Annotated in this window: 49 protein-coding genes and 3 tRNA genes (2 of these 52 running past the window's edge); 28 read left to right on the forward strand and 24 right to left on the reverse strand. The window is 68.0% G+C overall.

The genetic code is table 11. From position 1 onward, the window contains the following. Positions 1–481, forward strand: partial view of a DUF2786 domain-containing protein gene (locus M3G03_RS01045; protein WP_259807442.1) — the 3' portion only. Its footprint begins 320 nt before the window's first position; 481 of the gene's 801 nt are visible here — the last part of the coding sequence; the start codon falls outside the window, past its left edge; the stop codon is at positions 479–481. Positions 482–493: 12 nt separating this feature from the next. Here M3G03_RS01045 and M3G03_RS01050 read toward each other — a convergent pair whose 3' ends face one another. Next, complete coding sequence (locus M3G03_RS01050) at positions 494–1,861, reverse strand: cell wall metabolism sensor histidine kinase WalK (protein ID WP_259807904.1); 1,368 nt, start codon at positions 1,859–1,861, stop codon at positions 494–496. A gap of 55 nt (positions 1,862–1,916) precedes the next feature. Beyond that, complete coding sequence (locus M3G03_RS01055; RefSeq protein ID WP_259807443.1) at positions 1,917–2,603, reverse strand: response regulator transcription factor; 687 nt, start codon at positions 2,601–2,603, stop codon at positions 1,917–1,919. 101 nt (positions 2,604–2,704) lie between these two features. Here M3G03_RS01055 and M3G03_RS01060 point away from each other — a divergent pair, with 101 nt between their 5' ends. Further along, positions 2,705–3,916 carry an HNH endonuclease signature motif containing protein gene (locus M3G03_RS01060; protein WP_259807444.1) on the forward strand — a complete coding sequence of 404 codons (1,212 nt, stop codon included), beginning with the start codon at positions 2,705–2,707 and terminating at the stop codon, positions 3,914–3,916. Between the two features lie 32 nt (positions 3,917–3,948). Here M3G03_RS01060 and M3G03_RS01065 read toward each other — a convergent pair whose 3' ends face one another. Both M3G03_RS01065 and M3G03_RS01070 read right to left on the reverse strand, forming a co-directional pair. Beyond that, on the reverse strand, positions 3,949–4,689 hold the full coding sequence (locus M3G03_RS01065) for a Type 1 glutamine amidotransferase-like domain-containing protein (RefSeq protein ID WP_259807445.1): 741 nt from the start codon (positions 4,687–4,689) through the stop codon (positions 3,949–3,951). 33 nt (positions 4,690–4,722) lie between these two features. Next, positions 4,723–5,193, reverse strand: a complete 471-nt coding sequence (locus M3G03_RS01070) for a low molecular weight protein-tyrosine-phosphatase (protein WP_259807446.1) — start codon at positions 5,191–5,193, stop codon at positions 4,723–4,725. Positions 5,194–5,225: 32 nt separating this feature from the next. Between M3G03_RS01070 and argF the strand changes: the two genes are divergently transcribed. Beyond that, positions 5,226–6,224: an ornithine carbamoyltransferase gene (argF, locus tag M3G03_RS01075; protein ID WP_259807447.1), complete on the forward strand. Its 999-nt coding sequence runs from the start codon at positions 5,226–5,228 to the stop codon at positions 6,222–6,224. A gap of 84 nt (positions 6,225–6,308) precedes the next feature. Here argF and M3G03_RS01080 read toward each other — a convergent pair whose 3' ends face one another. The 5 genes from M3G03_RS01080 to M3G03_RS01100 all read right to left on the reverse strand — a co-directional run bounded on the left by M3G03_RS01080 (position 6,309) and on the right by M3G03_RS01100 (position 13,437). Continuing rightward, positions 6,309–8,348, reverse strand: coding sequence for a bifunctional UDP-sugar hydrolase/5'-nucleotidase (locus tag M3G03_RS01080; RefSeq protein WP_259807448.1), 2,040 nt, complete (start codon positions 8,346–8,348; stop codon positions 6,309–6,311). Between the two features lie 139 nt (positions 8,349–8,487). Beyond that, positions 8,488–9,147 (reverse strand): response regulator transcription factor, encoded by a 660-nt coding sequence (locus M3G03_RS01085; protein WP_259807449.1) that lies wholly within the window; start codon positions 9,145–9,147, stop codon positions 8,488–8,490. A gap of 148 nt (positions 9,148–9,295) precedes the next feature. Continuing rightward, positions 9,296–11,014, reverse strand: a complete 1,719-nt coding sequence (locus M3G03_RS01090; protein ID WP_259807451.1) for a VCBS repeat-containing protein — start codon at positions 11,012–11,014, stop codon at positions 9,296–9,298. Between the two features lie 231 nt (positions 11,015–11,245). Next, positions 11,246–12,406 carry a bifunctional PIG-L family deacetylase/class I SAM-dependent methyltransferase gene (locus tag M3G03_RS01095; RefSeq protein WP_259807453.1) on the reverse strand — a complete coding sequence of 387 codons (1,161 nt, stop codon included), beginning with the start codon at positions 12,404–12,406 and terminating at the stop codon, positions 11,246–11,248. Next, complete coding sequence (locus M3G03_RS01100; RefSeq protein ID WP_259807454.1) at positions 12,403–13,437, reverse strand: acyl-CoA dehydrogenase; 1,035 nt, start codon at positions 13,435–13,437, stop codon at positions 12,403–12,405. The genes M3G03_RS01095 and M3G03_RS01100 overlap by 4 nt, the downstream gene beginning before the upstream one ends. 136 nt (positions 13,438–13,573) lie before the next feature. Here M3G03_RS01100 and pdhA point away from each other — a divergent pair, with 136 nt between their 5' ends. Genes pdhA through M3G03_RS01120 form a run of 4 tightly spaced genes read left to right on the forward strand, consistent with a single transcriptional unit; the run spans position 13,574 to position 18,018 of the window. Further along, on the forward strand, positions 13,574–14,686 hold the full coding sequence (gene pdhA, locus M3G03_RS01105) for a pyruvate dehydrogenase (acetyl-transferring) E1 component subunit alpha (RefSeq protein ID WP_259807456.1): 1,113 nt from the start codon (positions 13,574–13,576) through the stop codon (positions 14,684–14,686). Beyond that, positions 14,683–15,657 (forward strand): alpha-ketoacid dehydrogenase subunit beta, encoded by a 975-nt coding sequence (locus tag M3G03_RS01110; RefSeq protein WP_259807457.1) that lies wholly within the window; start codon positions 14,683–14,685, stop codon positions 15,655–15,657. The genes pdhA and M3G03_RS01110 overlap by 4 nt, the downstream gene beginning before the upstream one ends. A 28-nt stretch (positions 15,658–15,685) precedes the next feature. After that, the gene (locus M3G03_RS01115; RefSeq protein ID WP_259807459.1) at positions 15,686–17,098 is read left to right on the forward strand and encodes a dihydrolipoamide acetyltransferase family protein; all 1,413 of its coding nucleotides are present in this window, start codon (positions 15,686–15,688) and stop codon (positions 17,096–17,098) included. 8 nt (positions 17,099–17,106) lie between these two features. Next, a complete protein-coding gene (locus M3G03_RS01120; RefSeq protein ID WP_259807461.1) occupies positions 17,107–18,018 on the forward strand; it encodes an ROK family protein in 912 nt (303 codons plus the stop codon). Here the strand turns inward: M3G03_RS01120 and alr are convergent. Further along, positions 18,009–19,145 carry an alanine racemase gene (gene alr, locus M3G03_RS01125; RefSeq protein ID WP_259807463.1) on the reverse strand — a complete coding sequence of 379 codons (1,137 nt, stop codon included), beginning with the start codon at positions 19,143–19,145 and terminating at the stop codon, positions 18,009–18,011. The two genes, M3G03_RS01120 and alr, sit on opposite strands and share 10 nt — an antisense overlap. Next, positions 19,145–19,813 (reverse strand): EcsC family protein, encoded by a 669-nt coding sequence (locus M3G03_RS01130; protein WP_259807464.1) that lies wholly within the window; start codon positions 19,811–19,813, stop codon positions 19,145–19,147. Before M3G03_RS01130 ends, alr begins: the two co-directional genes overlap by 1 nt. Before the next feature lie 130 nt (positions 19,814–19,943). Between M3G03_RS01130 and aat the strand changes: the two genes are divergently transcribed. Both aat and M3G03_RS01140 read left to right on the forward strand, forming a co-directional pair. Further along, positions 19,944–20,639 (forward strand): leucyl/phenylalanyl-tRNA--protein transferase, encoded by a 696-nt coding sequence (gene aat / locus M3G03_RS01135; RefSeq protein WP_259807466.1) that lies wholly within the window; start codon positions 19,944–19,946, stop codon positions 20,637–20,639. After that, positions 20,632–21,495, forward strand: coding sequence for an Fpg/Nei family DNA glycosylase (locus M3G03_RS01140; RefSeq protein WP_259807467.1), 864 nt, complete (start codon positions 20,632–20,634; stop codon positions 21,493–21,495). Before aat ends, M3G03_RS01140 begins: the two co-directional genes overlap by 8 nt. 9 nt (positions 21,496–21,504) lie before the next feature. Here M3G03_RS01140 and M3G03_RS01145 read toward each other — a convergent pair whose 3' ends face one another. After that, complete coding sequence (locus M3G03_RS01145; protein ID WP_259807468.1) at positions 21,505–21,762, reverse strand: WXG100 family type VII secretion target; 258 nt, start codon at positions 21,760–21,762, stop codon at positions 21,505–21,507. A gap of 77 nt (positions 21,763–21,839) precedes the next feature. Between M3G03_RS01145 and pheA the strand changes: the two genes are divergently transcribed. Further along, a complete protein-coding gene (gene pheA, locus M3G03_RS01150) occupies positions 21,840–22,745 on the forward strand; it encodes a prephenate dehydratase (protein ID WP_259807469.1) in 906 nt (301 codons plus the stop codon). Positions 22,746–22,759: 14 nt separating this feature from the next. Here pheA and M3G03_RS01155 read toward each other — a convergent pair whose 3' ends face one another. Then, the gene (locus tag M3G03_RS01155) at positions 22,760–24,343 is read right to left on the reverse strand and encodes a diacylglycerol kinase family protein (protein ID WP_259807470.1); all 1,584 of its coding nucleotides are present in this window, start codon (positions 24,341–24,343) and stop codon (positions 22,760–22,762) included. A 71-nt stretch (positions 24,344–24,414) separates the two neighbouring features. On the opposite strand from M3G03_RS01155, the gene serS reads away from it, so the two are divergent. Together serS and M3G03_RS01165 are read left to right on the forward strand one after the other, a co-directional pair. Then, positions 24,415–25,692 (forward strand): serine--tRNA ligase, encoded by a 1,278-nt coding sequence (gene serS / locus M3G03_RS01160; RefSeq protein WP_259807471.1) that lies wholly within the window; start codon positions 24,415–24,417, stop codon positions 25,690–25,692. Positions 25,693–25,702: 10 nt separating this feature from the next. Next, positions 25,703–26,086, forward strand: a complete 384-nt coding sequence (locus M3G03_RS01165) for a hypothetical protein (RefSeq protein ID WP_259807472.1) — start codon at positions 25,703–25,705, stop codon at positions 26,084–26,086. A gap of 31 nt (positions 26,087–26,117) precedes the next feature. On the opposite strand, the gene M3G03_RS01170 is transcribed toward M3G03_RS01165, so the two are convergent. Further along, a complete protein-coding gene (locus M3G03_RS01170) occupies positions 26,118–26,885 on the reverse strand; it encodes an HAD family hydrolase (RefSeq protein ID WP_259807905.1) in 768 nt (255 codons plus the stop codon). A gap of 89 nt (positions 26,886–26,974) precedes the next feature. After that, positions 26,975–27,562: a WhiB family transcriptional regulator gene (locus M3G03_RS01175; RefSeq protein WP_259807473.1), complete on the reverse strand. Its 588-nt coding sequence runs from the start codon at positions 27,560–27,562 to the stop codon at positions 26,975–26,977. Positions 27,563–27,963: 401 nt separating this feature from the next. Between M3G03_RS01175 and M3G03_RS01180 the strand changes: the two genes are divergently transcribed. Both M3G03_RS01180 and M3G03_RS01185 read left to right on the forward strand, forming a co-directional pair. After that, positions 27,964–29,886, forward strand: coding sequence for an ABC transporter ATP-binding protein (locus tag M3G03_RS01180; protein ID WP_259807474.1), 1,923 nt, complete (start codon positions 27,964–27,966; stop codon positions 29,884–29,886). Continuing rightward, on the forward strand, positions 29,879–31,819 hold the full coding sequence (locus M3G03_RS01185) for an ABC transporter ATP-binding protein (protein WP_259807476.1): 1,941 nt from the start codon (positions 29,879–29,881) through the stop codon (positions 31,817–31,819). The genes M3G03_RS01180 and M3G03_RS01185 overlap by 8 nt, the downstream gene beginning before the upstream one ends. Positions 31,820–31,822: 3 nt before the next feature. Here the strand turns inward: M3G03_RS01185 and M3G03_RS01190 are convergent, their stop codons facing one another. Further along, positions 31,823–32,185 carry a DUF3072 domain-containing protein gene (locus M3G03_RS01190; protein ID WP_259807478.1) on the reverse strand — a complete coding sequence of 121 codons (363 nt, stop codon included), beginning with the start codon at positions 32,183–32,185 and terminating at the stop codon, positions 31,823–31,825. An 87-nt stretch (positions 32,186–32,272) separates the two neighbouring features. On the opposite strand from M3G03_RS01190, the gene M3G03_RS01195 reads away from it, so the two are divergent. Beyond that, a complete protein-coding gene (locus M3G03_RS01195) occupies positions 32,273–33,997 on the forward strand; it encodes a pyruvate dehydrogenase (RefSeq protein WP_259807480.1) in 1,725 nt (574 codons plus the stop codon). A 2-nt stretch (positions 33,998–33,999) separates the two neighbouring features. On the opposite strand, the gene argG is transcribed toward M3G03_RS01195, so the two are convergent. From argG to M3G03_RS01215, 4 genes are read right to left on the reverse strand one after another with little or no spacing between them, the layout of a single operon-like run. Then, positions 34,000–35,427, reverse strand: a complete 1,428-nt coding sequence (gene argG, locus M3G03_RS01200; RefSeq protein WP_259807907.1) for an argininosuccinate synthase — start codon at positions 35,425–35,427, stop codon at positions 34,000–34,002. A 47-nt stretch (positions 35,428–35,474) separates the two neighbouring features. Then, positions 35,475–36,407, reverse strand: coding sequence for a Ppx/GppA family phosphatase (locus M3G03_RS01205; RefSeq protein WP_259807482.1), 933 nt, complete (start codon positions 36,405–36,407; stop codon positions 35,475–35,477). Between the two features lie 55 nt (positions 36,408–36,462). Further along, a complete protein-coding gene (locus M3G03_RS01210; RefSeq protein WP_259807483.1) occupies positions 36,463–37,635 on the reverse strand; it encodes an MFS transporter in 1,173 nt (390 codons plus the stop codon). Positions 37,636–37,674: 39 nt separating this feature from the next. Next, positions 37,675–38,685, reverse strand: a complete 1,011-nt coding sequence (locus M3G03_RS01215) for an NAD(P)H-quinone oxidoreductase (protein WP_259807485.1) — start codon at positions 38,683–38,685, stop codon at positions 37,675–37,677. A 70-nt stretch (positions 38,686–38,755) separates the two neighbouring features. On the opposite strand from M3G03_RS01215, the gene M3G03_RS01220 reads away from it, so the two are divergent. Both M3G03_RS01220 and M3G03_RS01225 read left to right on the forward strand, forming a co-directional pair. Further along, positions 38,756–38,838, forward strand: a tRNA-Ser gene (locus M3G03_RS01220). Position 38,839: 1 nt separating this feature from the next. Beyond that, positions 38,840–39,277, forward strand: a complete 438-nt coding sequence (locus M3G03_RS01225; protein WP_259807487.1) for a hypothetical protein — start codon at positions 38,840–38,842, stop codon at positions 39,275–39,277. A gap of 47 nt (positions 39,278–39,324) precedes the next feature. Here M3G03_RS01225 and M3G03_RS01230 read toward each other — a convergent pair whose 3' ends face one another. Beyond that, a complete protein-coding gene (locus M3G03_RS01230) occupies positions 39,325–40,959 on the reverse strand; it encodes an LCP family protein (RefSeq protein ID WP_259807489.1) in 1,635 nt (544 codons plus the stop codon). A 115-nt stretch (positions 40,960–41,074) separates the two neighbouring features. Here M3G03_RS01230 and M3G03_RS01235 point away from each other — a divergent pair. After that, positions 41,075–41,163: transfer RNA gene (locus M3G03_RS01235), tRNA-Ser, on the forward strand. Between the two features lie 89 nt (positions 41,164–41,252). After that, positions 41,253–41,963, forward strand: a complete 711-nt coding sequence (locus M3G03_RS01240; protein ID WP_259807491.1) for a hypothetical protein — start codon at positions 41,253–41,255, stop codon at positions 41,961–41,963. 133 nt (positions 41,964–42,096) lie between these two features. Here M3G03_RS01240 and M3G03_RS01245 read toward each other — a convergent pair whose 3' ends face one another. Next, complete coding sequence (locus M3G03_RS01245; protein WP_259807493.1) at positions 42,097–43,947, reverse strand: phosphoenolpyruvate carboxykinase (GTP); 1,851 nt, start codon at positions 43,945–43,947, stop codon at positions 42,097–42,099. Between the two features lie 201 nt (positions 43,948–44,148). Here M3G03_RS01245 and M3G03_RS01250 point away from each other — a divergent pair. From M3G03_RS01250 to M3G03_RS01270, 5 genes are all read left to right on the forward strand, one after another. After that, positions 44,149–44,221, forward strand: a tRNA-Arg gene (locus M3G03_RS01250). 184 nt (positions 44,222–44,405) lie between these two features. Then, positions 44,406–45,545: a glycerate kinase gene (locus M3G03_RS01255; protein WP_259807495.1), complete on the forward strand. Its 1,140-nt coding sequence runs from the start codon at positions 44,406–44,408 to the stop codon at positions 45,543–45,545. A 27-nt stretch (positions 45,546–45,572) separates the two neighbouring features. Further along, entirely contained in the window at positions 45,573–46,268 is a 696-nt protein-coding gene (locus tag M3G03_RS01260; protein ID WP_259807497.1) for a hypothetical protein, read from the forward strand. Then, entirely contained in the window at positions 46,265–48,529 is a 2,265-nt protein-coding gene (locus M3G03_RS01265; RefSeq protein WP_259807499.1) for a YhgE/Pip domain-containing protein, read from the forward strand. Before M3G03_RS01260 ends, M3G03_RS01265 begins: the two co-directional genes overlap by 4 nt. Then, on the forward strand, positions 48,529–49,128 hold the full coding sequence (locus M3G03_RS01270; protein WP_259807501.1) for a TetR/AcrR family transcriptional regulator: 600 nt from the start codon (positions 48,529–48,531) through the stop codon (positions 49,126–49,128). The genes M3G03_RS01265 and M3G03_RS01270 overlap by 1 nt, the downstream gene beginning before the upstream one ends. 3 nt (positions 49,129–49,131) lie before the next feature. Here the strand turns inward: M3G03_RS01270 and M3G03_RS01275 are convergent, their stop codons facing one another. Continuing rightward, positions 49,132–51,195 carry a S9 family peptidase gene (locus M3G03_RS01275; protein ID WP_259807503.1) on the reverse strand — a complete coding sequence of 688 codons (2,064 nt, stop codon included), beginning with the start codon at positions 51,193–51,195 and terminating at the stop codon, positions 49,132–49,134. Positions 51,196–51,254: 59 nt separating this feature from the next. On the opposite strand from M3G03_RS01275, the gene M3G03_RS01280 reads away from it, so the two are divergent. Both M3G03_RS01280 and M3G03_RS01285 read left to right on the forward strand, forming a co-directional pair. Then, a complete protein-coding gene (locus M3G03_RS01280) occupies positions 51,255–51,821 on the forward strand; it encodes a hypothetical protein (protein WP_259807505.1) in 567 nt (188 codons plus the stop codon). Continuing rightward, a complete protein-coding gene (locus M3G03_RS01285) occupies positions 51,821–52,570 on the forward strand; it encodes a DUF1345 domain-containing protein (protein WP_259807507.1) in 750 nt (249 codons plus the stop codon). Before M3G03_RS01280 ends, M3G03_RS01285 begins: the two co-directional genes overlap by 1 nt. 97 nt (positions 52,571–52,667) lie before the next feature. On the opposite strand, the gene M3G03_RS01290 is transcribed toward M3G03_RS01285, so the two are convergent. Continuing rightward, positions 52,668–54,434 (reverse strand): alpha-amylase family glycosyl hydrolase, encoded by a 1,767-nt coding sequence (locus M3G03_RS01290; protein WP_259807509.1) that lies wholly within the window; start codon positions 54,432–54,434, stop codon positions 52,668–52,670. Between the two features lie 177 nt (positions 54,435–54,611). Here M3G03_RS01290 and M3G03_RS01295 point away from each other — a divergent pair, with 177 nt between their 5' ends. Both M3G03_RS01295 and M3G03_RS01300 read left to right on the forward strand, forming a co-directional pair. Continuing rightward, positions 54,612–55,130, forward strand: a complete 519-nt coding sequence (locus M3G03_RS01295; protein WP_259807512.1) for an AAA family ATPase — start codon at positions 54,612–54,614, stop codon at positions 55,128–55,130. Between the two features lie 92 nt (positions 55,131–55,222). Beyond that, positions 55,223–56,081: the 5' portion of a 1,4-dihydroxy-2-naphthoyl-CoA synthase gene (locus M3G03_RS01300; protein ID WP_259807513.1), read on the forward strand. It continues 74 nt past the right edge of the window; the window shows 859 of its 933 coding nt (coding positions 1–859); the start codon lies at positions 55,223–55,225; its stop codon lies beyond the right edge, outside the window.

Below are 56,081 nucleotides of genomic sequence, written 5' to 3' on the forward strand. Positions count from 1 at the left end.
GGTCTACCCGGTCGGTTTCAGCTCCGACCTCGACACGGTGGAAGCGCTCTACCGATCGCTGGTTGCCCAGATGATCCGTGAATCCGAGGACTGGCTGGCGACCGGGGAGTATCGGCGCGCGCAGATGCACAAGGTGACCGCACGGGGCGTCTTTTTCACCGGTTTCGTGGAGCGGATCGTGAAGCGGCTGGAGGCCGTCCATGCTGAGGTCGTCGAGGACGCCTTGAGTGAGGCGGGCCTCCACGGCGTCGGCACTGTCGGTCCATCGCCCGGGGGCTCCGAGCTGTCCTCGACCGCGCTCGCGCTGCGGGCGAAGAAGCGGGAGGTGAGCGAGTTCCTCTCGGCGTCCTACCCCAGGCTGGGCAGCCGCACCACGCGACTGCGGCGCCGGACCGGCGAGGGGGCTCGTCGGGCCGGGGCGGCGGGCCGCGCCGCCGCTGATCGGGCCCATCTGCGAGGGCAACAGAGCGTGGGTCGCTAGGGATGTCCTCGGCTAGACGATGTCTTCTGGGGGCACGGCGGTTCCGGGCAGCATCATGGTGAACTCCGCCCCGCCCTCGGCGGCGTGGCCGGCTTTCACCCAGCCACCATGGGACTGCACGGTATGTGCCACGATCGACAGGCCCAGACCGGTGCCGGGGGTGTTGCGCGCCCGGTCGGAGCGATAGAACCGGTCGAAAACGTGGGGCAGGTCCTCGTCCGCGATGCCCGGACCCTCGTCGGAGATGCGCAGGATGTCGCCCTCGAGGTGGACTCGGACCGTTCCGCCGGGGGGCGAGAACTTCACGGCGTTGTCGAGCAGATTGGTGACCGCGCGTTCCAGGGTGTCGGATTCGCCCATGATGAACAGTGGGTCGAGCTCGACGTCGAAGCGCAGCCCCTGGCCACGCCGACGAGCGCGGGTGACGGCGGCTCGGACCACCTCGGCGAAGTCGAGCGCCTCGGGGGCAGGGGTGACCTTGTCCTCCCGCGAGAGTTGGACGAGGTCGCCCACCAGGGAGGTGAACTCGCCGAGCTGTGCCGCCACGTCCTGGAGAATCTCGTGGCGTGCCCCCTCTGGCAGCATGTGGCGTGACTCGTCGGCGACCAACAGTTCCACGTTGGTGCGCATGGAGGTCAACGGCGTGCGCAGCTCATGGCCGGCGTCCGCGATCAGTCGCTTCTGGCGCTCGCGTGAGGAGGCCAGCGAGTTCACCATCGTGTTGAACGAATCGGTGAGGTTGCCCAGATCGTCGGTTGCCGAGGTCGGGATCGGCTGCAGCTCGTCGGTCTCGGTGATCCGGGCCACCGCACGGGAGAGCTGACGAATGGGGGAGAGGGCCTGGTTGCCGACCACCCACCCACCGATCGCGACGCCGGCGACCCCGACGATGCCCACGGCCAGCAGGACCAGCCAGAGCTGGCGAAGGGTTTCCTCAGTGCCGGTGAGGGGACGGGCCACGACCAGCGCATAGCTCTGGTCGTCGCGGGTGAAAGGCTGGGCAACCACGCGGAACTGTTGCCCGGTCGCCGAGGTGACCGTGTGCGGTTCGGAGACCAGCTGGGTGCTGGCTGCCGCCAGTTCGGTGGGCCCCGGGGACAGTGAGGTCGCCGCTCCCGGAATTGCCGAGATGGTCCCATCTGCTCGCACAACGAGCAGGCTGACGCCGGCGATCGCTGCCGTCTCGGCGCTCAGGCCGCCCAGGGACTGCGGGTCCTTCTGCACCGAGGACTGCATGGACTGGGCCACGCTGAGCAGTTCGTTGTCCAGTTGGCGGTACAGCGACCATCGGGTCGTGACATAGGCGGTGGTGCCCACAGCGAGCACCACCAACGACAGACTCAGGACCGTCAGGGCGGTCAGACGTCGACCCAGGGGAATTGCGGACTCGCGGCGAGGGATCCAGCGTCTCCAGTGAGGGATGCGCATCAGCGGTTTACGGAGGCGTCTCGCGCAGCACGTAGCCGATGCCGCGGACGGTGTGGATCAGACGGGGTTCGCCCTCACCCTCGGTCTTGCGGCGCAGGTAGCCGATGTAGACCTCGAGGGAGTTTGCGGTGGTCGGGAAATCGAAGCCCCACACCTCGTTCAGCAGCCAGCCCCGGTCGAGGACCTTGCGCGGCTGGTCCATGAAGACGTTGAGCAGGGCGAACTCTGTGCGGGTGAGGCTGATTCGGCGCCCGCCGCGGGTCACCTCGCGGGTTTGCGGGTCGAGACGGAGGTCCTCGAAGACCTTGATCTCGGGGTTGTGCTCCGGCTCATTGCGGGAGCGTCGCGTGAGCGCGCGCAACCGGGCCTGGAGCTCGTCGGCAGCGAAGGGCTTGACCATGTAGTCGTCGGCGCCCGCGTCGAGACCGTCGACACGGTCGTTGACGGCGTCCTTGGCGGTGAGGATCAGGATCGGGACGTCGTTGCCGTTCTGGCGCAGCATGCGGGTGGCCTCGAGGCCGTCGAGGCGGGGCATCATCACGTCCATCACCACGGCATCGGGGCGGATGGCGGACAGCTGGGCGAGGGCCTCAAGACCGTCGGAGGCGGTGGTCACCTCATAGCCGTTGTAGCGCAGGGTTCGCGCCAGTGAGTCACGCACGGCCTGGTCGTCATCCACCACCAAGATCTGCATGCAGCCAGCCTACCCTGCGCCCCGACAAGAGCTGCTGGACGGTTTCGCTGCCAGCCGAATCGAGCCCTTGTGTGGGAGTAGAACAGGCGTACTATTGATGCATGGTCGACTCAGAGACGTGGACGCAGCGGGTGGAGCGTGCCGGCGTGCTCGCTGCCCAACTCGCCCAGGTCCACTCCGATCTCGTCGGGCTGGCCACCGAGCTGCTGACGGACGGGTCGTGGGCCGGTGTGGGAGTGCGCTCACCCGAGCACTGGTTGCAGGTGTACACCGGGCTCTCGCTGGCGCAGGCACGCCACCTGGTGCGGGTGGCTGAACGGGTTGAGGAACTGCCCACCACGACCGGCATGCTGGCGGCAGGGCGGTTGTCGCTGGACCAGGCCGCGGTCATCGCCGACCACGTCCCCGCCGACTACGAACAGCAGGTCGCCGAGCTGGGCGAGACCCTGTCGGTGACCCAGCTGTCCCGGGTGGCGGCCAAGTACCCCTATGAGCGTCCAGTGCAGCGGTGGGAGCATCCCAGGCGCCCGCCCGCCGAACGTGAGTCGTTCCTGACCATGTCGACGACCAATGGCAGGTTCCGGCTCCGTTTCGAGACCAATGAACTCGACGGGGCCCTGGTCGAGCAGGCCATCCGTGAAGCCAAGGACGCGCTCTTCACCGCGGGTGATGAACGGGCCACCCTGGCGGATGGCCTGGTCGAGGCCTGCTCCCGTTCGCTGGCGGCGACCGAGTCCCCGAACCGTCGCGAGCACTACAAGATCGTCCTCCACCTGGACACCGACACCCGTACCTGGATCGGACGCAAGGGCGCCATCCCCAGCTCACTGGCCGATGCGATCACCTGTGACGGCGCCGTGACGCCGATCTGGGAGACCGACGGACATCCGGTCAACGTGGGCCGTTCGCAGCGCATCGTTCCCCTGCGCAATCGTCGCCTCGTCGAGGATCGCGATTCCGGCTGCCGCTACCCCGGCTGCCACGCCACCGGCCACCTGGACAACCACCACCTCGTGCACTGGAACCAGGGCGGGTCCACTGATCTCGACCAGCTGGTGTCGCTGTGCAGCCACCACCACAACTCACATCATCGGGGTGACTACTCGATCACGGGCAACCCGAACACTCCAGATGGCCTGGTCTTCCTCGACCGATGGGGCTTCCGAATCGGGAAGTACCTGCCCCAGCATCCGATCGAGGCGCCTGACAGGCCGCCGCCTGATCGCCGTCACCGAGGGGTCGGTGGTGCCCTCCGCGGGGAGAGACTGGACTTGGGCGCGGTCTACTTCCGTGACCCCGGTGACGACCCCTGACCGGGCGGGGCACTGGTCCGTCCGGGTACTGGTCAGTCCGGGTACTGGGTCCGCACCATGACGCCCGAGGCCTCACGGTTGAACCAGCGGATGCGTCCGCGTCCGTAGTGGGCGGTGCGGCCGGTGATCGGGTCCACGACCAGGCAGGTGTCCTCGTCGATCGCGACAGCGGTCCCCGACCAGTGCTGCTCGAGCGCGGTGATCGCCACCGACTCGGTCTGCCAGGTGTCATTGTGCGCAACCAGCGTGGGGGTGATCAGGGCCAGCCCGTCGACGACCTCGACCTCCTCCAAGCCCTCGGAGGCCAGCTGGTTGGCAACCTGATGGCCACCCGAACGCCAGCCGCCGACCCAGCAATGGCGCGAGGTCACGTGGGCTCCGGCAGAGAACCCGAGCCAGGGCACGTCCTCGCGCACCAGCCGCGCAAGTTCTGCGCGCTTCGGCTGCAGGCCGCGCAGGTAGCTGGGCGTGTGGCCGCCGGCCACGATGACCCCATCGACGTCCGCCAGGCCCTCAGGCCACTCGGTCTCATCCGCGCCATCCTCACCGACGGGCAACAGGTAGATCTCGCTGACCTCGCAGTGGGGCAGCCGATCCAGCAGGGGTTGGGTGTAGTCGGGAGCGAAGGAGGCGACCTCCTCCGGGCGTCCTGCCGAGATATAGGCGACCCTTGCAGAGCGCCCACGCGCACGCGCTCCCACGCTGGCCGCGAACACGTCGTGCACATCGGACAGGTTCTCGGAAGGGCCACCGCCGACCAGGAAGAGCGTCATGGGCCCAGCGTATCGGTGCGCTGGGGGGAACGCTCAGGCCGAGGACTCGGCCAGGTCGTTCAGAAGAGCGGGCATCGCTCTCTCCAGTACCGCCAGGGTGTCCTCGAAGTCGGTCATGTCGCCGTACCAGGGGTCGGGCAGGGGTGAGCCGGGTACCGACTCCGGATCGAAGTCCGTCATCAGCGCGGTCCTGGGCACGTCGACACCCAGAGCGGCGAGGCGATCAAGGTGGTACTGCTCCGCGGCCACGATGAGGTCGACATCCTCGAGCAACGTCGCTGTCAACTGGCGGGCATGGTGGTCATGGACGTCGTATCCGTGGGCGCCCAGCACCTTTGCTGCGCGGGAGTCGATCGGATTGCCCGACTCCTCAGCGCTGACCCCGGTGCTGCTGAACTCGGCGTCAACACCCTCCCGGTCTGCGGCGGCACGGGCCACGACCTCGGCCATCGGGCTGCGGCAGATATTGCCCCAGCAGAGGAACATCACATGCGGACGAGTCATGACCCCATCCTGCCAGCCGCTAACGTGACGCCATGAACCTCTCCGGACGCAGCTTCCTCAAGGAATTCGACTTCACCCCCGAGGAATGGACCTCTTTGCTCGACCTCGCCGCCGACCTGAAGCGCGAACGCCGCGAGGGGACCGAGCGCCAGAGTCTGTCCGGCCGCACCATTGCCCTCATCTTCGAGAAGCCCAGTTCGCGCACCCGCTCCTCCTTCGAGGTCGCCGCCTTCCACCAAGGGGCACACACCACCTACTTCGACCCCAGCGCCTCCCACATCCGCGGCAAGGAGTCCATCGTCGACACCGCGCTGCTGTTCGGTCGCATGTTCGACGCCATCGAATACCGCGGCTACGGCCAGGACACGGTCGAGGCGCTCGCCGAATACTCCGGCGTCCCGGTCTGGAACGGACTGACCGACGAATGGCACCCGACCCAGACACTTGCCGACCAGCTCACCATCCGCGAGCGCGTCACCAAGCCGCTCAACGAGGTCACCATCGCCTACCTGGGGGACGCCCGCAACAACGTCGGCAACTCAGTTCTCGCTGGCGGTGCGCTCATGGGCATGGACGTGCGCATGGTCGCGCCGAAGGACTTGCAGAACACCGACGAGGTCGTCGCCCAGGCCCGGGAAGTCGCCGCACGGACCGGTGCCCGCATCACGCTGACCGACGACGTGGCTGAGGGCGTCCGGGATGCAGATGTGGTGTACACCGACGTGTGGGTGTCGATGGGCGAACCCAAGGAGGTCTGGGCCGAACGCATCGACCTGCTCAAGGGCTACCAGGTCAATACCGAACTGATGCGGGCCACCGGCAACCCGGACGCCATTGCGATGCACTGCCTCCCGGCCTACCACGACCGCGACACCACGGTCGGTGAGCAGGTCTTCCAGATGACCGGCATGGACGCCCTCGAGATCACTGATGAGGTCTTCCAGACCCAGCGCGACGTCATCTTCGACCAGGCCGAGAATCGGATGCACACGATCAAGGCGGTCATGGTCGCCACCCTCGGACGCGACTGAGCTCGCTGATCGCAGGAAAGAGTGAAGGGCCCGTCGGCATCTCGCCGAGGGGCCCTTCGTTCAGGCTGGGATCAGTTCACGGGATCAACGCTGGCCGGTGCTGGGCAGCTTGCCCGGCTTGCCGTTGTTTCCCTGCCCCGGCTTGTTGCCGGCGGCCACCTTGACGGTGGTCGGCAGCTGGATGATGGTCTTGCCGGCCTCGGTCTCGATGCGCAGGATGGCAGCGCCGTTGGTCAGGCCCGACTTCTTGGCGAGCGTGACGTCCAGGGTGGCGATGCTGCCGTCGACGACCGCAGCGGTGCCGACCAGAACGTTCTTGTCACCCTGGACGACGTAGGCCTTGGCGGTGGTGTTCTTCACGGCCTCGAGACCGGTGGAGTCGAGGGTGTCCTTGGCGACGCCGTCAGTCTTGGGGACGCCGATGCCGGTCACCTGGGCGGTCACACCCTCCTCCAGGGTGGTGGGGAAGGACTTCACCGAGACGCCCTGGTGGGCGTAGGAGGGGGAGATGGTCTTCTTGGCCTTGACCCAGTCCACGAAGGCGGTGAGGTCGACCAGGCCGGTGTCCCTGGTGTTGGTGCCCTTGCCGAACTCGTGGAAGTTGTCGCCACCGGCGATCAGGAACGAACCGGAGGCCACGGTGTAGAGCTTGGCCATGTCCATCGGGGCCCCGTTGATGGTGATCGAGGTGATGCGATCACCCTCGGCACGGGTCTCGTCGTAGGTGTAGGTCACGTTCTGCGAGACACCCAGGCGCAGGAAGGCGCGAGAGGGGACGGCGCCCTCGGCGTCACGCTGCCACTGCTGCTCGAGCACCTTCTTGAACTGCTCACCGGTGACCTGCGTGGTCATGATGGTGTTCGCGAAGGGCAGGGCCAGGGCGGCCTCCTTGAGGGTGATGTCGCCCTTGTCGAAGCCGGCGCGGGTGCCGCCGGGGTTCTGCAGGCCGATCACGTCCTTGTCGCCGGCGCCGACGGCCTCGTGGAAGAACTGCGCCACCAGGTTGTTCATCGGGGACTCGAGGTCGCGCTGGTCAGGCTTCATCAGGCCACCGGCCAGGCTGATCGGAGCAGTGGCCGAGGCGACGACCTCGGCGCCGACGACGTCGGCCTGCTCCTTGGCGGCCAGGGCGATGCGGTCGATCTCGGCGATCGCGGGCAGCGAGGTGTCGGCCTTGCCCTCCTTGATGTCGAGCATCTGGGCCTGCGGGGTGCCGCAGGCACCGCCCTTGGAGTTCACGGACAGGGTGACCTGGGCGAGCTTCTCGCCATAGGAGCTGGCCTGGAGCAGAGGGACACCAGTGTTGGAGGTGGTCCAGGTGTAGGTCTGGTGGGTGTGGCCATTGAAGACGACGTCCACTGAGGGATCGACGTTGCTGTGGATCGAGGCGAAGGCTGCGCTGGAGGCAGCGTTCGCGGCGGCGGAGTCCTTGCCGTTGGCGGCACCTTCGTGGATCTCGGCGATGACGACCTCAGCCTCGCCATTGGCCTCGTCACCGTCGCTCAGTGCCTTGGCGTAGGTGTTCACGGCCTGGACCGGGTCGCCGATCTTCAGGCCCTGGATGCCTGCGGGGGAGACCAGCGAAGGCAGGTCTCCGGTCACGGCGCCGATCACGGCAACGCGGACGCCGTTGACGGTCTTGATGGTGTAGGGCTTCAGCGGCGCGGGGACCGTGCCGTCGGTACCGGTCACGTTCGCAGCGAGGTAGGGGAAGTCCGAGGTCTTCGCGACGCGACCGGAGAGGTCGCTCCAACCCTTGTCGTACTCGTGGTTGCCGGTCGCGGAGGCGTCCACCTTGGCGGCGTTGAGGATCTTCAGGGTGGGGTTGTCGTCCTGGGAGGCCGACTCGAAGGTCGATCCGCCGATGTTGTCCCCATTGGACAGCAACAGGACGTTCTTGCCAGCAGCGCGAGCCTGCTCGACAGGAGTGAACAGCTTGCCGGCCTCCAGGATGCGTCCGTGGAAGTCGTTGAAGCTGAACACCTCGAGCTCGAAGGAGCCGGTGGTGCACTCGACCATGGACAGCGCCCGGGTCGTGGTGGCCGAAGCGGTGCTCAGGCCACCGGCGAGCAGAGCGGTGCTCACGCCGAGGGCCAGGGCAGCGCGTGCCGTGATGGAAGCCATGATTCTCCTCAGGAAGGGCTGTGATGCGGTTCAGGCCGACGCCTGAAGGTTCTCCAAGGCACACCCCACACCCTGGAAGCAGTTATGGCAATGCCCCAGGCCCTGATTTCACGGGCTGTTCACTTGGACGTCAGCTCGATCAGCGCTGGTTGGCGTCCTTCTGGGACGCACCCATGCCGTGCTCGATGCCCCACGCGACTGCCTGTGCTCGTCGTTCGACGCCCATCTTGCGGTACGCAGAACGGATATAGGACTTCACCGAGTTGGGGCTGAGGTAGGTGGTGGTGGCAATTTCCGCATTGGTGTGGCCACGGGTGATCATCGCAACCATCTCGGCCTCGCGCTGGGTCAGGCCAGCCGCCCGCCCCGGCCACTCGCCGTCGCTGGACGTGTCGGGTGAGGTATCACGCGTGGCCGCCGGGCGGGGGCTGATCACGCGCTGACCACTGTGGATCTGTTCCAGCGCGGCCACCAGGGCGCCTGCGCTCAGCGTCTTCGACAGGACTCCCGAAGCGCCTGCCTGGAGGGCTCGGGACAGGAACTCGGGCTCGAAGGTCCAGGTGTAGAGCGCCACGCGTCCGACGCTGTGATCCGCCAGCAGGGCCTTGATCGAGCTGAGCATCTCCTGATCGCGTCCGAAGCTGTCGAACAGCGCGATGTCCACCGGCGAGGACACCGGTCGGCGTACCGACATCTCCACTACGCGGACACGATCGCTGAACGGGAGCAGCATGCGGCGCAATCCGTTGACCACGAGCTCATAGTCATTGAGGATCGCGATGGTGATGGGCGCAGGCACTCCGCCACTATGGCACAGCGCCTGTACGACTAGGCATTTCGGGGGCCCCGCCGCGAGACGCCTCACCCTTGGGGGTGTAGAACGCCCACCGGGGCACGCACGCCAACGATGTTATCTACCATTGGCACCCCGCTGCGGGCGCCGGGCTTCAGGCGAAGAGCCGAGTCCCGTTCCACCCGGTGCCGGCGATTCGCCGGTTCACCAGGCGCCCGGACGTGGTCTCCCAGCTGTACAACGTGCCGTCGGGGGCCCGGCCGAGGACGTCCGGCCTGCGGTCGCCTCCCAGGTCACCGGGGCTGTGGAGGACGCTCCAGCCGGTCCAGCCGTGGCCGATCTGGGTGGTCTTCACGACGCGTCCGCCCCCGGTGTAGTAGACCAGCAGGAGGCCCTTGTCATTGGTGGCGAGGAAATCCCGGCTGCCGTTGCCGTCCTGGTCGCCGATGGCGGTCATCATGCGAATGCTCCCCCAGCCCGACCCGATCAGCGCCATGCCGCTGATCCCGCTGGCTGACAACGTGTACCTGGCGAGGCGTCCGGCATTGGGTCCGGAGGTGATGATCCCCACGATCTCGGGTTTCTTGTCGCCATTCATGTCACCGACCACAGTGAGGTTGCGCAGACCGTTCCAGTTCCAACCGATCTGGCGGGTGTAGCTGAAGTGGCCCATGCCGGAGCCGGTGTAGAAGTAGATGCCGCCGTTGCTGCGGCGTCCGATGAGGTCGTCGCGCCCGTCGCCGGTCAGGTCGGGGACGCGGCTGGCCCAGGTGAAGTCCGACCAGCCGGAGCCGGTCTTGGCGCCCAAGGTGAGCCGACCAGGGCGAACCCCCTTGTAGAGGCGCATCGCACCGGTCTGGTCCACCGCGACCAGGTCACCGGTGTTGTCGCCGGTCTGGTCACCCGGGGTCGTCGTGACGGCTGCCGAGGTGGTCATCTCGAAAGCACCCGACTGGGTGCGCGCCGTGGTGCCGTCGGGGGAGAACAACGAGGCGGTCCAGCTCCCGCTGACGTACGCTCCGGCCGGGACCGGGCGCTGCGGGATCAGCACGATCTGTCCCCGGGTGCCGAGGTCCTGGGTGTCGGTGACCACGCAATGGGGCACTGCCCGGCCGTCGACGCGCACGACCGAGCTGGTGACCTCGGTGCGCCCATAGACCGAGGGGTCGAACTGGATGGTGATCGGGAACCCCCAGGAGGTGCTGGTCATCCCGCAGTTCTGCGTGTAGAAGGGGCTCAGTTCCGTGGGCATCGCTCGCAGGTCGACATTGTTGCCGCGCGGGAAGACGATCGGGGTGGGATGGGAGGTCTCGCCACCGACCGGCAGCCACATCACCATCACCGCGCCGGATCGGGTGAACGCGACCTGGTTCACGCGCGGGTTGAGCAGCCCGTAGTACTGCGCCAGCGGGTCAGCCACCAGGAAGTCGACCATCGCGGAATAGGTCCTCAGCCAGCCCCCGACCGCCTCGGTCTGCGGGGCGACGGCCGCCCCGGCTGTCGTGTAGCCGGGCAGCCCGGCCTCCTCGCCGTAGATGTTCAGCCCGCTCACCGACCAGTTCCTCGCCAGGTAGTTGGCGTGTGAGGTCACCGCAGCGGTGGGGGCGGTCAGCGACATGGGACGCAGCCCAGCGCGCGAGCGGTGCGCATTCAGCCTCGCCAGCGCCGCGGTCTCCTCGCTGCTCGCTGCCGCCGGGGCCAACCGGCCGCTGGACGCCGGGGCAGCGGCGCTGGCCGGGCCCATCGGGCCGCGGGCTGCGCGGCTGGTCGGGTCGACATCCCAGCTCTCTGCGGCCGATGCCGGGCTCACCAGTGAGAGGGTCGCGGTGAGGGTCAGGGCCAGAAGGGTGGCGAGACGGCGGATCGTGGGCATGGCGGCTCCATTCCGGGGGGATTCCGAGGTCACTGTAGGTCACCGTTTCGGTCACCGCACCTCCGCCTCAAGCACGCCTCAAGGGTCCGGGCCGCCCGGCCGACGGGCTCCAGACCCAGTGCGCGAAGCCCTGCACCGCGCGGCTCTGGCGGCGTCCCGAGCAACTGCTTCGAGGCAGGACCGATCAGCGCCTCCTCGTCCCGGGCGGGATCACCACCTCCATCCGCTCGGTCACACCACCCCCTCGGCCCGTGCCACCGAGACCGCCGGGGGACGTACGAAGACGTCCAACCAGAAGTCCTCCTCGCGGTGCTGCGCCAGCGTCGTCAGGAAATCGGCCTCGGCCAGGCGCTGGTGGACGTCGATGCCGTCCAGTTCCCAGTCCTCGATCGGGTGCATCCAGTGGCAGGCAACCAGCACGCCGTCCTCGGCCAGACTGCCCGCGACCCGCTGCAGGAACTCCTCGAGTGCTCTGGGGCTGAAAAAGTAGCCGGTCTCGGAGAGCACGACTAGGTCGAAGCTGCCCGCGGGCCAGTCGCGGGGCAGGTTGGACCACGCCACGTCGGCGCGGGTACCGGCGAGCTGCCGGGAGGCTGCAGCCACGGCGGTGGTGGAGACATCTCGCGCCACCAGCTCATCGACCCGTCCGGCGAGGTCGAGGCTGAGCCGCCCGGCCGAACAGCCGACCTCGAGCGCCCGAGCGAATCGCCGCCGGGGCAGGGACGCCAGCAGCACCGCCCGCTTGCGTTCCTCATACCAACGGTCCTCCGCGCCCCACGGGTCGGGGCTGGCGGCGTGGAGCTGCTCCATCTCCACGGCGACGCGCTGGCCCGGCTCGGTGAGGAAGAACACTTCGGCATCGCGTCGGGAGTGCGCCAGCACGTGCTCACCGAGCAGCACCTCATCGCCGGACAAGTCCACCCGGACCGCGCTCCCGGGCCACTCGCCATAGGTGTCGCCGCGATGCCACCACCAGATCGGGTATTCCAGCAGCCGGACAGCCCTCTCGTGGGCCACCCGGGCAGCCGCCCATCCGTAGGCGTTGCGGTCGGCGTCGCCGTCGTGCCGCCACGGCGCGACCAGCAGGTCCACGCCGTCCAGCCGTTGGCGGAGCTCGGCGACGAGCTCCTCGCAGTGGTCGGCCAGCTGCCCGTCGGGCAACCTGAGGACGCCCGCGGTGATGATCTCGACCTGCGCCCCGCTCTCCCGCAGGGATGCGATGAGCCCGCCGGCGCCGAGGGTTTCGTCATCCGGGTGCGCGGCCAGGACCAGGGCTCGGCGGACGCCCGCCAGGACTTCCGGCCCCAGTCGGGGCAGCGCCGCCCAGGCGGGGGAGTCGAGCCTGTTCTGTTCGGCAGTGCCCGCGTCCCTGTGCCGGAAATCGGCGCTCACCAGGCCACCTGCAGGTTCGCGACCAAGGAGCGGCCGAGGGCGGCCTCGTCGCGTTCGGCGTGGCACTGGCGCAGGTAGACCTCCAGATCGGTGACGCGCTTGGCGTGCTGCTCGTCCTGGGTGAGGGGTGCGGGGCCCAGCCCGTGGCCCACCGACCGCAGCACCAGCTCGCAGGCGTCGTGGACGGCCAGCCGGGTGCGTCCCATCACCACTTCGCCGGGGGTCTCGTCGTCGCCGTCGGCGCGACGGGCGGCATCGGCCAGGGCGAGCCGTGCGGAGTGCAGCGCGACGTCGACCTGCCCGAGCAACATCTGGGCGACCTGGTCGGGTTCGCGCTTCCCGGCGGCGGCGCGCAGTGAACGGGCCAGCCCGACGGCGCCGCCGAACCAAACCGCCGCCACCCCGCAACCTCCCCACCAGAAGCCTGGACGCCGCAGGTACCAGCCGTCGTCACCGACCGGATCACCGGTGACGCGCTGCATCTCGATCGGGCCGGACGGCACCTCCGCCAGCCCGCGCGAGGGCCAGGGCCGGTCCAGCACCTGCACCTGCGCGAGCGGGATGGAGAACAGCCGACGAGAGTCCGGGGCGGTCCAGGCGGTGACCAGAGCGTGGCTGAGCTCCCCGGCCAGCGAGCACCACGGCTTCTGGCCCGACAGCCGCCACCCCTCGCCGGTCTCTGCGGCCTCCAGCCGCATCCCCGGGCCCTCGGCCGCGAACACCCCGTAGGTCGCGTCGGGGTCGATGCCCACCCCCGCCTGGGTGAGGATACCGATGGCGTCCAGGTGCGGTTCGACGATTCGCGCCACGCCGAGGTCGACGGCCCCGAGGGTCGCCAGCGCGCTCCACAGTTCTGCGGTCCCGCCCACTCCCGGCGTGGGGTGTCGGTCGGCGACCTCGCGCGCCAGGGTGAGGGACGCAGAAAGGTCCCCACGCGCCTGCTCCGCGCGTCCCGAAAGCTCGGTGAGCCAGGCCTCGTCGAGGCCGGAGGTGAGGAGCACGGGGGCGGCAGAACTGGCGGAATCGGTCATGGTCGCCACGATGCCAGAGCCCCGACAAGGCCGCTGGCCCCCAAAAGAGGAAGCCGAGCACAGTGGGATATCTCCAACACCAACGAGGAGGAACCTACGTTAGCGTAGGTAGCCGTACCCGCGTGTGGAGGTCCCGATGAGTGCACTGGTCGGAGTGAGTGATCCGACTGATCGGTGGAGGTCGCTCGACCCCTCCGACATGGTCCAGCTGCTCACGCCGGAGGGCGAGCGCGTCGAGCATCCCGACTTCAGTTGGCAGGGGGACGCCGCCACGCTGCGCGGCCTGCTGCGTGACATGGTCCTCGCCCGTCGCTTCGACGCGGAGGGCACCGCCCTGCAGCGCCACGGCGAACTCGGCCTCTGGCCCCCGCTGCTGGGCCAGGAGGCCGCCCAGGCCGGTGCCGCTGCAGCCCTCCGCCCGAACGACTTCGTCTTCCCCTCCTACCGGGAGCATGGGGTCGCGTTGGCCATGGGCGTCCCGGTGTCGGAGATGCTGAAACTATGGCGCGGCACGGGGCAGGGCGACTGGAACCCGCAGACCTTCCGCTTCAACCTCTACACCCTGGTGATCGGCTCCCAGACCCTGCACGCGACCGGCTACGCGATGGGGTTGCAGCTCGATGGCGCCGAGGGTGCGGCGGTGCTCGCCTTCCACGGCGACGGCGCCTCCAGCCAGGGCGACGTCAACGAGGCCTACGTTTTTGCGGCCTCCTACCACGCGCCGGTGGTCTTCTTCTGCCAGAACAACCAGTGGGCGATCAGCGAGCCGACCCATCGCCAGACCCGCATCCCGCTCTACCAGCGGGCGCGCGGCTTCGGTTTCCCCGGCATCCGAGTCGATGGCAACGACGTGCTGGCGGTGCAGGCGGTCACCGAATGGGCCATGGCACGCGCCCGGCGCGGCGAGGGGCCCGCCTTCATCGAGGCTTTCACCTACCGCATGGGGGCCCACACCACCTCCGACGACCCGACCAAGTACCGACTCGCCGACGAGGACGAACACTGGCGTGGCCGTGACCCCATCGAACGGGTCAAGACCTACCTGGCCAGCATCGACGAGCTTGACCAGGCCTGGCTCGACGACCTGGACGCCCAGTGCGAGGACTTCGGCGCAGACGTGCGGCGCGCCTGCCATGGGCTTGAGGTCCCGGACCTGGCCACCGCCTTCGACCGCGTCCATGCCGAGCAGACGCATGAACTGAGGGCACAGAAGGAGCAGTACGTGTCGTGGGCGGAGTCGTTCGCATGAGCACCCTCACGCTGGGCAGGGCGCTGAACGCGGGCCTGCGCCGGGCCCTCGAGGCCGATCCGAAGGTGCTGCTCGCCGGGCAGGACATCGGCGCCCTGGGCGGAGTGTTCCGCATCACCGAGGGCCTGCAGCGGGACTTCGGCGAGGACCGGGTGATCGACTCCCCCCTGGCTGAGTCCGGCATCATCGGCACGGCCATCGGTCTTGCCATGCGCGGGTACCGGCCGGTGTGCGAGATCCAGTTCGAGGGTTTCGTCTTCCCGGGGTTCGACCAGATCGTGACCCAGCTGGCCAAGTTCCACTTCCGTTCCAATGGGGCGATTCGGCTGCCGGTCGTGGTCCGGATTCCCTATGGCGGCGGCATCGGCGCGATCGAGCACCATTCGGAGTCCCCGGAGTCCTATTTCGTGCACACGCCGGGGCTGAAGGTGGTCACCTGCTCCCATCCGGCGGATGCCTACTGGATGATCCAGCAGGCCATCGCCTCCGATGACCCGGTGATCTTCTTCGAGCCCAAGCGTCGCTACCACGAGAAGGGCGAGGTCGACGAGGCCGCCAGCCCGATGCCGCTGCACCAGGCCCGGGTCGCGCGTCTGGGGCGTGACATCACCCTGCTCGCCTGGGGCCCGCAGGTGAAGACCTGCCTTGAGGTGGCCTCGATCGCTGAGGAGGAAGGTCGTTCGGTCGAGGTCGTCGACCTGCGCTCGCTCAGCCCGATCGACATGGTGACCATCACCGACTCCGTGAAGCGCACGAAGCGAGCGATCGTGGTCCACGAGGCCCATCGGACGCTCGGAGTCGGTGCCGAACTGGCCGCGCGCCTCGGCGAAGAGTTGTTCTACACGATGGAGGCACCCGTGCTGCGGGTCACCGGCTACGACACCCCCTACCCGTGGAGCCGGGTGGAGGAGGACTGGCTGCCCAATGCCGACCGCATCCTGGACGCCATCGACGAGTCGATGGGCTACTGACGACCGGGCTACTGAGGAGTACTGACCGATGAAGGAATTCCTGCTGCCTGACCCGGGCGAGGGGCTGGTCGAGGCCGAGATCGTCGCCTGGCATGTGGCTGAGGGCGACCACGTGAAGGTCAACGACGTGGTGCTGGAGGTGGAGACCAGCAAGTCGATCGTCGAGCTGCCGATCCCGTGGACCGGGACTGTCGCGCGCATCCTGGTCGCGGCCGGGCAGACGGTGCCGGTCGGGACGCCGATCGTCGTGATTGACGACGGTGCCCAGCCCGAGCAGGAGGACGACAAACCGGAGCCGCTGTTGGTGGGCTACGGCGCTGCTCCGTCCAGCGGACGCCACCGTCGCTCCCGGGCCCGGTCCTCCACGAAGGGCAATGGCGCTGCCAACGCCCATCAGGCGGTGGCGGACGCCTACGGGCAGTCCGCGCCCTCACGGCGTCCCGATGACGTGCACGAACCCCATCGCGTCCAGGCAGAACCCCACGGCGACCCCCTGCCCACCCCCGGCGATCCGGCTCGCGGCACCGACCTGGTGCTCTCCGGGGTCCCCGACCCAACCCTGGCCAAGCCGCCGGTCCGCAAACTTGCCAAGCAGCTCGGGGTGGACCTCGACACGGTCGTCGGCACCGGCCCACAGGGCTCCATCACCCGCGCCGACGTCGAGGCGGCTGCCGCCCTGGCAGCACTCGGGGCGATGGGCTCGGCCCCCCGTGTGGAGGAGCGGTCGTCGACCGGTGAACGACGCATCCCGATCAAGGGCGTCCGCAAGGTGACCGCCGAGGCGATGATTGCCTCCACCAGCACCCATGTGCACGTCACCGAGTGGGTCACCATCGACATCACGGCCACCATGGAGATGGTCGAACGCCTCCGCGCCCGTCGCGAGTTCGCCAACCTGCGCGTCAGCCCGCTGCTGCTCTACGCCAAGGCCTGCTGCCTGGCGATGGCCAACACCCCGGAGATCAACGCGTCCTGGGACGAGGACAACCAGGAGATCGTCCTCCACGGGGACGTGAACCTGGGCATCGCCGCCGCCACCCCGCGTGGGCTGATGGTGCCCAACATCAAGGGCGCCCAGCAGATGAACCTGCTTGAGCTCTGCCGGGCGATCAATGCGCTGGTCCAGGTCTCCAAGGAGGGCAAGCTCCAGCCCGCAGACTACGGCGGCGGCACCTTCACGATCACCAATGTCGGCGTCTTCGGCGTCGAGTCCGGCACCCCGATCATCAACGGCAACGAGTCCGCGATCCTGTGCATGGGCTCGATCGACCGCAAGCCGTGGGTGGTGGGCGAGGGCGCCGACGAGCGGGTCGAGCCGCGCTGGGTCACGACCATCTCGATCTCCTTCGACCACCGCCTCATTGACGGCGAGCAGGGCTCACGATTCCTGCGCGAGGTGGCCGACCTGCTGCAGGATCCCGAGCTCGCCATGCTGTACTGAGGGGCGTGATGACGACTCCCCTTGCCAAGAGCGACGAACGCGTCCCGGTCCTCGAAATCGGGGGGACGCACGTGGTCGCCGCGTGGGCCAGTTCTGCGGGCGCTGTCGAGGTGGTCTCACGGCAGTCCCTGCACAACATGGCGCCCGCCGACGAGTTGGCGCGGGTGATCACCGATGCCGGCCGGGAGCTCGGCGCGCCGGAGGGGGCGGTCTGGGGGGCCGCCATCCCCGGACCCTTCGACTACGACCGGGGGATCGGTGACTTCACCGGGGTTCCGAAGTTCGACCACTGGCATGGCCACGACGTCGGCGCGGACCTGCGCGCAGGCCTCGGCGCCGGCGCCATCCACTTCCTGAACGATGCGGACGCCTTCGGGGTCGGCGAGGCCATGGCCGGCGCCACCCAGGGGTTGCACCGTTCGATCGGGCTCACCCTGGGTACCGGCATCGGCTCCGCCTTCGTCGTCGACGGCGTGCCGGTGGTGACCGGCCCCGGCATCCCGCGCCTGGGCGAGGTGCACACCCTCCACCACGGGGGCCGGCCGCTGGAGGAACTGGTCTCGCGCGGCGCCATTCGCGAGGCCTGGCGTGAGGCCACGGGTGAGTGGGTCGAGGTCAAGCCGATCGCCGAGGCGGCTCTTGCCGGTGACGAGGTCGCTCTGAAGATCTTCGACGACGCCTACCGGGTGCTGGCCGAGGTCATCGAGCCGGTGGTGCACGAGTTCGGCGCCGAGGGCCTGGTCATGGGCGGTTCGATTGCCCGCTCGACCGAGCTGGTGGACAGATTCTTCACCGCCCGGATGCACTTCGCCTACGGCTCCCCGGTGCCTGTCTGGTTCTCCCCGGACGCCGAGCGCAGCGCCATCGTCGGGGCAGCCCACTGGGCGCGTGCGGCCGAGGCCGGGGCGCGCTATCGCTGAGCCGCCGAGCGGTGGATTCGCTCGACGCGCGGCGCGATCAGACAGGTCACCTCGTAGGTGATGGTTCCCATCAGCTCAGCCATCTCCTCGGTGCTGATGAACTCCTCGCCCTGGCCGCCCAGCAGAACGACCTCATCGCCGACCTGGTCAGCCGAGTCGGGGCCGAGGTCAACCATGCACTGGTCCATGCAGATCCGCCCCACGATCGGCACGCTGCGCCCATTGACCAGCACCCGACCCCTATTCGAGTTCAATCGGCTGAAGCCGTCGGCGTACCCGACCGGGAGCGTCCCGACCCAGGTGTCGCGGTCGGCAGTCCAGGTGCGGCCGTATCCCACCGTCGTTCCCGCGGTGACGAGCTTGCGGAAGAGCAGTCGTGTCGTCCACCGCAGCGCCTGGGTCAACTCCACCGAGCGCGGGGTGGTGGCGTCCGGGTAGTAGCCGTAGACCGAGACCCCCGGACGCGCCAGCGTGAAGCCGTCCAGGTCCTCCGCCCCCAGGATCGCCCCGGAGTTCGCGGCGTGGACGAACGGCACCGGGCCGACCTCGGCCTGCACCGCCTCCACTGCCGCGCGGAAGCGGGCGAGTTGGTCGCGGGTGAAGCCGCCGTCGTCTGCCACGTCGCTGACGGGCAGGTGGGTGAAGATCCCATCCAGGCTGATGCCGGGCAGGTCGCGCACGAGTCGTGCGAGGCGGGGGGCGTCCTCGAGCGGGGCGCCGATGCGTCCCATGCCCGAATCAAGCTTCACGTGGACGCCCACCGTCGTGTCCTCGACAGCGTTCGCTGCGGTGCGAATGGTGTCCTCGTCGACGACCGTCAGGCTCAGCCCGGCCCCGACGGCGCGGGCGACCTCATCGGGCAGGCAGTGGCTCAGCTTCAGGATCGGCAGCCCGACCCCGGCATCGCGCAGCTGGATGCCCTCAGCGACGGTCGCCACGCCCAGCATCTCGACCAGCCGCTGCGACTGGAGGAAACGCGACACAGGGACGGCACCATGGCCATAGGCATTGCCCTTCACCGCCGCCAGCATCGCCGTGCCGGACGGAAGTTTCGCGCGAAGGCCGCGCAGGTTCGAGGCGATGGCGTCCAGGTCGATGGTGGCGACGACGGGAGCGGTGAGGCTCATCAGCGGGTGAGACGGCGTCGGTCGACGAACTCGCGCCGCGCGTAGGTCGCGATCTGGAAGGTCTGGTAGCCGTCGGTGAGGGCTCCGACGCCACCGCCGATCAGCGGGATCCGCTTGCCCAGGAGCAGCGGCAGCTTCTTGCCGCCGATCTGGGCGGCCAGGTGGCTGAGCACGTTGCCGGAGATCTGGTCGTCCAGGCGCGGGTCATAGGCCGGGGCGGTGGCGATCGCCATCGGGGTCGAGGGAAGGATGCGCTCGCGTACCAGGTCGGTGGCGGATTCCTCGCCCAGCAGGCACATCAGGATCGCGCTGCGGACCCGGGAATCATCGATGTCATAGCCGCGCAGGTGGGCGATCGCGGCCACCATCCGGCACTGGACGACGGTGATCCCGGCCAGGTTCGCGGGCACCGCGAAGACCGCGACGACCAGGCCGCCGACGTTGGTGGCGAACCCCTGGGCCCCGGCCAGGCTGACATGCTGGGTGACCAGCGAATCAATGGCACCCTCACGGTCCATCTTCTTGCCCAGGTGGGTGGCGGCCGACTGCCGTGCGCCCGGCAGGTTGGCGCCGCCGACGATGGCGACGTCGAGCACCTTGCGCAGGGCACTGGAATTGATCCTGGTCGACGCCATGATCGACTTGCCGAAATCCTTGGCGGTGGCCATGTGGTTCCTCCTTGCATCTGCCTGTCCAGAGTATGCGGAACCGGTCCGCGACCACCGGGATCGCGACCCTGAACCCACCCTCAAGTCGCATCCGGCCATTCCTGTCAGACCCTCGGTGCACACTGGAGGCATGGTGCGCGTGTTCGGTGAGGAGGCCCAGTGGCCCCGGCAGGACCTGATCGGGTTCTGCGAGGAGTTCGACCCGCCCCTGGTCCTGGCCGCCTACCAGTGCGGCGTCTTCCCGATGCCGCTGCTCGAGTCCGCCTTCTCCACCGAGATGGGCTGGTGGTCACCGATGCGCCGCGGCATCCTGCCGCTGGACCAGGTGCGCGTCACCCGCAGCCTGCGCAAATCAGTCAGACGCTACCGCACCAGCATTGACCAGGCCTTTCACCGTGTCATACGCCAGTGCGCCAATCCCGAACGCGAGGGCGCCTGGATCACCGAGGAGGTCCGCGCCGTCTATTCCACCCTCCACGAGGACGGCCAGGCCCATTCTGTGGAGGTCTGGGACGCCGAGGGCCGCCTCGTCGGTGGACTCTACGGGGTCTCGATCGGCGGCCTGTTCGCCGGTGAGTCCATGTTCCACGACCCCGAACACGGCCGGGACGCCTCCAAGGTGGCGCTGCTCAGGCTCGTCACCGAACTCGCCCGCGGCGTCGCCGCCGAAGACCTGGCCGAGCGGAGACTGCTGGACGTCCAATGGCAGACCCCGCACCTGGCCAGCATGGGTGTCATCGAGGTGCCGCGCACGGAGTACCTGCAACGACTCGACCGCGTCCTGACCGCCGGTCCACCTGATTGGAAGGGGAGCGCCGATGCCTGAACTGCCCGAGGTGGAGGCCCTGCGCGGCTTTCTGGAGGAACGCTGCGTCGGCAAGTCCATCGACAGCATCCAGTTGGCCGCCTTCAGCGCGTTGAAGACGGTGCTGCCGCCACCGGACGCCCTGCTGGGTCTGGAGATCACGGCCGTGGCGCGGCACGGGAAGTTCATCGACCTCGACGCCCAGGGCATGCACTTGATCTTCCACCTGGCCCGCGCCGGTTGGCTGGTCTGGCGCGACCAGATGCCGGACAAACCCGTCCGCCCCGGCAAGAATCCGCTGGCGCTGCGCGTCACACTGTCGGACGGATCCGGGTTCGACCTCACCGAGGCCGGGACCCAGAAACACCTCGCGGTCCACGTCGTCCAGGAACCGAACGAGGTGCCGATGATCGAGACCCTCGGGCCAGACCCGCTCGCCGAGGGCTTCACCGAGGACCAGTTCGACGAGATCCTAACCAGGGCCGGCCGTGCGCAGATCAAGGGCGTCCTCAAGGACCAGCGCACCCTCGCCGGGATCGGGAACGCCTACTCCGACGAGATCCTCTTCGAGGCCCGGTTGAGTCCATTCCAACCCGCCAGTGGGCTGGGGCGTCAGCAGCGGGACGCCCTACTGGCGACGATCCGCCAGGTCCTCACCGCGGCCGTCGCCGCCACGCAGGGGCTGGGGGCGGAGAAGCTCAAGGACTCCAAGCGCGCCGGGATGCGCGTCCACGGTCGCACAGGGGAGAGCTGTCAGGTCTGTGGCAGCACCATCGCGGAGGTGTCCTTCGCCGACTCCTCCCTGCAGTACTGCCCGGGCTGCCAGACCCAGGGCAAGAAGCTGGCCGATCGACGGATGTCGCGGCTGCTGAAGTAGTTCAGTCGCTCACGCACCGGGGCGTTCGCGGAGGGCCAGTAGCTCGTGGATCTCGTCCAGCCCCCGCTTGACGTCCTCGAGTTCGCGATCGAAGCGGGCATAGGCGGCGATGAAGGCCCCGGCCGCCTGCTCGGGCCAGCCCAACCGCAGCTCCTCCATGTGGGCAGCGAGGTCCCGCTGGACGATGTGGAGGTGGTCGGTGGCCGCCTCGACCCGGTCGGCCGCCGTCCGCAAGACCTCAGTCTCGGCGTGTTCCATGATCGTCATGCCCCCTCCTCGACCGGTCTGCAATACCTCCGACACTAGGCGGGGTTGGGGTCACGTGACCGGGATAGGCTGGCCGGGTGCTCGGATACTTCGGACCCGCCGGAACCTTCACCCACCAAGCCCTGCTGACTCTCGGCGCCGACGGGGACCACAAGCCCTTCCCCTCGGTGGTGGCCACGCTCAACGCGGTCCGGTCCGGGGAGGTCGAGGCGGCGCTGGTGCCGATCGAGAACTCCTTGGAGGGCGGCGTCTCTGCCACCCTGGACAACCTGGCCACCGAACCACTGCTCCGGATCGTCCGAGAAGTGCTGCTTCCGGTCCAGTTCGGCCTGTTCGCCCGACCGGGGACGCCGCTGCAGGACGTCCGGCAGATCGTCACCCATCCGCACGCTGCCGCCCAGGTGCGCCTGTGGTTGGCTGCGAACCTGCCCGAGGCGGTGGTGACCGAGCAGGGTTCAACCGCCGGTGCTGCCGCTGAGGTGTCCAACCCCGAGTCCCGTTTCGATGCCGCCGTGTGCGCCCGGGTGGCGGGGGAGATGTACGGTCTCGAGGAGGTCGCCAGCGAGATCGCCGACAATTCCTCGGCGGTGACTCGCTTCGTGCTGGTCTCGCTCCCGGGCCGCGCGGTGCCCCCGACCGGAGCCGACAAGACCACGTTGGTGGTCTATCCCGAGATCGATCGCCCCGGCGGTCTGTTGGACCTGCTCGAGCAGTTCGTGGCGCGCGGGGTGAACCTCACCCGCATCGAGTCCCGGCCGACCAAGACCTCCTTGGGGCAGTACTGCTTCTCCATTGATGCCGAGGGCCACATCGACGAGGAACGGATGGCCGAGACCCTGATGGGGCTCAAGCGGATCTGTCGTGATGTCGTGTTCGTGGGGAGCTACCCCCGTGCGGACCTCACGGCGCCCACCATCGGCCCTGGCGCCGCTGACGAGGACTATCGCGAGGCGCGTGCCTGGCTGGAGTCGCTGCGCGGCTGAGTGCGTCCTGCTGTTCAGCGTCGGGGCACCATCACGCTGACCGCTGCCGGGACCACCTCGGCGTCGAAGGTCGACGCGACGCCCAGGGTGTCGCCGTCGAACTGGTAGGGCATCGGCTCGGCGACGCGGATGCGGACGTGCTTGCCCTGGACCTGGGTGACCTGCTGGTCGTGCTGCCGCCGCAGGACGCCCAACCCCCACCGGAACCACTGTCCAAAGCCCGAGGGCCCGGTCGCGATGAGGTCGATCTCCCCGTCGAAGGGCGTTGCATGCGGGAAGATCCTCAGGCCGGCCTGGACCTCGCCCACATTGCCCACCAGCATCAGGGTGGCCGGATTGTCGCTGACCAGGCGGTCGTCCACGGTGATGGTGGCGGGGACCGGAGGGGTGTTGATGTTCTGGGCCACTGCCACGAAGTAGGCCACCGAGCGGACGGCCTTCTTGAGCTCGGCCCTGGTGTCGGCCATGACCTTGCCGTCGATGCCCAGCCCGCCCATCACGGCGAAGTGCTCGGCATTGCGGCGGTCGCCATCGACCGTGACGAGCACCAGGTCTATGGGTTGGGGCGAGCCCTCGAAGGCCACGCGGAAGGCCTCGTCCTCGTCCAACGGGATGCCGAGGTTGCGGGCGAGCAGGTTGGCCGTGCCCGCCGGCACGATCGCCACCGGCACGTCGCTGTGGGCCAACTCGGAGGTGACCACGCGCACGGTGCCGTCGCCACCGGCCACGATGACCAGGTCGGCGCGGGCTGCGATCGCCTCCCGCGACATGGCGTAGCCCGGGTCGGCGATCGAGGTCGTCAGCCAGAGCGGGTCGTCCCACTGGCGGATCGCCAGCTCGTGAGTGATGCGCCGCTGGAAGACCGCCTCGTCGCCCACCTTCGCAGGGTTGTAGATGACGGCGCAGACCGGGCGATCACCGTCGGGCGTCGGGGGTAGGGGCACGTGGTACCAGGCCGGCTCCTGCACCACCCGGGACGCGGCGGCTGCCGCGGCAGCCGCCATTCCGCCCACCAGCAGTCCGCCGACGATGTCGCTGGTCCAGTGGGCGCCCAGCAACCAGCGATCCAAGCAGACCAGCGCCACCGAGGCGATGGCCAGGCCGCGGATGATGCGCAACTCACGACGAGGTCGCCGGATCACGGTGGCGGTGGTGACCAGCATGATCGCGAAGGTGGTCATCAGCGCGACGTGGGTGCTCGGGTAGGACCAACCGGACTCGGTGAAGGTGGGGTCGTACCAGCGCGGCGGCCTCGGTCGACGAACGAGCACCCTGAGCAGGGAACTCGCGGCCCAGCTCAACAGGCCGCTGATCACCAGGGCCATGGACAGGTTGCGCAACCGTCGCACATGCGCCCACCAGGCTATGCCCGTGGTCGCGACGATCACCGGGATCGGCATGGTGATCACGGCGAGGGCGCGGGCCACTTCGAGCACGGCGTCCCCGACGCGGGGAGGGCGAATGGCGGTGTCGAAGGAGGCCAGCGTCCCATTGCGGGCAACCAGCCAGGTCCACAGCAGCAGGGCCAGGGTGAGCCCCACCAGCGTCCACAGCGCGAGCCGCGAGACTCGGCCTCGGGCGTCGGTGGCGGTGCTCATGGCTTGATCGTATCCGTGAAGGTGGATACGCGGTGGGCGAGCCCGGGGTCGGGCTGGATAGAGTTGCACCCATGATCGATCCACTCGTCCTGCGCAATGATCCCGACCGCGTTCGCGAGTCCCAGAAGCGCCGCGGTGAGTCGACCGAACTGGTCGACCAGGTGCTTGCCGCCGACGAGTCCCGTCGACACACCATTGCCACCTTTGAGGGGCTCCGTGCCGAGCAGAAGTCGATCGGCAAGGAGGTCGCGAAGGCCCAGGGTGAGGAGAAGCAGGCCCTGCTGGCCCGCACCAAGGAGCTGGCCGCTGAGGTCAAGGCCGCCCAGGCCGCGGCCGACGAGGCCGAGGCCACCTTCAGCGAGCTGGCCAAGCAGCTGGGCAACCTGGTGATCGATGCCGTCCCGGTCGGTGGCGAGGATGATGGCACCGTCATCGAGACCATCGGGACGCCGCGCGACTTCGCGGCCGAGGGCTTCGAGCCGCGTGACCATCTGGAGCTGGGCGAGATGCTCGGCGCCATCGACATGGAACGCGGCGCCAAGGTGTCGGGTTCACGCTTCTACTACCTGACCGGCCCCGGTGCCCTGCTGGAGTTCGCGCTGTCGCAGTTCGCGCTCTCGAAGGCACTGGAGTGGGGTTTCACCCCGATCATCCCTCCGGCGCTGGTCAAGCCCTCAGCGATGGAGGGCACCGGCTTCCTTGGTCAGGCCGCCCAGGACGTCTACCACCTCGAGGAGGACGACCTCTACCTGGTCGGCACCGCCGAGGTCCCGCTGGCTGCCTACCACTCCAACGAGATCCTGGACGCCGGCAAGCTGCCGCTGCACTACGCCGGGTTCTCCCCGGCCTTCCGCCGCGAGGCCGGCTCGTACGGCAAGGACACCCGCGGCATCTTCCGCGTCCACTGGTTCGACAAGTGGGAGCTGTTCGTCTACTGCGATCCCCAGGACGCCGAGGCCGAGCATGAGAAGCTGCTCAGCTGGGAAAAGGAGTTCATCACCGCCCTGGAGTTGCCCTTCCAGGTGCTCGACGTGGCCTCCGGTGACCTGGGGCTCAGCGCGGCGCGCAAGTACGACTGCTACGCCTGGCTGCCCACCCAGAACCGCTATCGCGAGATCACCTCGACGTCGAACTGCACTGACTTCCAGGCCCGCCGGCTGGCCATCCGCGGCCGCTTCGAGGACGGGACCAAGCCTGTCGCCACGCTGAACGGCACCCTGTGCGCCATGACCCGCATGATCATCATGCTGCTGGAGAACCACCAGCAGGCCGACGGGTCGGTGCGGATCCCCGAGGCACTGCGCCCCTACCTAGGTGGTCGTGAGTTCCTGACCCCGATCGAGAAGTAGGCAGACCATGATGGCGACTCGTGAGCTGGGGCCGGTGGAGCACATTGACTACCCCGCCTATGTGTTGCGCTTCGCCATGATTTCGGTGGGCGCGTGGGTCGTCATCCTGCTCTGGATGGTGCTCGGTGGGGCTGCTGGCTATGACTACTTCGCCCTGCAGAGCGGGCTGATGGCTGTTGCGCTGGTCTCCATGCGCCTGTTGGGACGCCGACGGGCTGGTATCGCCCACGCACTGGTGTGGGGGCTCGGTGCGCTGTCCTTCGTGGCCCTCGCCAGCGGGATGTTTTCTGAAGGTCTGGGCATGGAGCCCGTCCTGCTCTTCTACGCGGCGTTCCTACCAGCCGTGGCGGTCGCCTTCGTCACCATGCTGAGCCTGGCCAGCGGGCACCGCTGACCGACCCACCTCTCCCCGCGTAGTAGCGGGATCAGGCGAACCAGCGGTTGAGCTCGTTGCTGGTGCCGCCGTTGGCGAAGGTGTCGGTGACGTGGTTGGCATGCTTCTTCACGCCCTCGGCCGCGTCCCCGACCGCGACGCCACGGCCGGCCCACTCGAGCATCTCGACGTCGTTGAAGCCGTCGCCGACGGCCAGGACGTCCTTGGGGCGGACACCCAGCTGACGGCAGACCTGCTGCAGGCCGGAGGCCTTGTTGATGCCCTCGGGGGCGATGTCGAGCCAGCTTGACCAGCCGATGGCGTAGCTGACGCCGTGCATGCCCAGGCGGTCGGCGAGTTCCACGAACTCGGACTGGGGGACGTCGGGGTCGCGGATGATGATGCGGCTGGCGGGTTCGGCGCAGAGCTGCTCGATGGTTTCGATGCGCATCTCACCGCTCAGGTCCCCCTCGGGGAAGAGCCTGTTGAGCCGGTACCCGGCGCCGATCACTTCAACCGCGACGCGGGCGTTGGGGGCGAGCTCCATCACGCGCCGAATCACTGGGCCCGGGTCGAAGGTGGCCACGCGAGCCAGTTCGAAGGGTGGGTAGTTCACCAGGACGGCGCCATTGGAGCAGACCGCCGGGCCCGGCGGCAGCTCGAGGGTGTCGAAGATCGGCTGGGTCGCTGACCAGCCGCGTCCGGTGGAGAGGACGACAGGGCACCGGGCGTCGAGGACGCGCGCCACCGCCTCACGAATGTGGTCCGGCATGACCCCCGCATGGTCGACCAGGGTTCCGTCGATGTCGAGTGCGACCAGACGCGGTCGCCAGCGCGGGCGAATCATGCGTCCTAGCCTGCCACCAACCTTCTGAACGGGAGGTGACGAGAGGGTGGCGTGTGCGTGGCTCACGCAGCGCTGCGGGCCGCAGTGGCACGCTGGCGACGAGCGAGCACGGTGCGGTAGGCGTGCAGGACCTGCTCGAGGCTCGGGGGAACCGGGCGCGGCGTGGCGGGAGCACCGTCGCCGCTGCGGGCCTTGCGCAGGTGCCGCTTGACGGTCGACAGCGAGCAGCCCAGGCGCTGGGCGATGGACTCGAGCGACTCGTAGGGGTTGGCATTGCGCAGACGCACGACCTCGTCGTGGTCGACCTGCCGGTTGGGGCCGCAGACGCCGGCGAGGGTATCGAGGTCCTCGGGCTGGACCTTGATGCCCAGCAGGGAACGCATCTCCTGGCGTTGGCGGGGGGTGGTGCCCGCGGCGAAGCCCGCGACGTCGTGCTGGACGACGGCGGTGTAGAGGCAGCGGGTCATCATCGGGCAGTCGAGGCAGATGTTCTCCGCCTTGCGCTGCATCATCATCTGGTGGCGGCGCTCATCGACGGTGCGCGGGCTCTGGCCGTCCTCCATCAGCGGGTGCTGGAAAAGATAATCGCAATCCACGCACGCGGGTGCAGAGGTCTGTGCTGCTCCCAGGAGTGTTCCATTGCTGGTCATTGTCTGCCGTCCTTTGCGTACCGTATTTCGTCGCACCACGCCGACCCGTGGCCGAGCTGTGGTGTTCCTGTGATCGGAACGTCTTCAGCGTCCCACAAGGGCTTCGACCGCCATAGTGCTTTTCGGGTCGGTGGCTACTCGACTGCGGTGGGTACTTCTCACAGACACGATTGGGTACGACACTCAGACGGTTTGAGTATCCGTACTCAGGCTTGGGGCGAGATTGGTTAAGGCTCAATCAAAGCCGGGAAAACGCGCCGAGTTCGTGAACAACGCGTGAAGAAAGAGGGGCCGGTAGCGGTGTCATCATTCAACTCTCAACTACGACTCGACGTCGTTGTCTGGGTGCCTCGAAAAGGCGTTGGCCCCGGGCAGGGGGAGGGGCCTAGGCTAGCCGGGCGATGAAGACCTTCCCTCCCCGGGTGTTTGCCTTCGGCCTGCCCGCCACCCATGAGGGCCCCCGGCCCCTGCCACTGCCCACCACCCCCGAGACGCCGGACCTGCGCGGCCCTGCCCACTTCCTGTGGTGGCTGCTGATGCAGTGCCGAGGCATCTTCTGGCTCACCACTGTGCTGGCAGTCTTCTGGTACGTCCCGGCGGGGCTCAGCCCCTGGTTCCTGGGGCGAACCCTGGACGCGGGGGTCGGTGCTCACGACGTCGGTCAGACCCTGCTCTGGGCCGGCCTCCTGCTGGTCAACCTGACGATCAGCTCACTGGCCGGGACCCTGATGCACACCACCGGTGTGGCGCAGTGGCTCAACGTCTACTTCCGCGGCATCCTGCTCGTGAACCGCAAAGCCATGCAGCTGGGCCACAACCTGCCTCGCCGTACCCCCACCGGAGAGGTGCTCTCGGTGGCGATGAGCGACTCCGACATCTTCGGGGCCGTGGGTGAGGTGATGACCCGCGCCATCGCCTCGGCGCTGGCCGTGCTGGTGGTGGCGGTCGTCGTGCTCCAGGAGTCCACCCGCCTCGGCCTGGTGGTTCTGGTTGCGGCACCGCTCATGGTGATGCTCTCCTGGCCGCTGCTGCGTCCGCTCAGCGAGGCCCGCATGCGCCAGCGCACCCTCTCCTCCACCTTGACCGGCATGGCCACCGACATCGTGGCTGGCCTGCGCATCCTGCGCGGTATCGGCGGTGAGCGCACCTTCGGCGACAACTACGCCCGCCAGTCCCAGGACGTGCGTCACGCCTCCAACAGGGCAGCACCCTGGCAGGCCGGGGTGGACGCCCTCGCGTCCCTGATGAGCGGTGGCCTGATGGTCATGGTGACCTGGCTGGGAACCCGCGAGGTGCTCGCCGGCCAGCTCACCCCCGGCCAGCTGGTGAGCTTCTTCGGCTTCGCCGTCTTCCTGGTGAGCCCGATCCAGACCATCTTCATGTTCCTCAACCGCTGGAACCAGGCCCGGGTCTCGGCCGAGAAGGCGATCGGACTGCTGGGCCAGAGCCCGCCCTGGACCGAGCCCACCAACCCGGTCGACCTGCCGGTCGGTGGCGAGATCGTTGACGAGAAGTCCGGCTTCCGAGCCCGGCCGGGGGAGTTGACCGTCATCGTGTCCGGGCGTCCCGATGATTCGGCGAGGCTCGCCGACCGTCTGGGGCGCTACCTGCCGGAGGAGGACGAGACCGTCGCCCTGGCCGCCGATTCTGACCTCAGGGGAAGGGCTGCGCGCAAGGAGCGCGCCCGCTTGCGAGAGTTGCGCCGTGAGCAGATGGCTCGTGATCGGGAACGCGCCTCCGGACGGTGGGGGGTCACCGTGGGTGGGGTCGACCTCTCCGAGGTCCCGTTGGAGCAGGTGCGGGAACGCATTGTCGTCTCCGATGCCCAGGCCGCTGTCTTCGCGGGCAGCCTGCAGAGCCTGGTCGACCCGCTGGGTCGGGCCTCCCGCGAGCAGGCCGAGGCCGCCCTGGTCACCGCCTCCGCCGAAGACGTGTACGACGCGGTCCCCGGGGGTTGGGCCGGCGTGATCGACGAGAAGGGACGCGGCCTTTCCGGGGGCCAGCGCCAGCGTTTGGTGCTGGCACGCGCCCTCACCCTCGACCCCGAGGTACTGGTACTGGTTGAACCCACCTCGGCGGTCGACGCGCACACCGAGGCCCGGATTGCCGAACGCCTTCCCGGCCACCGGGAGGGGCGGACGACCGTGCTGACCACCGTATCGCCGCTGTGGCTGCGTCGTGCCGACCGGGTGGTGCTCATGACAGACGGGCAGTGCATCGCCACCGGCACGCACGAGGAGCTCTTCGAGCGCTCCGATTACCGCAGGATCGTCGCCCGCGGACTCGAGGAAGACATGGACAAGGAGGAGGCCGCCGATGAGTGAGCTCAGCGTTGACCTGCTGGCGTCCTCCGCCCAGACCTGGGCTGCACCCAGGGAGGGGCGGGCAGACCTTCCCGACGAACTCTTCGCCACCCACAGCGGCGGTCCGATCCGTCGCCTGATGGACCTGCGCAGCCGCTACCTGGTGCGCCAGCGTAGGGCCGAGGAGTGGTTCCGGGCCAGCCGCGCCCCGGACCGGGGACTGCCGGTGGCCTCGAATGCCGAGGTGTGGCGCTTCCTGCGGCAGCTGGTCGGGCGCCGCCCCTGGATGCTGGTTGCGATGCTGGTGGTCAACGCGGGGGCCGCGGTGGTCGGCGTGCTTCTGCCCGGCCTGCTCGGCCGCATCATCGACCGTGCCGCCGTGGGGGACCCCTCCCTGCCACGCGAGTTGGGCTGGCTGGTGCTACTGGCGGCCGGAATCATCGTCATCCAGGTGGCGCTGCAGTTCGCGGCCCGGGCCATCACCGCGATCTTCGGAAACGAGTTGCTTGCCAGGGCCCGGGAGTCGATCGTCCGTTCGGTGCTGCGGCTGCCGCTCTCGCGGGTGGAATCGGCCAGTTCGGGGGACCTGGTCACCCGTGTCACCCGCGACGTGAGCGTCATGGGGGAGGCGGCGCAATGGGCGCTTCCGCAGATGATGATCTCCGGGGCCGTGGTGACGATCACGCTCACCGCGCTCGTGGTCACCTCACCGCTGCTGGCCCTGCCGAACCTGCTGGCGCTGGTGCTCTTCGCGGCCGTCGCCGTGTGGTACCTGCGCCGCTCGCTCCCCGGCTACATCACCGAGGGCGGGGCCTACTCCAGCCTCAACACCCCGCTGACTGAATCGGTGGACGCCGCCAGGACCGTCGAGGCCCTGGGCCTGCAACGGCGTCGCACCCGTATCACCGACGGGGATGCCGAAGTCTGCGGTCAGGCCGAGCGCTACACGATGACCCTGCGAAACCTGCTGTTCACCGGCACCGACACGGCCCTGAAGACCCCGCTGGTCATCCTGCTCGCCCTGGGTGTCTTCGGCGTCCGCAATGACTGGGTGACCCTCGGCCAGGTCGCCACCGCCGCCCTCTACAGCCAACAACTGGTTGGGCCGATGGACCTGATGCTGCACACCATCGACCGGATGCAATCGGGTATGGCCTCCACTGCCCGCCTGCTCGGCATCGCCACCGTGCCCCACGACCGGTCGGCGGTTCCCGAGAAGCCGGTCGGACAACACATGGTCGGAAGCGACCTGCGCTTCGCCTACCGCGAGGGTCACGACGTGCTGCACGGGGTTGACCTCGACCTGCGCCCGGGGGAGCGGCTGGCAATCGTGGGGCCCTCTGGCTCCGGCAAGTCCACCTTGGGACGCCTGTTGGCCGGTATCAACGGGCCCCGCACCGGCGCCGTCACCGTCGGGGGGGTGAACGTCATGGGGCTGCCCCTGGACGACCTGCGCACCCAGGTTGCCCTGGTCACCCAGGAGCACCACGTCTTCGTCGGCTCCATTCGCGACAACATCATCCTCGCTCGGGAGGACACCGCTGACGACGCCCAGGTCTGGACCGCCCTGGAGGCCGTGGAGGCCTCCGACTGGGTGCGTGCCCTGCCCGACGGGCTCGACACGCTCGTCGGATCGGGCAATACCAAGCTCACCCCGGCCCAGGCCCAGCAGGTGGCGCTCGCCCGGCTGGTGATCGCCGACCCGCACACCCTGGTGCTGGATGAGGCGACCAGCTTGATCGACCCGCGCACCGCCCGCCACCTCGAGGGCTCGATGTCCGCCCTTCTGACCGGACGCACGGTGGTGGCCATCGCCCACCGCCTGCACACCGCCCACGACGCCGACCGGATCGCAGTCGTGATCGATGGCCAGATCGCCGAGCTCGGTTCCCATGACGAGTTGATGGCGCTCGGTGGGGAGTACGCCGCCCTCTGGCGCGCGTGGACCAGCTGATTCTCAGCTGGTGCGGGGCTGCTGTCCGGTCTGGGCCTGCAGCCGATCGATCTGCTCGGAGGCCTCGGCCTTGGTGAGGTTGGCCGGCAGTTCCTCACCGGCCTGGCGGGCCAGGCTGTCCAGATAGCTGCGCTGGGACTCAGTCATCGGGTCATCTCCGGTGACCCAGTTCGACGGGTCCTTCTGCAGGCCCTGGGGCGCTGCCTCGCTGGATCCGAGGGTCTGCCCGGCATGCTGCTGGCGGGCCTCGTGGCGCGGGTCATCGGCGGGCACCTCGTCGGGTTGGACGGGAGCGGCGGCATTGCCCTGCTGGGTGGTGTCGCTGAACAGTTCGGCGTTCAGCTCGTCACGGTTCTGGTTCGTCATGCCAGCACAGTAGAACGGGAGTACGACAAAGGGGTGACTTCCGGACGATCCCGCCCAAGGGTTGGTGTCAGGTGGTTGTGTGGAGGCATGAAGGTTGCCGAACAAATCGTCGAACAGTTGCAGGCTGCGGGCGTCCGCCGGATCTACGGCATCGTGGGTGACTCGCTCAACCCGATCGTCGACGCGGTGCGCCGCAGTGACATCGAATGGGTGCACGTGCGCCATGAGGAGGCCGCCGCCTTCGCTGCCGCGGCGGAAGCGCAGCTCACCGGGGAGCTGGCGGTCTGCGCCGGCTCCTGTGGGCCGGGCAACCTCCACCTCATCAATGGCCTCTACGACGCGCATCGGTCGCATGCCCCGGTGCTGGCCATCGCCTCGCACATCCCGACCGCCCAGATCGGCATGGACTATTTCCAGGAGACCCATCCGGCCAAGCTCTTCGACGAGTGCAGCGTCTACAGCGAGTTGATCAGCACCGCCGCGCAGTCCCCGCGCGTGGTTGCCACCGCGATGCAGCATGCGGTGGCGCAGCAGGGGGTCGCGGTGATCAGCGTCCCCGGAGACATCACTGATGACGAGGTCGGCGCCGATGTTCCGCACTACACGCCCATGGTGCGCGGCAGCCTGCACCCGGCGCCCGCCTCCGTGCAGCAACTCGCGGAGGCCATCAACCAGGCGTCCCGGGTTGCGATCTTCGCCGGGGCCGGGGTCGAGGGTGCCCACGACGAGGTGATCGCGCTCGCCGACAGGCTGAAGGCACCGATCGGGCACAGTCTGCGCGGCAAGGACTTCATCCAGTACGACAACCCCTTCGACGTCGGCATGACCGGCCTGCTGGGCTACGGCGCCGCCGCCGAGGGCATGCAGGACGCCGACCTGCTCCTGCTGCTGGGCACGGACTTCCCCTACGACCAGTTCCTGCCCCAGACCCGCACCGCCCAGGTTGACCGGGCCGCCGAAAAGCTGGGGCGGCGCACCGATGTCGACATCGCAGTGCACGGCGACGTGCTGCCCACCCTGGAGGCACTCACCCCGCTGGTCGAGCCGAAGCGCTCAGACCGCTTCCTCAAGCAGATGCTGAAGAAGCACCGCCGGATCGTGGAGAAGGGCACCAATGCCTACACCCGCAGGGTGGAGAAGATGACCCCGATCCACCCCGAGTACGCGGCAGCGGTGCTCGATGACATGGCCTCCCAGGACGCGATCTTCACCGCCGACACCGGTATGTGCAATGTCTGGACCGCTCGCTACGTCACCCCGAACGGACGCCGTCGACTGATCGGCTCCTTCCTGCACGGGTCGATGGCCAACGCACTGCCCCACGCCATCGGGGCCCAGTTCGCCTACCCGGAGCGTCAGGTGATCAGTGTCAGCGGTGACGGCGGGCTGTCGATGCTGCTCGGTGAGTTGCTGACCGTGGCGACCTATCAGATCCCGGTGAAGCTGGTGGTGTTCAACAACTCCGCCCTGGGCATGGTGAAGCTGGAGATGCTGGTCGACAAGATGCCCAGCTGGGGCACCGACGTGCCGACGGCGAACTACTCGGCCATCGCCGAGGCGGCGGGCATCAAGGGCATCCGGGTGGAGAAGGCCAAGGACCTGAAGAAGGCCTACCAACAGGCCTTCGACCACCCGGGCCCGGTTCTGGTGGAGATCCTCACCGACCCCAACGCCCTGTCTCTCCCACCGAAGGTCACGCTGGACCAGGTGTATGGCTTCGCCACCGCGATGAGCCGCACCGTCCTCAGCGGAGGAGCAGGCGAGGTCATCGCGATGGCGAGGTCGAACGTGCGGAACATCCCGCGCAGCTGACGTCAGTCGGTGCCGAGATCGAAGGCGGCACGGTCGAGGGCCGCCTCCGCCTCGTCCGAACCCATGCCCAGGCTGGGGATGAGCTCTGCCTCGCCGGGCTTCACCTCACCGACCAGGTCGGCGTGGGCACCGCTGAGTTCGCCCTGGGAGGCATAGAGCTCCAGCTTTCTGCGGGTGTCGGCGATGTCGAGGTTGCGCATGGTCAGCTGCCCGATGCGATCGGTGGGGCCGAAGGCTGCATCCTCGACCCGCTCCATGGAGAGCCGGTCGGGGTGATAGCTGAAGTTCGGACCCTGGGTGTTGAGGATGCTGTAGTCATCGCCGCGACGCAGGCGCAGGGTCACGGTGCCGGTGACCGCCGAGGCCACCCAGCGGGTGATCGACTCGCGCAGCATCAGCGACTGCGGGTCCAGCCAGCGTCCCTCGTAGAGCAGGCGGCCCAGTCGCAGGCCCTGGGAGTGGTAGTTGGCCAGGGTGTCCTCGTTGTGGATGGCGTTCATCAGCCGCTCATAGGCGATGAACAACAGGGCCATCCCCGGGGCCTCGTAGATGCCACGGCTCTTGGCCTCGATGATGCGGTTCTCGATCTGGTCGGTCATGCCCAGGCCGTGGCGGCCGCCGATGGCATTGGCCTCCATGACGAGGTCGACCGGCGAGTCGAAGGTCTTGCCGTTGATCTCGACCGGACGCCCCTGACGGAAGCTGATGGTCACGTCCTCGGTGTCGATCTGGACAGCGGGGTCCCAGAACTTGACGCCCATGATCGGCTCGACGGTCTCCAGGGAGACGTCGAGGTGCTCCAGGGTCTTGGCCTCGTGGGTGGCCCCCCAGATGTTGGCGTCGGTGGAGTAGGCCTTCTCCTGGGAATCGCGGTAGGGGAGGTCACGCTGGGTCAGCCAGGCGCTCATCTCGTGGCGTCCACCCAGCTCGGAGACGAAGGCCTCGTCGAGCCAGGGCTTGTAGATGCGCAGCGCGGGATTGGCCAGCAAGCCGTAGCGGTAGAACCGCTCGATGTCATTGCCCTTGTAAGTGGAGCCATCGCCCCAGACGTGGACGTTGTCATCAGCCATGGCTCGCACCAGCATGGTGCCGGTGACGGCGCGGCCCAGTGGGGTGGTGTTGAAGTAGGCGCGGCCGGCCGAACGGATGTGGAAGGCGCCGCAGGCCAGCGCGGAGAGGCCCTCCTCGACGAGCTGCTCGCGGCAGTCGACCAGGCGGGAGAGCTCGGCGCCGTACTGCATGGCGCGTCCGGGGACCGACTCGATGTCAGGCTCGTCGTACTGGCCGATGTGGGCGGTGTAGGTGCACGGGATCGCACCCTTCTCGCGCATCCAGGCGACGGCGACAGAGGTGTCGAGGCCGCCGGAGAAGGCGATGCCGACGCGCTCGCCGGCCGGAATGGAGGTCAGGACTTTGGACACGAGGACCAGCCTAGTGGCAGACAGCCGTTCGGCATAATTATTCCGAGCACGGAATACTATTCCGAGCTGTCGAAGTTGTTGCGCGGGTCGATGAATTGCAGCAGGACGCCCTCGCGCAAGGCCCAGGGGCAGGTCTCCAGCTCGTCGATGTTCAGCGCGCGCATGGTCTCGGAGGCCACCACGGCGCCGGCGAAGACCTGCCTGGCGCGCTCGGGGGTCATGCCGGGCAGCTGGAGGCGGGCGTCGAGTGGCATCCGACCCAGGCGCTCGGTCCAGTCCTCCAGATGGTCACGGCGCAGGATCCGACCCTCCATGGTGTGGGTACGGCGGAAACCGGCCAGTCGTCCGAGCGAACGCAGCATCTTCGAGGTACCGAGTACGCGGTCCGGGGCGCTGCTGGTGAGCGGGCTGATGACATGGGCGAGGGTCGCGCGGACGTGCTGGACCAGGGTCTCGCACTCCTCCCGACCGCCCGGGTCGGACGGCAGGAACTGGTGGGTCAACAGCCCGGCGCCGAGCGGTAGCGAGAAGGCCTGGGCCGGGAGCTCCGAGGCGCCCTGGGCGAGCTGCAGGGAACCACCACCGATGTCGCAGACCAGCAGGCGTCCTGCGCCCCACCCGGCCCAGCGGCGGGCGGCGATGAAGGTGAACTCGGCCTCCTCGGCGCCGGTGAGGACGCGAAGGGGGATACCGGCGAGGTCTTCCACGTGGCGCACGGCATCGCGTCCATGGGGGATCTCGTGGAGCGCGGAAGTGGCCATGCCCACCAGCTCGGTGACCCCCCACTCGCGGGCGAGGTTGACGCAGTCGGTGACTGCAGCGGTGAGCATCCCCATGCCCTCGGCGGTGATGCCCCCGGACTGGTCGAGGTGGAGCATCAGTGGGACGATGCGGCGCTCCTGGGCCAGGGGCGCCGGGCGGGCATGGGGGGCGGGGTCAAGGACCAGGAGGTGGACGGTGTTCGAGCCGACGTCAAGGATTCCGAGCATGGGACATCTCTTCTCCTGGGGCCGGCCCTGCGACGTGGCCGGGTCTGGCTCCAGTCTACGAGGCGAGCCGACGGCGCCGCAGGGAGGTGACGGCCAGCAGGGCCGCCCCGATGACCACTCCGGTGAGACCCGTGACGAGGAAGCCCGATGACCAGCCCCGGGCGTCCATGAAGGCACCCACGATGGGTGGTGCCGAGGCGTTGCCGATGGTCATGGCGGTGCCCTGCCAGCCCATGGCCTGGCCACGAAAGCGGGGCGGGACCTCCTGCTGGAGCTCGTCGACCGAGGCTACCAGGCTGGGTGCGCAGAAGAGGCCGGCGGCCATCAGCAGCAGCGCGAAGACGGTGACATTGGGGGCCCCCATGACAGGGATCGTGAGCAGGCCCAGGCCCAGCAGCAGCCAACTCACCCCGATCTGACGGGGCAGGGCGCCGTAGAGCAAGCCGGCAAGGGCCGAGGTGAAGCCCCAACCGGCGAGCACCCAGCCGATGGCGTCCGGGCGCCCCAGGCTGCGCAGGCCGGCGACCACGGCCAGGTCGGTGCCGGCCAGGGTGAAGCCGAGCCCGGTGACCGCCGCCAGGATGCCGACCACCCGCAGGTTCACCCAGGCGAGCTTCGACTCGTTCCCCGCGGGTGCGGAGTCCTCCTGGTGGAGGTCGACGATGGGCGGGTTGGCGATGGTGAGGACGCTGGCGGCGCCGACCGTGAGCAGGCCGAAAAGGAGGACGGTCCAGCGGGTCGACCACGCAGTGGCGATCCAGATGGCGACGGCCGGGCCGATCATGAAGGAGAGCTCAGTGATGGTGCCGTCCAGGGCGACGGTGGACTTGCGCAGGTGCAGTGGGGAGTTGCTGATCAGCACCTGGCGAATGACCGAGAAGGTCGGGATGGCCATGCCGCCGGCGATGATGGCCAGGCCGAGCAGGAGCCAGTAGTTGTTGACCAGCGCCATCCCCGTGTAGGTGGGGATGAGCACCGCGATGCTGGGCACCATGGTGCGGCGCAGTCCCTGGGTGTCGAGCATGTGCCCCCGCCAGGGCGCCGAGATCGACATGGCCACGGTCATGGCGGCGGTGATGACGCCGGCTCGGGAATAGCTGGGGGTGATGTTCTCGACCAGGTGCAGGGTGAACAACACCGCCATCGCAAACATCGGGATACGACACAACACGCCCAGGAGCAGGGTGTTGCGAATGGTGGCGATGCTCAGCGCCTCGCGGTACAGCACCGAGCCAGTGTGTCACGAGCTGGACGGCGGACCGAATGCTCAGTGCACGAGCACGAGCTTGCCGGTGACCTCGCCGGACTCCAGTCGGGCGTGGGCGGCAGCGGCATCCTCGATGCCGAACTGCTCAATGGGGGCGGGCTTGATGCGGCCGTCCTCGATCATCGGCCAGACCACCTCGGCAACGCGGGCGCAGATCTCCGCCTTCTGCTTCGCAGGGCGGTAGCGCAGGCTCGTGGCGGTGACGGTGGCCCGCTTGTTGAGCAGCTTGGCGATGTTGAGTTCGCCCTTCGTGCCGCCCTGCATGCCGATGATCACGGTGCGACCGCCGGTCGCCATGGCGTCCAGGTTCAGGTCGAGGTACTTGGCGCCCATGATGTCGAGGATCACATCGGCGCCGTGGCCGTCGGTGGCCTCCTTGAGCTCGGCGACCCAGTCGTCGTGGTAGTCCACTGCGATGTCGGCGCCCAGGTCGCGGCAGTGCTGCCGCTTGTCCTCGGTGCCTGCGGTGGTGGCAACCCGGCAGCCGAGCGCCTTGCCGTACTGGATCGCGAAGTTGCCGATCCCGCCGGCGCCGCCGTGGACCAGGAAGGTCTCACCCTCCTGCAGGCGGACGTGGTCCATGTTCGAGACGACGGTGGCTGCCACCTCGAGCAGGGTCGCGGCGGTGACCAGGTCAACGCCCTCCGGCGGCGCGATCAGCTGCCCCTCGGGCGCGACGAAGTATTCCCCATAACCGCCGCCGGCGAGCAGGGCCACGACCTCATCGTCCTTCTTCCAGCGAGTCACGCCCTCGCCGACCCCCTCGACCACTCCGGACGCCTCGAGTCCTATGATCTCCGATTCGCCCTTCGGGGGCGGGTAGAGGCCTTGACGCTGCATCAGGTCGGCCCGGTTGACTCCGGAGGCGACGGACCGTACCAGCACCTCTCCGGGGCCGGGGTCGGGCGTCTCGACCTCCGTGACGAACAGGGCGTCAGGGCCCGGACGCTTCGGGCGTCCCTTGCTGTCGGTCTCGTTCGGATCTGCTGATCGGACGTCGATGGCACGCATGCCCCCAAGATTGTCAGACGGCGAGGGTCGCAGCAGCCGGGTGGGAGGAATCCAGTAGCATGGGGGCTCTGGCGAGGTCGCATAGTGGACTAGTGCAGCCGCCTTGAAAGCGGCCGAGGGCAACCTCCGTGGGTTCGAATCCCACCCTCGCCGCGTGAAGACCTACACCATCAAGCCGCGCCCACCGCTGCGCGCCTTCGTGCTCGCTGCCGTGCTCTCGGTCATCGGTGCAGTGATGGTGGTGGCGGGGTCCGGGGCGCTGTGGGACTGGCTCGGCGGGCTGGTGCTGCTGGTGGGTGTGGGTCTGCTGCTGATGGCGCTCTACTCGCTGTGGTCGATGCGGGTGCACGTGGACCTCGATGACGAGGGATTCCACGTCCGCGGTCCAGGCATCGACAAGAAGAAGACCTGGTCGAGTGTCACCAAGGTGGCGCTCTCGCAGGACGAGACCCATCTGGTCTTCAGCCACGGCGAGGTTGAGCGTACCCACCTCTTCTGCCCCGGGGGCCCCGGCGACGAGGAGTTCGAGTCCATGCTGAAGGACATCACCCGCCGCCTCGACCAGAACCGCGGCTACCGCAACTTCATCTGATTTCCCCCGCCAGGGGGTGCAGGGTGCGGAGCTGTGCCGGGTGGGGATCAGCCCTGCCAGGCGCACACGTCCGTGAGGTTCTCCACCGGCTTGCTCGGCTTCTTGGTCGCCGACGCGCTCGCCGACGGTGTCGGCGTGGGTGTGGGGGTGGCCGTCGGTGAGGGGGCCGGGGTCGAGGGGGGACGCGAAAAGCCGGGAACCGAACCGCCCTGTGCCTCGATCGCGTCGATCACCCGGGTGCGCATCATGTCGAAGTTGGGATGGGCAGTGTTGAAGCCATGTTGCCCGTGCACGAACAGGATGCGGTCCAGCTTGCCGTTGCGCAGCCGCTGTGACAGGTCCACCAGGTGGGGGAGGACATCGGAGGGGATGTCGGTGGTGACGGCGTCCCCTGAGGCGCGGGCGATGGCCTCGTAGCGGGTGAGCAGGGTCTGCGGATCGGCTTGGTCGATGATCGCCTTGACCACGCAGGACTGGCGCCCCATCCGGTCGAAGTCATTGGTCTGGTAGCGGCTGCGGGCGTACCAGAGCGCCTCGTCGCCGTTCAGGAGCTGGTTCGGACCCTTCTCGATCCACCCCCGCGGGGGTTTGCCGTCATTGTTGGCGCCCAGTGCGATCCGTTCATTCACGTTGATCCGCACCCCACCCATGGCATTGATCAGGCCATAGAGCCCGTCCAGGTTCAGTGCCATGAAGTAGTCGATCTTCAGGCCGAGGGTGCCCTGCATGGCGAGCTTGAGGGCGTCCGCACCCTTGAAGTCGGAGTGCTCGAAGAGCTCAGGGTGATCGGCAGGGACATTGGACCAGATGGAATTCGCCAACGAGTTGGGCGAATCGGCGTCCCCCGTGGTGTAACCGTCGGGGTAGGCCTTGGCGAGCTCGGAATCGGCGGGGAAGGGAGCACCGGCCATGTTGCGGGGGATCTGGATGAGCACCATGTCGCCGTCGAGGGTGTCGATGGAGGCCACCATCATGGTATCGGTGCTGGCCGCAGCGTCCTTGCTGTAGTTGCGTGCCTTCGAGTCGTCCAGCCCGACGAGCAGCAAGTTGAGTCGCGGTTTCGCACGCCAAAAGGCGTCCGACTTCTGGTTGGTGTCCAGCTCGGGACGCGTCATGGAGCGCTTCTTGTCGTTCTCGCCAAAGATGCGCCGGACCAGGGCGGCCTGGTCCCAGGAGTAACGAGCGGCCACGGCCAGTGGGGTGGTGACCAAGAACGTGAGTACAGCCACGGCGATCGCGCCCACCATCCGCTGCAGGGGGGTCAGCGTCTTGGGACGCACGATCAGATGGGTGCCCACGACGATCACGGCCCAGAGCAAGGCGCCGACGCTGAGCAGGACCGTCAGGAACGTCAGGAGCCTGGGGCGGGTACCGATCTTGGCCGCTTCGAAGGGATCGTTCGCGACCCAGGTGCCCACCGAGAGGATGCCCAGCAGGAACACGGCCAGCAGCAGGAGGCCCCACTTGCGCCAGCGGGTGTGCAGGACGCCCAGTCCGGGGAGAAAAGTGCCCAGCGCGGTGAGCGCAAGAGCCTTCGAGAAAGGACGGTCCCACGCCGATTCGTGGGCGTGCGCAGGCTTGCGCTCGGTCTGGACCGGGTGGATCGTGGTGGGCGCGTCATCATCGTCGACCAGGAGACGGCGGGGTGAGTCGGGACGGTACAGTCCATCCTCCGGGCTCATGGGTGTCTCCTCGTGCTGGGCGCCTTGCGTCCATGATACGAGGGCCGCCCCAAAACGGCGCACTGCTGCTTTGCCGACGGTGAGCGGGAACGGTTAGACTTCCTTCTTGTGACATGGAGGCGTCGCCTAGTACGGTCCATGGCGCCCGCCTGCTAAGCGGGAGTGGTCACAAGCCACACGCGGGTTCAAATCCCGCCGCCTCCGCGTTCAGCCCGCCCCACTCGAGTGGGGCGGGCTTCGATTTTCCCTGGTCCCCTGCACCGACGTGGCCCGGGCTGACGAATGGAGCCGCGATGGCGCCCACGATGGAACCCGTCTTCTACTTCTGCGACGCCCTGCCCGAGCAAGTTCGCGCCTGGGCGCTGCGTCGTCGGATCCCCGGTCGGATGGAGGAGGTGGCGGCGGGCTGGCAGTGCCTCCAGGTGGCCGGCGTCCGGCTGGGTCTTCGTCGCCGGCTGCATGTGATCGGGGACGCCACCGAGTTCCCTGCGGAGGAGGTCCTCGTCGAGCTCAGCCAACTGGCGGGCCGGGCTGACCTGGTGACCGAGAAGCCCCATGAGATGCGGCTCGTCCGGCACGGCCAGCTGACCACCCCCGATCCGGATGACGTGGCACCCTGGGATGAAACCGAGGAGACCGTCCACGGCGTCCTGTTGGCCCGGCGTGGGGACGCCCGGCCGGAAGTCCAGGGTCTGGCCGCCGGGCTCGGGGAGGCGGGCGTTCCTCGCTGGTGGGGCCCCAGGAGATCCTCCACGAGGGATGCCGTGCTGTGCTCGGGCTGGCCCAGCCGCCCGTCGAGGCCACACGGGAAGCCGGTGTGGAGCTGGTCGACCCCGGGCTGTTCTCCCGCGTGGTCGCCGAGGGCTCCCTCGACCCACAGGTCCTGGTGCCGGACCTCGTTCGGGCGCTCGGGCTGCCCCACTGGGCGTCCGACCACCTGCTGGGGCACCGGCCGCTGTCGAGCCATGCCGGGGCCACGACCGTCGAGCCCACGTCAATGCTGAAGGCCATGTGGCGGGGCGCGAGGGGCTGAGACCGGCGTCCCCCCGAACAACGAAACCCCGAACAACGAACCCCCGAACACGACGAAACCCCCGACCGAGGTCGGGGGTTCGCCGTGCCTGGAGGGCAGAAGGATCAGCCGATGGCCAGGGCCAGGTCGAGCAGCTCCTCGTACAGGTAGCGCGGGGTTTTGTCACCCAGGGAGTCCAGCCACTGCTTGATGCGCGGCAGTTCGGACTTCCATTCCTCGGGGGAGTACTCCGACACCTTGCGCAGGATCTCCGCGTCCAGGTCCAGGCCCTCGGTGTCGAGGTCGCCAGCCTTCGGCAGCAGGCCGATCGGGGTCTCGTCGGCCTGGACCCTGCCCTCGACGCGGTCGACGATCCACTTGATCACGCGGCTGTTCTCGCCGAAGCCCGGCCACAGGAAGTTGCCCTCCTGGTCACGGCGGAACCAGTTGACGTAGAAGATCTTGGGCATCTTCTCGCCGCCCTTCTCGCCCATGTCCATCCAGTGCTGCAGGTAGTCACCGACGTGGTAGCCGATGAAGGGCAGCATGGCCATCGGGTCGCGGCGCAGGACGCCCACGGCTCCGGTGGCGGCAGCGGTCGTCTCGGAGGAGCAGGTCGCGCCCATGAACACGCCGTGGTTCCAGTCGCGGGACTGCATGACCAGCGGGATGGTGTTCTCGCGGCGTCCCCCGAAGATGATCGCGTCCAGCGGCACGCCGTTGGGGTTCTCGAAGTCCTCCGACACGGTCGGGGCCTGGGCGATCGGGGTGCAGAAGCGGCTGTTCGGGTGGGCAGCCTTCTCACCCTTGCGACCGCCGACCGGCCCCCCCTCGGGGGTCCAGGAGCGACCCTTCCAGTCGGTCAGGTGCGCGGGCTTCTCCTTGGTCATGCCCTCCCACCAGACGGAGCCGTCATCGGTGAGCGCGACGTTGGTGAAGATGTTGTTGCCGACCTTGATGGTGTCCATCGCGTTCGGGTTGGTCTCCGCGCCGGTGCCGGGGGCTACGCCGAAGAAGCCGTTCTCCGGGTTGGTCGCGTAGAGGCGGCCGTCTTCCCCGAAGCGCAGCCAGGCGATGTCGTCGCCGACGGTCTCGACCTTCCAGCCGGGGATGGTGGGCTGCAGCATGGCCAGGTTGGTCTTGCCACAGGCGGAGGGGAAGGCGGCGGCGAGGTGATAGCTCTTGCCCTCGGGCGAGGTCACCTTGATGATCAGCATGTGCTCGGCCATCCAGCCCTCGTCGCGACCCATGGCCGAGGCGATGCGCAGGGAGTAGCACTTCTTGCCCAGCAGTGAGTTGCCACCGTAGCCGGAGCCGTAGCTCCAGATCATGCGCTCCTCGGGGAAATGGGTGATGTACTTCTCGTCGTTGCAGGGCCAGGGGACGTCCTTGGTGCCCTCGGTCAGCGGGAAGCCCACCGAGTGCAGGGCGGGGACGAAGTCAGCATTGCGCTTGATCATCTCGTCGAGGACCTGCTGGCCCATGCGGGTCATCACGCGCATCGACAGGACAACGTAGGCCGAGTCCGTGATCTCGACGCCGAACTTGGCGTCCTTGGAGGCCAGCGGACCCATGCAGAAGGGGATGAAGTACATGGTGCGGCCCTCCATGCACCCGTCGTACAACTTGCGCATGATCCCCTTCATCTCCTCGGGATCCATCCAGTTGTTGGTCGGGCCGCAGTCCTCCTCCTTCTCGGAGCAGATGAAGGTCTGGTCCTCGACGCGAGCAACGTCATCGGGGTCGGTGCGGGCGTAGATCGAATTCGGCATCAGCTCGTCATTGAGGCGAACAACCGAACCGGCCTTGACCAGCTCGTCCACGAGGCGCTGGTACTCTTCTTCGGAGCCATCGCAGTAGTGGATGGCCTGGGGCTGGGTCATCGCGGCGACCTCGTTCACCCAGTCCACGAGACGGGGGAAATCGGGCACATCGCCGGTGGTGGGGATCGTGGTGGCGGTGGGAGTGTCGGTCATCGGTGTCTCCAGGCACGTCGTTGTGAGGGGATCTCGAGAGAGGTATCTTCACGTCGAGACTTCTGTGCTCAGGTTAAGTCTTCGGCGTGAGTGCTTCCACTTCCCATTCTCCATCGCAGGATCCGCGTGGGCTCAAGCGGGTGGATCGATTTGGCGCCTGCGGAGGGCTCATGTAAAGTCGTCTCTTGGCGTTACCGCCTTGCGCTCGTGGCTCAACGGATAGAGCATCTGACTACGGATCAGAAGGTTGGGGGTTCGAATCCCTCCGAGCGCGCAGATCAACCGCCAGGATGCCCCGGACAAGGGGATTCCTGGCGGTTTCCCTGTCGTCACGGCCGGGAGGCACCGGCCCCGGCGCGGCTGGCGAACCTTCGGACGTCCCGGAGAGGCACCCGCGTGGCCTGTTGACATTCTCACACTGTGCGCCTCCCATCCCTGGACATGCTTGACTTCCATCCATGGACTCCCCGCACGTGCTGCTGGCCCCCGACAGTTTCAAGGAGTCACTGACGGCGCGTGAGGCAGCTCAGGCCATGCAGGCTGGGGTCCGCGAGGTGTTCCCCGAGGCCCGGACCACCCTGCGTCCACTCTCCGATGGCGGCGAGGGTTTCCTGGACGCGATGCGCACCCCGGCGACAGGAACGATGACCTCCAGGGTCCGATCGGCGACCGGCGAGTACGTCGAGGCGGAATGGTTGCGCTTGGGCGACCGCGCGTGGATCGAGGTCGCCGAAGTGGTGGGCCTGGCAGGCATCCCGGTTGAGCAGCGTCGGCCGATGGGGCTCGACACCCGTGGCCTGGGGGCCCTGATTCGTCAGGCGATGGACGCCGGCTGCGTCGATCTGGTCATCGGACTGGGCGGCACTGGTACCTGCGATGGGGGAGCCGGGATGCTGGCCGAGCTGGGCATCCGCTTCATGGATGCCGGCGGGCACGGGCTGGAGCCGACGCCCCAAGCCCTACGCCGGCTGGACAGCATCGACCGCAGTTCCTTGGACGCCCGCCTGGCCGAGGTGTCCATCACGATCGCCACCGACGTCTCCTCCCCGCTCACCGGTCCAGCGGGCGCGGCGCCTGTGTTCGGCCCGCAGAAGGGAGCCGGACCGGAGGAGGTCGCGGAGCTGGACCAGCTGCTGGCCTCGCTGTCCTTCCTGCTCGAGGCCGACCTGCCCGAGTCGCACGCGGCGGTGCCCGGGGCGGGGGCTGCCGGGGGTCTGGGCTGGGCGCTGATGCTCCTGGGGGCACAGGTGCGTCCCGGTTTCGATGTCGTCGCCGACCACACCGGGCTGGCTGGCCTCGTCGAGGCCTGCGACATCGTACTCACGGGGGAGGGGTGCTTCGACGCGCAGAGCTTGGCCGGCAAGGTGGTGCCGCGCCTCGCCCAGCTCGCAGCGTCCCTGGGCAAGCCCTGCCACGCCCTGGTGGGGCGTGTCGAAGACGTCGACCACCAGACGCTCCAGGCTTCCGGGATCACCTCGGTCGCTGTCATCACCCCGGCCGATCAGGAACGTGAGCAGGCGTTGGGGCAGGCGGCGAGTAACGTTCAGCGCGCCACCACGAAGCTCCTGCGTCGACTCCGAACAGCTTATTTGAACTGACCGGTCAGTTCGAGTTACGCTCGTGGTGTGCTCGTCACTGATTCCTTGTCCTTCCAAGGGCGCCACGCGACCCTTGTGCCTGCGACCACCGTTGAGGTGCGCCGCGGGGAACTACTCCTCGTCCAGGGAGAAACCCAGGAGTCGCGCACCGCACTCTCGCTGATGCTGTCGGGACGCATGAAGCCGAACTCGGGCAGGGTCAGTTGGCAGGGCAGCGGTCGCACCCGCGACATTCGTCGGGCCAGCGCCCTACTGGACTCACCGGGGGTGAATGAACCGGAGTCCTACCTCAAGGTCAAGGACCTGGTGAAGGAGGACTTGGCGCTCATTCCCACCTTCACCTGGAACCGGGTCCTGCCGATGCGTTGGCTGGAGTCCTACCATCAGGAGGGGATCGCCGACCAGTGGATCGACCAGCTGAGCCCCACCGATCGGCTTGACCTGTTGGTGAACCTTGCCCTGGCCGACCCCGACGTCCACCTGGTCGTCTGCGACTCCCCCGAACGCCATGGCGCCACCGACGAGGAATGGCTGCGGCGCCTGGTCCAGATCCTCATAGACCACGAGCGGGATGTCGCGGTGGTCGCTGTCGTGTCCGTCATCCCCGCGATGTGGGACGGGCCCTACGCCATAATCGGCAATGCCCAGAACAAGAGGGCCCAGAACGAGAGGGCCCAGAACGAGAAGGCCCAGAACGAGAAGGCCCAGGAGGCCCAGTCATGACCGCGCTCCAGCTCGCGATGTCCGAACTCAAGCGGATGACCACCGGTCTGCTGCCGAAGGTCGCGATCGTCGCCCTCACCATCGTCCCGCTGCTCTACGGCGCCACCTACCTCTACGCCAACTGGGACCCGCAGTCGAACCTCTCGAACCTGACCGCCGCGCTGGTCGTCAAGGACCGCGGCGCTGTCGACCAGGACGGGAAGCAGCAGCATCTCGGTCGGGATGTGGCGAAGTCACTGCACGAGAGCCACTCCTTCACCTGGAAGGACGTCAGCTCCGTGGAGGAGGCAAAGAAGGGCGTGGAGGCCGGGACCTACTCCTTCGCTGTGGTGATCCCCGAGAACTTCTCTGCTGATCTGCTCTCCAGCGGGAGTATCCGACCCGAAGACGAAGACAAGCCGGCAGTGCCCGGGCTGCTCGAAGTCATCACCAATGACGCGAACAACTACATGATCAACACCTTCGTGGACAAACTCCTCACTGAGGTCCACGATTCGGTCGCCCGCCAGATCGGCACCACCGCTGCGGACAAGTTCTTGACCAGCTTTGGGGTCATCCACACCAACATGGTCAAGGCCGCCGACGGGGCTGACAAGCTGCACGACGGGTCGACGAAGCTGAAGAACGGCACCAACCAGCTCGCCACCGGCACGAAGAAGCTCGTCGACGGCAGCACGACACTTCATCAGGGCACCAGCCAGCTCAAGACCGGTACCAGCGACCTGTCGAAGGGGGCGAGCACGCTGTCGACCGGCGCGACCGCCCTCGACAAGGGCGTGGGGGACCTGCAGGCCGGGCAGAAGAAGCTGCGGGACGGGGCGACCACCTTGCAGAAGGGCACCTCGGCGCTCAACAGCGGCTTGGCCACGATGGACGACCAGACCAGCACCCTGGTCTCCGACACCGAGAAACTTGCCGACGGATCGGAGAAGGTTGCCGACGGCAATGAGCAGCTGAACCAGAAGGTCCAGAAGGCGATCAGCACCGCCCGGGACCTGCACACCAAGGCCCGCGAGGCCCTGGTGGAGAGCACCGACAAGCTGGTCGCCGATGGCGTCCTCACCCGCGAGCAGGCTGACGCGATCCTCAAGGACTACGACGCTCGCCAGGACGACCAGGCCCACCAGGAGGCCACGAAGAAGCTCGACGACGCCTCCACCTCGATGCAGGCTCTCGCCGATGGCTCACGACAGGTCGCCGACGGCAATCGCAAGCTCGCCAACTCCGTGCCAGCGCTCCGCAAGGGCATCACGGACGCGCACGCCGGCGCGACCCAGCTCGACGCCGGGGCGACCCAGCTCAAGAACGGCCTCGACACCTCGGTCGCGGGCGTCCAGAAGCTGAAGGCGGGGTCGTCGAAGCTCGCCACAGGCGCGAAGGACCTCAGCGAAGGGGCCAGCACGCTTGCTGCCGGGGCGTCCAAGGTCGACGGCGGCGCCGCCCAGCTCGAGAAGGGCGTCAAGGACCTCGACACCGGCGCCAAGGACCTGAAGGCTGGCGCCAAGCAGCTCGACGACGGCACCGGCGACCTGGCCACCGGATTGCGGGATGGGGCCGACAAGGTCCCCCATGTCACCGACGCCAAGAAGAAGAACGTCTCCCAGGTGATCGGCGACCCCGTGCGGATCCAGAAGATTCAGCAGAGCGAGGCCGGAAGTTACGGCGCCGGCCTGGCGCCCTTCTTCCTCAGCCTCGCGCTGTGGGTGGGTGTGTTCATGCTGGTGCAGGCGCTTCGCCCCATCGCGAAGCGGGCGTTGGCATCGAATGCGCGATCCTGGCGCATCGCGCTGGGCGGCTGGATCCCCTTCTGGTTGATCGCGATGGCCCAGGCGACGATCCTGCTCGTGGTGGTGCATTTTGTGCTCGGTCTGCACCCGGCCAACCTGCCGCTGACCTGGGCCTTCATGCTGCTGGCGACGATGGCCTTCTCCGCGATCATCCAGGGCACCGTGGCGCTTTTCGGGACGCCGGGCAAGTTCATCGTCCTGATCCTGCTCGTGCTCCAGCTCACCGCCGCGGGCGGCACATTGCCCTGGCAGCTGACCCCCCAGCCGCTGCACATCGTCCATGACGTGCTGCCGATGTCGCATGTGGTGGAAGGGCTCCGCCGGTTGATCTACGGCTCGGACATTGGATCAGTCTCCACCAACGCGTGGATGCTCGTCGGCTACACCGCGCTCGGCCTCATGATGTCGATCCTGGCCGCCCACAAGCACAAGACCTGGACACTGAAGGTCCTCGAGCCGGAAATCGCGATCTGATGAGCACCACCGCACGCCACCGCCACGCCACCAGCCCGCGCACCACGGCGAGCCGGGCACGGCTGTTCACCGCTGCGATGGACCTGGTCGGGGATGTCGGCCCTGACAAGGTGACCGTCGATGAGATCGCTGCCGCAGCCGGGGTCGCCAAGGGCACCGTCTACTACCAGTTCGGCTCCAAGAACGAGCTGATCCGCGGCCTCATCGACCACGGCTACTCCGTCATGCGGGACGAACTGCTGGAACCTGCCTCAGCACCGGACCCGATGGAGGCCATCGAGGGGATGATCCGCGAGACCCTGGACTTCCTTGACGAGTACGGCAGCTTTGCCAAGCTCTGGCACAGCGAGATGTGGCTGGTCGAGAGCCCCTGGGGTGAGCAGCTGCGTCAGATGCGCCGGGAGATTCTGGCCCTGATCTGCCAATCGCTGGCACGGCTGGGCGCCTCGCGCTCGGGCATCCGGCCCGAGGTCTTCGCCATCACCCTCTTCGGTGCCACCTACATCACCGGCATGGACGCCAAGCTGGGCAACGACGAGATCCCCACCGAGGATCGCGTCGCTGCCCTGATGGCCATCGTGCGGGGCTACCTGTCCTGACCGCTACCGGCTGTCGACGGGCAACGTGTCAGCCCAGAACGCGAGGATCTTCTCGAAGCGCTGGCGGCGATGCCATGGCGTGCCTGACCGGGACAGCTCGTGGTTCTCGCCCGGGAAGACGAGCAGCTCGGCGTCCACGCCGTTGGCTCGCAGGAGCGTGTAGTACTGCAGCGCCTGGTGCAGCGGGCAGCGCAGGTCCTGCTCGGAATGGATCACCAGGGTCGGCGTGGTGACCTGGTTCACGTGGGTCATGGGGGACTGCCGGTCGGCCTCGCTGCGGTCGTAGCTGGTGTATTCGAGCGGGAAGAACCAGCCGATGTCGCTGGAGCCGATGAAGCTCCACGGGTCCAGGAAGCCGCGCTCGACGATGGCGCCCTTCCAGCGGTGGTCGTGGGCGATGATCCAGGCAGTCATGTAGCCGCCATAGGAGCCGCCCATGATGCCGACCCGCTCGGCGTCCATGCTCGGGTGGGTGCTGGTGGCGTGGTCGAGGAAGGCCAGGATGTCGACCATGTCGAGGTTGCCCATGTCGCCCTTGATGGCGCGTCCGTGGGCGGAGCCGTACCCCCAGGAGCCGCGTGGATTGCACTGGACGACCGCGTAGCCGGCTTCGACATAGACCTGGACCTCGTCGAAGAACTCCTTGCCGTAGGAGGAGTAGGGGCCGCCGTGGATGTTGAGGATCACCGGGTGCGGGCCCTCGCCCTCGGGCAGGTAGGCCCAGCCGTGGACCGGGTAGCCGTCCGGGGCGGTGGCGATCAGCTCGAGGGGCTCGACGATCGTGGTCTCGGCCCGCAGCCGTGCCGAGAAGTCGGTCAGCGACTGCAGGGAGTCACCGCGCAGGACGGCGAGTTCGCCCATCGAGCGCTCAGTGGTGATGGTGCAGACGATGGTCCGGGACGCCGCCGCGGGTGCGTGGGCGACCTCTGTGCCATCGCTCAGTGGGGTGGTGATGCCGTCAGCAGACACGTGGAAGAGGCGGCCGGTGCCGCGGTGGACATCGGTGAACAGCACGCCCTCGCCGAGCTTCTTGCCCGAGACCTCGCCGGACCAGGGGATGAGGTCGCTCACGACGGTCAGCTCGCGGTCGGTGAGGCGACGTGGGGCGGTCTCGCCGCGCAGGTCGACGGCCCACACGCTGGAGTGGTTGCCCACGAAGTCACGCCGGCTCTCACCGAGCTCGCGGCCGTGGAAGAAGACGGTCTCGCCGATCACGACCGGGGAGTCGACCGAGAGGCCGAGCTCCCCGGTGCCGGTGAGGAGCTGCGGCTCGTGCTCCCCGTCCTTCGAGCCACCGTGCAGCGGAATCAGCCAGAGGTCGTTCAGCAGGTCGTCCTCGGCGGTCTCGTGGCGCGCGGCGGTGGCCACCAGGGCCCTCCCGTCAGGGGTGAAGGCGGGGTCCGACCAGTCGGTGTGGTCCTCGGTGATCCGGCTCGGAGTCGGAACGAGCGGGGTCGAAGCGGCGGTGACGTCCTGCTCCTCAGCCGCCTGGGAGGAGTGCTGGGCAGCCCGGCCGACAGGCTTCACCGGCGGCTCGGCATCCAGGTCGGGGACCTCGATGGTGAACAGTTGGGCGGGCCGGTCGCGGTACCAGCCGATGCCATTGGCCTGGAGGCGGTTGCCGGTGAAGGAGCGGGGGTCCTCCTGGCCCGGGGTGATGTCCTCCACGTCGCCATAGCGCCCGGCATCGGGCATGCGGGAGACGTAGGCCAGGGTGCGTCCATCGGGGGAGAAGGTGAAGGACCCCACGCCCAGCGTGGCGTCGGTGACGAGCTGGGGTTCGCCGCCTCGGGCGTCCACGATGGCAAGTTGCGCGGGCTTGCCGGGCACGCTGCGGTGGAAGGCGATCAGGCGACCATCGGGGGAGACCTGCGGGTTGGTGTCACGGAACCCGCGCGTGATGCGGCGCGGTGCCTCCTCGCCGGAAGTGGGGACGCGCCACAGCTGACCGACGTAGCCATCGGCATCGAAGTCGGGGCGAGTGGCGGAGACCACCGCCCAGGAGCCGTCGGGGCTGAGCGAAGGGGCGGACAGGGAGGTGAGGAGCGGGAGTTGGTCGGGACGCATGCGAATGAACCTATCGGTCTGGACAATGGTGCGTCCTCGCCTCTATGAAGGAAATCATCATGCAGCTGCACTACATTCCCCAGTTCTTCGTCAAGCAGAAGATCGCCCTGACGGTGAATCGGTTCGAGGTCCTCGCCGCGAACCCTGACGGAACGCTGGGCAACTTGATCTGCTTCGCCGAGCAGAAGCGGCTGGCCTTCCGGGAGCACGTCATCTTCTACGCCGACGCCTCCAGAACCCGCCCGGTGTTCAGCTTCAAGGCGCGCAATGTGATGGACCTCAACGGTCGGTACGACATCTTCGACGAGAACATGCAGCCGCTGGCCTACTTCAACAAGGACTTCGCGGCGAGCTTCTTCCGCTCGACCTTCCATGTCGAGGGCCCTGGGTACGCAGGCACCGGCCAGGAGCGCAACCAGATCGTGGCGCTGCTGCGCCGCTTCAGCGAGACGTACTTCCTGCCGATCCACTTCGACTACATGGACGTCAACGGGTCGCCACTGGTCTCGATCGAGCGACAGTGGGCGCTGCGCGACAAGTACACCGTCAACGTGCCCGACCAGCGCGTCGACTTCCGGGTCGCGGCTGCCCTGGCGGTTGGCATGGACGTACTCATGCAGCGGTGATGAGCGGCCCCGCCTCGACGGTCACCCGCCCGCGATGGCTGGTGATGGATGGGCCGCGCTCGATGTGGGCGGCTGGCGTGGGCACCCTGTTCGCGCTAGTGCTCACGGGCCTGATCATCGGGTTCACGGAGTTCCGCCGCTCCCGGGTGGAGCTCTACTCGTGGACCTGGTTCTGGGTGCTCGTCTGCTGGGCCTGCCTCACGGTGGCCGACAGCCTGCTGACCTGGCTCGCCTTTCGCGGGCTGACTGGACGCGAACTGGTCGACACCGTGCTGGCATCCCCTCGCCGACAGCGCCGGGCCTCGTGGTGGCGGAGGATCTTCACCGGCGGTGGTGGGGCTGCGTCCACTGCCCTGACGATGGCCGCCCTGGCCCTGGTCGGCGTGATCATCCTTCTAGTGGATGGGCGCCTCCGCCACCAACCGGGGGTGCTGCTCGCCGCCGGTGCGCTGGTGCTCGCGGCCTGGGTTGAATGCGTGGTCTGCTACGCGCTGCACTATGCCCGGGAGGACTCGCTCGCCGAGTTCCTCTGCCTGCCCGACGAGCCAGACGGTGGCGCCGGGGCCGTCGAGAAGGCCTGGATCGACTACGTCTACCTGGCGGTGTCGGTCCAGACCACCTTCGGGGTGACCGATGCTACCGTGATGACCCGGCACGGACGCCGACTGGTCACTCTCCACGCGCTGCTGGCATTCGGGTTCAACACGGTGCTGGTGGCGTTGATGGTCTCACTCGCCCTGGGTGGCTGACCGCGGGACGCCAAACCTACCCATCTTTGTCAGCCCTACCCGCAATGACGGGCAGGGCTGACAAAGATGGGTAGGTTTGCGCGCGGAGGAGGCCGGCTCAGCTCTTGGTGTAGACCAGAGCCGAGTAGGGGCCGAGGTCAACCGTGGCGCTGGCCGGGAAGCCGTCCTGGTCGTCCCAGCTGGCGACCAGATCAGCGCTCGGGGTGCCGTTGAAGTCATCGGAGTAGACCTTCGCGTCGGAGTTGAAGCGCAGGCTCCAGTTGCCCTCCTCCGGCATGGCGATTCCGTAGCCGGTCCACAGCTTGTTGCCGAGATTGACGATCACCACGGTGTCGTCGTTCACGCCACCATCCATCGAGCGGTAGAAGGCGATGATCTTGTTGTCGCGGTGGTTGTGCAGAATCCGGGTCTTCTGGCCCATCAGCCCCTTGCTGACCCCGTCGCTGTTGAGGCGAAGGCGGATCAGGTCGCGGTAGAGGCGCGTGATGCCGTAGAACTCCTCGTTGCGGTCCCAGTCCAGCGGCACGTTGTCGCGGAACCAGTCACCCTCCAGGAATTCCTGCCCCTGGAAGAGCATCGGAATGCCCGGCGAGGTGAGGGTCAGCACTGCACCCAGGGTCGAGCGCTTCTTGGCGAACCAGGAGCCGTTGTTCTCCCCGTCGATCTCCTCCACGACGCGAGCCTTGCCGTTGGCGACCTCATCATGGGATTCGGTGTAGATCACGCGGTCGAAGGCGTCGCCATAGTTGAACATGATCGCGTCGGCCACGGCGTCCATGTTGCGATCGGCGTCGTTGATCTCGGTGATCGCCTTGCGAATGGGATGCACGAAGTGGGTGTCCCACTGGGCACTGAACCCGGCGCCATCCTCGGCGTCCGAGGTTACGGCGGCCACGCCGTGCAGGTCCTCGGCATGGAGGATCGCATTCGGAAGCGTCGCGCGAACCTGGTCGTTCACCCAACGGCACAGCGTCCAGCCCTCGGGAATGTCGTCGGTGGAGCCATTGACCGAGCGCATGTAGGGCGTCATGTCATAGCGCAGGCCCTGGACGTGGTACTTCTCGATCCACATCAGCGCGTTGTCGCGGATGAACGAGCGGACCTCTCCGCGTCCGTAGTCAGGGCGGGTGTCGCCCCACGGGGTGGAGGACTTCCAGTCGTTGTAGAAGTAGATGCCGCCCTTGCCGTTCTCCGACCAGCCGTCGAACTGCCACAGGTCCAGATCGGAGGGGCCGAAGTGGTTGTAGACCACGTCGACGATCACCGAGATGCCCCGCTTGTGGGCCTCACGCACCAGCAGCTTCAGGGCGTCCGGGCCGCCATAGGACGACTCGACGGCGAAGAGGTGGGCCGGGTTGTAGCCCCAGGACTGGTCGCCGGCGAACTCCATCACCGGCATCAGCTCGATGCAGTTGACGCCGAGCTTGGACAGGTGGTCCAGGCCGGCGGTGACGCTCTCGAGGGTGCCGGGGCCCAGCTCGGCCATGAAGGTGCCCACGTGCATCTCGTAGATGACCAGGTTGTTGTGGAAGGGCACCTCGAAGGTGTCGCCCTGCCAGTCGAAGGCGTCGTGGTCGTAGATGACCGAGTTGCCCACCGAATTGGTGACCTTCTGGGCGTAGGGATCATTGCGATGCAGAACCAGGTCGCCATTCCTGATGACGAATTTGTACTCCTGACCGGCCTTGGCGTCGTCCACGAAGGCGTACCAGAACCCGTTGTTCTCGCTGGTCATCGGGTGGGATGAGTCGTTCCACTCGTTGAAGTCGCCGACCACGTTCACCGAGCTGGCATGGGGAGCCCACACCCGGAAGCCGGTGCCCTGGTCGGTGAGGATGGCGCCCATTCCCTCGAGATTGCCCACGTCGTCTCCTGGTACTGGTGGCAGGACGTCCTGCCCATTGGATGTTCCCGGGGACGCGCACGCCGCGAGGCGCCCGCGGCCGCGTCCCAGTCTGCCCCAGATGTGGCCCTGCTGTGACAGTCGGGTGACATTGGGGCAGCAGGCGCCGCCCAGTTCGCGGGACGTAGGCTCGTCAGCATGGAGTCCCCTCAGGTCGTGTGCGTCAATGGGTTGCCGGGGTCGGGGAAGTCCACCGTCGCGCGCGGGCTGGCCGCCTGGCGTGACCGCGCCGTGTGGCTGGAGGGCGACCTGCTGCAGCACCGGTTCACCGTCAGTGGCTGCGTCGACCCCGGCATCGGTGACGAGGAGTCGCTGCGGCAGCTCGACCTGCGCTGGGACAACCTGGGCGCGCTGACCCGCAACTTCACCGCTGCCGGATTCGACGTGGTGGTCGACTCACTGCTGATCCCCCGACTGTGGGACCGCTTTTGCGCAGCGGTGGTGCCGCTGTCGGTCCGCTACGTCCACCTGGCACCCGACCGGGACGAGCGGCTGCGCCGAGACGCGGAACGGGGCCATGCCACGGTGGGGGACCGCTATGACTTCATCGCCGAGGAGTTGGAACGCCTGCGTGGCCTCGGCCCCTGGCTCGACTCCACCCACCAGACCCCCGAGCAGACCATCTCCGCCGCGGCAGCAGCCTTGGGCTGGTCATGACCCCGCCAGGTTCGCCCCACCCGCTGCTGGCATCTCCCGCTGGTCTGGGAACTGGCCGGGCCTGTGGACGGGGAGGCCGATAGGCTCGCACCATGAGCGACGTGGACAACCCCTTCAAGGCCGAGCTGTGGGACGAGATCCCCGGGTTCGAGTTCACCGACATCACCTACCACCGGGCCAAGGAAGTGCCGGCGGTGCGCATCGCCTTCAACCGGCCCGAGGTGCGCAATGCTTTCCGTCCCCACACCGTCGACGAGCTCTACACCGCTCTGGAGCATGCGCGCATGTCGGCAGACGTCGGCTGTGTGCTCCTGACCGGCAACGGGCCGTCGAAGAAGGATGGCGGCTGGGCGTTCTGCTCCGGGGGTGACCAGCGCATTCGCGGCAAGGCCGGCTACATGGCCGAGGTGGACGCCGGTGAGGCCGCCAACGATGGTTCGGCCAAGCCCTCACCGCTCGACCTGGCCAAGCTTGGTCGCCTCCACATCCTGGAGGTGCAGCGCCAGATCAGGTTCATGCCCAAACCGGTGATCGCGCTGGTGAACGGCTGGGCGGCCGGTGGCGGACACTCCCTGCACGTGGTGTGCGACATGACCCTGGCCTCGGCCGAGCACGCCCGGTTCAAGCAGACTGATGCTGATGTCGGCAGCTTCGACGCCGGTTATGGCTCGGCCTACCTCGCGCGGCAGGTGGGGCAGAAAGTGGCGCGGGAGATCTTCTTCCTGGGGCAGACCTATGACGCCCAGCGCGCCTACGAGATGGGGACCGTGAACAAAGTGGTGCCGCATGCGGACCTGGAAACCGAGGGTCTGGAGTGGGCGCGGATCATCTGCGGCAAGTCCCCGACGGCGCAGCGGATGTTGAAGTACGCGTTCAACGCGATCGATGACGGGTTGGTGGGCCAGCAGGTGTTCGCGGGGGAGACCACGCGGCTGGCGTACATGACCGATG

The sequence above is a fragment of the Aestuariimicrobium sp. p3-SID1156 genome, from assembly GCF_025144225.1.
GTDB lineage: Bacteria > Actinomycetota > Actinomycetes > Propionibacteriales > Propionibacteriaceae > Aestuariimicrobium.

Bases quoted from the DNA above. Each gene is read 5' to 3' on its own strand.
- pdhA (WP_259807456.1), top strand. From the start codon at position 13,574: ATGAGTGCACTGGTCGGAGTGAGTGATCCGACTGATCGGTGGAGGTCG.
- M3G03_RS01055 (WP_259807443.1), bottom strand. From the start codon at position 2,603: ATGCAGATCTTGGTGGTGGATGACGACCAGGCCGTGCGTGACTCACTG.
- M3G03_RS01280 (WP_259807505.1), top strand. From the start codon at position 51,255: ATGCAGCTGCACTACATTCCCCAGTTCTTCGTCAAGCAGAAGATCGCC.
- M3G03_RS01110 (WP_259807457.1), top strand. From the start codon at position 14,683: ATGAGCACCCTCACGCTGGGCAGGGCGCTGAACGCGGGCCTGCGCCGG.
- M3G03_RS01265 (WP_259807499.1), top strand. From the start codon at position 46,265: ATGACCGCGCTCCAGCTCGCGATGTCCGAACTCAAGCGGATGACCACC.
- serS (WP_259807471.1), top strand. From the start codon at position 24,415: ATGATCGATCCACTCGTCCTGCGCAATGATCCCGACCGCGTTCGCGAG.
- M3G03_RS01205 (WP_259807482.1), bottom strand. From the start codon at position 36,407: ATGCTCGGAATCCTTGACGTCGGCTCGAACACCGTCCACCTCCTGGTC.
- M3G03_RS01255 (WP_259807495.1), top strand. From the start codon at position 44,406: ATGGACTCCCCGCACGTGCTGCTGGCCCCCGACAGTTTCAAGGAGTCA.
- M3G03_RS01070 (WP_259807446.1), bottom strand. From the start codon at position 5,193: ATGACTCGTCCGCATGTGATGTTCCTCTGCTGGGGCAATATCTGCCGC.
- M3G03_RS01090 (WP_259807451.1), bottom strand. From the start codon at position 11,014: ATGCCCACGATCCGCCGTCTCGCCACCCTTCTGGCCCTGACCCTCACC.
- M3G03_RS01240 (WP_259807491.1), top strand. From the start codon at position 41,253: ATGGCGCCCACGATGGAACCCGTCTTCTACTTCTGCGACGCCCTGCCC.
- M3G03_RS01065 (WP_259807445.1), bottom strand. From the start codon at position 4,689: ATGACGCTCTTCCTGGTCGGCGGTGGCCCTTCCGAGAACCTGTCCGAT.
- M3G03_RS01295 (WP_259807512.1), top strand. From the start codon at position 54,612: ATGGAGTCCCCTCAGGTCGTGTGCGTCAATGGGTTGCCGGGGTCGGGG.
- M3G03_RS01155 (WP_259807470.1), bottom strand. From the start codon at position 24,343: ATGAGCACCGCCACCGACGCCCGAGGCCGAGTCTCGCGGCTCGCGCTG.
- M3G03_RS01140 (WP_259807467.1), top strand. From the start codon at position 20,632: ATGCCTGAACTGCCCGAGGTGGAGGCCCTGCGCGGCTTTCTGGAGGAA.
- M3G03_RS01270 (WP_259807501.1), top strand. From the start codon at position 48,529: ATGAGCACCACCGCACGCCACCGCCACGCCACCAGCCCGCGCACCACG.
- M3G03_RS01245 (WP_259807493.1), bottom strand. From the start codon at position 43,947: ATGACCGACACTCCCACCGCCACCACGATCCCCACCACCGGCGATGTG.
- M3G03_RS01120 (WP_259807461.1), top strand. From the start codon at position 17,107: ATGACGACTCCCCTTGCCAAGAGCGACGAACGCGTCCCGGTCCTCGAA.
- M3G03_RS01285 (WP_259807507.1), top strand. From the start codon at position 51,821: ATGAGCGGCCCCGCCTCGACGGTCACCCGCCCGCGATGGCTGGTGATG.
- M3G03_RS01215 (WP_259807485.1), bottom strand. From the start codon at position 38,685: ATGCGTGCCATCGACGTCCGATCAGCAGATCCGAACGAGACCGACAGC.
- M3G03_RS01275 (WP_259807503.1), bottom strand. From the start codon at position 51,195: ATGCGTCCCGACCAACTCCCGCTCCTCACCTCCCTGTCCGCCCCTTCG.
- M3G03_RS01230 (WP_259807489.1), bottom strand. From the start codon at position 40,959: ATGAGCCCGGAGGATGGACTGTACCGTCCCGACTCACCCCGCCGTCTC.
- M3G03_RS01060 (WP_259807444.1), top strand. From the start codon at position 2,705: ATGGTCGACTCAGAGACGTGGACGCAGCGGGTGGAGCGTGCCGGCGTG.
- M3G03_RS01180 (WP_259807474.1), top strand. From the start codon at position 27,964: ATGAAGACCTTCCCTCCCCGGGTGTTTGCCTTCGGCCTGCCCGCCACC.
- alr (WP_259807463.1), bottom strand. From the start codon at position 19,145: ATGAGCCTCACCGCTCCCGTCGTCGCCACCATCGACCTGGACGCCATC.
- argF (WP_259807447.1), top strand. From the start codon at position 5,226: ATGAACCTCTCCGGACGCAGCTTCCTCAAGGAATTCGACTTCACCCCC.
- M3G03_RS01130 (WP_259807464.1), bottom strand. From the start codon at position 19,813: ATGGCCACCGCCAAGGATTTCGGCAAGTCGATCATGGCGTCGACCAGG.
- M3G03_RS01115 (WP_259807459.1), top strand. From the start codon at position 15,686: ATGAAGGAATTCCTGCTGCCTGACCCGGGCGAGGGGCTGGTCGAGGCC.
- M3G03_RS01165 (WP_259807472.1), top strand. From the start codon at position 25,703: ATGGCGACTCGTGAGCTGGGGCCGGTGGAGCACATTGACTACCCCGCC.
- aat (WP_259807466.1), top strand. From the start codon at position 19,944: ATGGTGCGCGTGTTCGGTGAGGAGGCCCAGTGGCCCCGGCAGGACCTG.
- M3G03_RS01080 (WP_259807448.1), bottom strand. From the start codon at position 8,348: ATGGCTTCCATCACGGCACGCGCTGCCCTGGCCCTCGGCGTGAGCACC.
- M3G03_RS01100 (WP_259807454.1), bottom strand. From the start codon at position 13,437: ATGACCGATTCCGCCAGTTCTGCCGCCCCCGTGCTCCTCACCTCCGGC.
- M3G03_RS01190 (WP_259807478.1), bottom strand. From the start codon at position 32,185: ATGACGAACCAGAACCGTGACGAGCTGAACGCCGAACTGTTCAGCGAC.
- M3G03_RS01195 (WP_259807480.1), top strand. From the start codon at position 32,273: ATGAAGGTTGCCGAACAAATCGTCGAACAGTTGCAGGCTGCGGGCGTC.
- M3G03_RS01175 (WP_259807473.1), bottom strand. From the start codon at position 27,562: ATGACCAGCAATGGAACACTCCTGGGAGCAGCACAGACCTCTGCACCC.
- M3G03_RS01185 (WP_259807476.1), top strand. From the start codon at position 29,879: ATGAGTGAGCTCAGCGTTGACCTGCTGGCGTCCTCCGCCCAGACCTGG.
- M3G03_RS01145 (WP_259807468.1), bottom strand. From the start codon at position 21,762: ATGACGATCATGGAACACGCCGAGACTGAGGTCTTGCGGACGGCGGCC.